Genomic DNA, 57,671 nt, shown 5'->3' on the forward strand with positions numbered 1-57,671 from the left:
AAATAGTTGATAGTATATCGGTATCACCGAACTCTTATCTATCTTTTCTGCTTGAATCACCCAAAACACCTATTCCTAACTGTAATTGTCTATACATCTCAAACTTTGGCTAATTCTAGCATGCCAATATTTGTCTGTCAATAAGAGGATTTTCTCCATGAACTGGCTAACTAAGCCTAAACATCTAGACTTGGGCAAGCTAAGTTCTCCGGTGGATTCTCCCTCCTTCGCCGCCAAGTGGTGGTAATGAGAATAATCAACACCCGCATTCAGCAGTGGTGGAATGATAAACAGATGTACTCAAATGAATACATCTGTTTTAAGTGAACTCCTTCAATTAAAGCTGAACATAGAGACCTCTTAAAATTCACTGGAATTTGTTGTTCTTGGAAAAGAGATCACATCACGAATATTAGCGATACCGGTTAAATACATGATAACCCGTTCAAAGCCCAGACCATATCCGGCATGGGGCACGCCCCCGTAGCGCCTTAGATCCAGGTACCACCAATAATCTTCGGCCTTTAAGCCTGCTTCTTGCATACGATCTTGCAAGATCTCGATCCGCTCTTCCCGTTGACTCCCGCCAATGATTTCCCCCACACCGGGGACGAGCAGATCCATGGCTGCCACCGTCTTATTGTCCTCATTTAAGCGCATATAAAAGGCCTTGATGCCTTTAGGATAGTCCGTGACGAAAACAGGTTTTTTAAAGATCTTTTCTGTGAGATACCTCTCATGCTCTGTCTGAAGATCCATTCCCCAGCTCACCGGATACTCAAATTTAAAGTCTTCTTTCTCCAACATTTCTACAGCTTCAGTGTAGGTCACATGGGCAAATTCTGAGCTGAGGATGTTTTCCAAGCGTTCAAACAAGGTCTTATCCACAAAATTATTGAAAAAAGCCATTTCCTCGGGAGCATTATCCAAGGCATATTGGATTAAATATTTCATCATTTCTTCAGCTAAATTCATGTTATCCGTCAGATTTGCGAAGGCGATCTCCGGTTCAATCATCCAAAACTCCGCTGCATGCCGGGCCGTGTTGGAATTTTCGGCGCGAAAGGTGGGCCCGAAAGTATAAACATTTCGGAAGGCCATGCAATAGGTCTCTACATTAAGCTGGCCACTTACCGTCAGGCTAGTAGGGCGACCAAAAAAGTCTTTAGAAAAATCAACATTCCCCTCACTATCCTTGGGCGGATTAGCCAGATCCAGAGCCGTTACCTTAAACATTTCACCGGCTCCTTCCGCATCACTGCCGGTGATAATCGGGGTATGTACATAGACAAAGCCTTTTTCCTGAAAGAACTTATGAATCGCATAGGCAATCATTGACCTTAAACGAAAGACAGCCGCAAAGGTATTAGTTCTGGGGCGCAGATGAGCAATCGTCCGCAGATACTCAAAAGTATGCCGCTTTTTTTGGAGTGGGTAATCTGCAGCAGACACAGAAAGAATTTCGATGTTTTCCGCTTTCAACTCAAAGGGTTGTTTTGCTCCCGGTGAGGGGACCAGTTCTCCTTGAACACGAATCGCCGAGCTGATTGTGAGCTTGCCTATCTCCTGGAAGTTGGCAAGACTTTCTTCAAAAACCACTTGAAGGTTCTCAAAAAAACTCCCGTCATTTATCTCAATAAAGCCAAATGTTTTGGACGTACGCACTGTGCGAACCCATCCGGATAATTCTACTTTCTGATTGAGAAAAGGATTCGGCTCTCTGTAAATCTCCTTAACAGTTGTAGATTGCATAGATTACCTCCTGAAGCCATTAATAATCTGAGATTTCCTAATTTACAATTATACCTGATTAAAATCCTAACTTCAAATTACGAACCTCTTACTTTGGGCCTTCAGATCCTCCATCAATCTCCCTAACTCTCTGACACTGGCACCGATGGTACCAATGGTTGCACTCATTTCTTCCGTTGAAGCCGCCATTTCCTCAGAAGCTGCCGCATCTTCTTGACATAGTCCCGCAATTTCAGAAACCGATGAATTGATTGTCTGCCCTAAGCGGATAACTTGCTGAACTTCCGAATCCATTTCGCCGAGTAAGAGAACGACATTTTGTGTCCCTTGAGATATCTCCTCAAATTGCCCTAAAGCGCTCTCACCAATACTTTCCTGTTCCTTGATTAAATAGACCGCTTCTTCTGAGGCTTCCGCGGAGTGCTCTACATTTAAGGTCACTTGATCAATTAATTTTGCTATCTGAGCGGCACTTTTCCTAGACCCTTCAGCTAATAAGCGGACTTCTTCAGCGACAACTGCAAACCCCCGCCCCGCTTCCCCGGCCCGTGCTGCTTCGATAGCCGCATTAAGGGCAAGTAAATTCGTTTGGTCGGAAATCTCAGTGATAATTTGGGTAATACCGCGGATTTCTCCCGTTTGTTCTCTGAGAATTTGACTTCCGGTTTGAATTTTAGCCACTTTATGAGAAAAGGCTCTCATTTTGTCAGCCAGATTTTTCATTATATCTTCCCCACTCATTGTCCGCTCACGAACCTCAGAAGTGCTGTTAGCTATGAATTTCATATGGCGTGCTAAGCGTTGGATACTTGAATTGATACTCTCATATTGAATACTCATCTCACTGGTACGAACGGCAATAGTTTGAGCAGCGCTCGCTACCTGACCAACACTTTTAGCCAACTGATCTGTCCCTTGAGAAGTTAATTCGACAGCCTCAGAAATCTCTTGCCTAGAATCTTCTACCAGGCTTACAGCATGATTAATCGAAGAACATACTTCTTTGGTGTTTTCCAGCATCTTTTTCATAGCTATGGCCAAGGTTTCTAATTCTCCGTACCAATTTGTTTTAATCTCCATTTTCAAATTACCCGTCGCTAAGGTTCTAGCATCATTGGTTAACTGCAGGAGAGGTTTGGTGAGAGTTAAGGAGACTAGATACCCTGCACAGATTCCCAGGGCCAGAACTATCAGGCCAATCGTCAAAACCGAACTCTTGAGTGCTCTTAAGTCTTTTAGCACTGCCTCCCGGGAAACTACGGTCTTGATATACCCTTTTACATCCCCCCTGTAGTCACGGAAAGGAATAAGGGAAACATTATAGTGGTTATCCTCACTCACGGAAAAACGTGCTTCTCCCTCCCTCAGAGCCGTTAAAGTACTTTCAGGTATTGAAAAATTGTCTGCCCCAGTACCGGCCAGTAATCCCCCATTTTCTTTGACATTTTTGATCATGGAGGTTGAAGGATCAAGGAGATAGATATAATATTCACCTGGGTTTTTCTTTTGCAAAGCTTTTAAGAAATCTTGCCCGAAATCCATGCCATATTCCACAGTACCTACCCATTGTTCTTGATACTTGACCGGTACAACAACTCGAAATCCGTATCCTTCCACCCCTTCTTCAAGTCCTTCCACAATCTTATGTTCACTATTGGCTGCCACTACCGTAGGCCGAATTTTGGAAAGGTCGTCTCCAAATTTTCGAGGTGAATGCGCTCTATAGAATGAAGTTGCCGGGGCGAGGTGAAACTGAAGTTGACTAAACCCCTCTTTTTTGATCTCGTCAAACACGGGTTGAACAAGACGGGCGACAGTAGCTCGGTCTCCTTCTGCTAAGGCCTTGGCGACATCAGGGTTCATTGTCACGGATAGGACCGAGGATTTTGCCCGAGCCATACGATCTGCAAATTCATCGTTGATTCCTTGCTCTACAAGTTTTTGAGTTTGCAGCTCACTGGTTTTGAGGAGCTTCTCGGCATTCCAAAGGCTAGCCCCAGATAAGGCTGCTACGATAAAAATAATTACCATTCCTGCGACGAGAGTAATACGTGTTTTTATGGACATAGAACCTTTGACCCCTTTTGACATATAAATCCTCCCAGCTGCTAGCTTAATCCAAATCTGCACAATATCTTCCAGCTGTAAAACAACAACCCCTAGAAATAATTAACCTCGAAGAGAAATATATCTTCTCTTCGAGGTTTACATTTCATTATTGTTCAATACGTCTAAACTACTAAAGCACCCCTTTCCATAGACTTACAATTTGCTTTAAATTTAAACATTAAACTCAATATTTTCCTCCTATTTTATACTACAGGTTCTAAAAGATATGATATTTGACTGACACTTTTTATGTCAGCTTTATGACCGGAGGATTTAAGCGAGTAACCCGGGACATTATCAACAGCTTAATAGCTCTAATAGTTTTTCCTCAGTCAAATTCTCTTCCGAATAAAGGGGAATATTATGTTCTTGCAATAAGGCTGCTGTCACACCCTGGCCGGGAATTATTACATGTCCGAAGCTCCCGTCATATATATGATTCACTCCACAAGAGGGGCTGCGCTCTTTAAGTATAGCGGCAGTAACCTTAAACAGCTCCGTGATCTTCAACACTTCATTGGCCCCTTTAATAAATTGTCCCGTCACCATTTCTCCGGACTCTCCTTGAATAAGGCTGGCCCCCCTGAGGACATCCCGCCCTGTGCCCTTAATAATCTCCACAGGTTCACGGGGAGTTGGCAAACCACCAAGTTGTTCCGGGCAAACCGGGATAAACCGACCTAAGGTGCTGTATTTCTGAATCAGAGCATGGAGATTTGACTCTCCGTTATACTTCGTATTCAGCCCCAGTAAACAAGCACTCACCAGAATCATAGGTACATCTATCTCCTTCACTGTTAAATCTCCTATCTCTAAGCTCACTGCTCTACATCAATCCCCGCCATCTTTATCAGATACATAGCATTGCGGGTCGTGGAAATTCCCGGGCGCAGTTTATAATCAAAATATATCTCATCATCCTTATAATACTCACGGAAATGATAGTTGCGGATTTTCCGCTCACTATCCCTTTCCAAGTCTCCTAGTTCTAAGTCGTGAGTGGAGACCATGCCCATGGCCCCTGCCTTACTTAATTGTTGAATCAACACCTTAGCCCCGGCGTGACGATCTTGGGAATTAGTGCCTTTGAAAATCTCATCTAATAGAAAAAAGATGTTTGTCTGGGTCTTCGCTGCACTGACGATCTGTTTAATTCTTAACAATTCTGCGTAGAAGGATGAGATGCTCTTTCCTAAATTATCACTGACCCGCATGCAGGTATACATCTGCAGCACCGAACAGGAAAAGGCCTGGGCACAGACAGGTGCTCCAGCATAAGCCAAGACTAAATTGATTCCTACAGTTCTCAGCAAGGTACTTTTACCGGACATATTCGAGCCGGTAATTAACAAAATTCCGGAATCTTTTTGAATTGCCAGGTCATTACAAATCGATCCACTTAAAAGCGGGTGTCCTATTCTTTTAGCATTAATACCCGGCTCAGGGGAGATCTTGGGCACTCCCCATTCCGGATGATCAAAATGAATGATCGCCAGACTAGACATAGCCTCTAATTCAGCAATGGTATCTAACCAAGTTCCCAGTGACCGACCTGATTTTTCTTTCCAGGATTCTAAGGCGATCATACACTGGATATCCCAAAGGGTTAGGATGTTAACGATTAAAAAAACCGCATTCTCTCGGTTAGCTATTAAGTCTGCGATACCTGAGAGTTTTCTAATCTGTTCATAGGCCGGCTTACTGTCAGAATCATAGAGGCCTTTCTTCAGACCCTTGAGATAATCAGCGTGAAAGGAGCGTTTTTCGAAACGTTCCAGCATTTTCTCATAAGTCTTAATACTTTCTTTATAAGAATAAACCGCATTCAGGGCCTTGCCTCGCTGCTTTCCGGCAAAGAGTATCAGGGACTGAACTATGATACCTGCCAGTGGATAATGGAATGTGACCTGGGGAGTTATTAAATACAACAGCACAAAGCTGATTGTGATGATGGGTAAAGCCCGAGCCCATATTAACACACTGGTTCTCAGATATGAGGAATCGACATTTTTAGCCCATTCAATAATACCCTGAGGGGATTTCAGCGGACCTTTAGCCATTTTCGCCTCTGCCAGAAACCTTTGTCTCCAAGTCAAATTACCCGCAAGCTCTTTGATCGCCTCTTGCTTAGTTAAAATAGTTTCTCCATCAGAGGGGACTGCACTCAAGGACTCTCGGAGCTTTTCCCGCCCTCGAAAAGTCATCGCTGTATTTATCCATTGAAAAAGCGAGTTTGAGCCAAAAAGGTCTAGGTCTTCTGAAAAGGGATGGGCCGGATCCCGAAAATCTTCCCCGGAATCCGGAAAGGACTTCCATTCTCCTGCCAAACGTTCTAAGGACTGCTCATAGTTTTCAAAGAGCATCCGGATATACCGTTGTCGTAATCTTAAGCTCTGGTGCCACAGAACCAGCCCCATAAAAACCACCAGGGTGAAAAGACCGGCTATGTACCCTAGGGTGTGACTATAGCTTAGATACAGAAATACACTTAGACCCAGACCCACTAAAGAAAACCCTAGTCTTAGATTACTTAAGCGGTTAATCAACTGAGTCAAATTCTCCAATTTATCTCCATAGAACTTCCTTCGTCGTTGGTATTGTTCCTTTGGCCCTCTCAAATAACTTCCCTCCACCTCTAAAGTACCTGGTTAATTTTGGTTCAGATATTAATATACCTTATTCTGCTTGGCAATGCCAAACCCCTTCCTTCAGATTAGTTGTTTTATGGGGATATTGTGCATAAGCCCTTTGAGGCGGGTGGCTTCGTCCTTTTCAGAGTAGTTATCCGCAGGAGTTTGTAGTAAGATAATTAATTAGATCAGAGGATATATTGATGACATAATTGATACTTTTTGGGAGGCGCTATAACGATGACACAAAACATACCCGGTATTCCTGTTTCAGAGCAGGAAAATCTTCGAATTAATAAACTATCTACAGCTTTACTGGCACTTGACTCCCTGGCAATCTACAGAGGATTATTGGAGGATGTAGTGATAAGTCGGCTTAGAGCCTTACTTATCAGTTTAACTTCAGATTCTACTGAGCTGAGAGAAGTTATTAACTTATATAACGATTTCTACTTTGAATTAGCCAAAAGCGGTACTATATCCCTGAAGGAATATATTACTGATAAAATAATCTTTGCTGAGAATCTATTCACCTCAAAACTTCAATCAGGGCAGACTCCGGAAACCTCTGCAATCGAAAAAGCAGTCGTACAAGATTTGCAGGAGCTGCAGCTTCTGGCAAATCTTGATTCAAAAGAGTTTAAGGCAGAAATTAATCAGCGTTTAAATAATCCGGCCTATAATTCTTACGTCGAGAAACTGCCAGAATGGATATCTGAGGGTCAGGCTGCCCAAACTCCCCTTCATATTCAGCAAATCAAGGAGAGTTTTTACCGTTCTAAACACTGGGCTGAATGTCTGGAGGAGCTTAAGCAATTCTACCAACATAATGGCAGTGGGGTATTCGCCCGTTATATCGCCTTTGTCTGGGAAAAAACTAATGGACAAGGCTATCTAAAAGGAATAGAAAGTCCGGATCCAATTACGTTAAACGATTTGATAGATTACCAAAGCGAGCGTTCTCGTGTCATTGAGAACACCCTGCAATTTTTGCAGGGTGTCCCATCTAACAATGTTCTCCTTTATGGGGATAGAGGTACCGGAAAGTCCTCCACAGTCAAAGCCATACTCAATCATTATCATACCCAAGGGCTGCGCATGGTGGAGGTTCCTAAAGCCTACCTGGCAGATTTCCCGCTGATTATTCGACATCTGAAGCATAGATCTCAAAAGTTCATTATCTTTATTGACGACTTAGTCTTTGGGGATAACGAGGAAAACTACACTTCTCTCAAGGCAGTGCTGGAGGGCGGTCTGGAAAGCAAAACCCCCAACATTCTAATCTATGCCACTTCCAACCGCAGGCATCTGGTTAAGGAGTATTTTGGTGAAAGGGCCGGCTTGCATTCGGGTAATCATTATGAAGAAGTCCATGCCGGAGATAGCATGCAGGAAAAGCTTTCCCTGGCCGATCGTTTTGGGATAAATGTAGTCTTCTCTTCTCCCGATCAAAACCGTTATCTCAAAATAGTTGAAGGGATTGCCGCCAACAGAAACCTAAACATTGACAAGGAACGCTTACAGAAAGAAGCTCTTCAGTGGGCACTATGGTATAATGGCCGTTCCGCAAGAACTGCGCGACAATTTGTGGATTGGATTGCAGGACGGGAAATCTTGAATACCTAGGATCACTAACGAGAGCGTTTCTCCAGGCCCAACAAATCCTCCACCCGTTCATTCATATACTTATAAGAATCCGCAATTCCTATATTATAAATGTAGGGGCCAATGTTATTGAGAATAAAATCAAGCAGAAGTTCGGCACCTAAATTGCCAAGTTCCTCATCTCTCTCCTTGGAGAAATATCGCTTAAGATCCTCAACCAGTTGTTCTCTGATATCTTTATTTAGTTCGATCTCCATTTTCTTCATACTATAAAACACTCCTTTTCTAATAATCAAGGCCTTTTCGTTTTTAAATTCCGATACACTCACTTCTATAAGTGAGTGTTCCTCATTCTGCTTGAATAGTGGGTAAGTCCCCACTGAAGTCGCGTTGTTCAACTTTATAAAATGCATAAAAACCTTAAAATTGGATGATAATGTAAACATCTCGGAAAGGAGGTATATCAATGGACGATTACTTTGATAACCTTGACAGTACTGAAATCAACCTAAAATACTTCACGGAACAACATGGGCAAATTTATGATGCCTATGAGAAATACGGTCAATTAATCCATAAAGATGGCGGCCCCTTAGATGAAAAAACCTGCTGGCTGATCAAAGTAGCACTTTCCACGGAGTGTCAGTACCCCAGAGCTCTGCGAACACACATTTTAAAAGCTATACGCAGCGGCTGTACTAAAGAGGAAATTGAACACGCCATTCTCCTGGTGGCTCCCAGCGCCGGTTTCCCCAGGACAATGCAAGGAATTCTGATTCTAAGAAACTTATTAAACGAAGTTGAGGGGCATTCTGTTCACTAGTTCATTTTAATTATAACAACAGCATTTATCTATTCAGAAATATGTATTAAGATCTAACGCTTAACATAGCCCTCTGCCTTTAAGGAAAGAGGGCTAATTATATTTTTGCTCCCGTTGGGTATTACCCACATATTTCCTTTAACCTATTCTTTACCTATACCTTATTGTAATTAAATGATATACTATATTCTTAAGCAAAGACAAATTTATTAAAAAGGAACGATTAATAATGATTAGTACCAGTGGATTGACGTTAAGATTCGGTAAACGGGCATTATTTGAAGATGTTAACGTAAAATTCCTTCCCGGAAACTGTTATGGCTTGATTGGAGCTAATGGTGCCGGAAAATCTACTTTCTTGAAGATTCTTTCCGGAGAAATAGATTCTACCAGCGGTGAAGTTATAATAACACCTGGGGAACGTATTGGAGTTTTAAAGCAAGATCACTTTGAATTTGAAGAATTTGAAGTACTAACAACGGTTATTATGGGACATACAAAATTATATCAGATCATGGAAGAGAAAGATGCCCTCTATGCCAAACCTGATTTTTCTGAAGAAGACGGGATACGGGCCTCCATTTTAGAAGGGGATTTCGCAGAACTGAATGGTTGGCAAGCAGAGTCTGAAGCCTCGGAATTATTAATGGGTTTAGGAATTAATAAAGAACTGCAAAGCAGTAAAATGAAGGAACTTAGTGGTAATGAAAAGGTTCGCGTTTTACTGGCCCAGGCTCTTTTTGGCAATCCCAACATTCTGTTGCTCGATGAGCCTACCAACCATCTCGACCTTCAATCCATTAACTGGTTGGAAAATTTCCTCTATAATTACGAGAATACCGTCATCGTTGTCTCTCACGACCGGCATTTCTTAAACAAAGTATGTACCCATATTGCCGACATTGATTTCGGTAAAATTCAACTTTATGTTGGAAACTATGATTTTTGGTATGAATCCAGTCAATTAGCTCTGAGATTAATGCGAGAATCCAACAAAAAGAAAGAAGATAAAATTGAGGAACTGCAGAGGTTTATTCAGCGCTTCAGTTCAAACGCCTCTAAAGCCAAGCAAGCAACCTCCCGTAAAAAGCAACTGGAAAAGTTAACATTAGAGGATATCAAACCCTCCTCACGTAAATACCCTTATATCGCTTTCACTCCGGACAGAGAAGCCGGTAATAATATTTTAGATGTCAAGAATTTAACAGTTACCATTGACGGAGAAAAAGTCCTGGACAACATCTCCTTCCTTGTCAACAAGGGAGACAAGATTGCCTTTGTCGGCCCCAATGGTGTCGCTAAAACTACCTTGTTCAAGGTGCTTATGGGTGAGATCACACCTGACAGCGGGGAATTCAGCTGGGGAATTACCACAACTCAAGCTTATCTGCCATTGGATAACTCCTCATATTTTGAAACAGATCTTAACTTAGTGGATTGGTTAAGACAATTCTCCAAAGATCCTGATGAATCGTTTGTCCGGGGGTTCCTGGGCAGAATGCTGTTTTCCGGAGATGAATCTTTGAAAAAGGCCAGTGTCTTATCCGGAGGAGAAAAAGTCCGCTGTATGCTCTCCCGCATGATGCTCAGCGGTTCAAACGTTCTTATCTTTGATGAACCAACTAACCATTTAGACATGGAATCCATCACGGCCCTCAACAATTCCTTGACCAACATTGACAGCAATATTTTATTCGTATCGCAAGATCATCAGTTTGTCCAAACTATTGCTACTCGCATCATTGAAATCACCCCTAAAGGATTGATTGATCGTCAATTAACCTTTGATGAGTACCTGGAAAATGCGGATGTTCTAGCTTTGCGCGAGGAAATGTACAGCTAATTTCTCAAAAATTTTTAGAAAAATATTGTGATTTTGAATTTATCATTTGACTTCTGCTCATTTTTTGGTATACTAAACGAAGCTCGTAAAAACTAGTGGATTTAAGCAAACCTTCTCCTATTACCTAAGTTTCCGGGAAGAAGTTGGTGAACTTGCCATGAAGCGCGGGTAATAATTATTTGGAGGTTTTTTTATTATGTTTAATGACAAAGTATTGAATTGCAAAGACTGCGGACGGGATTTCGAATTCACTGCATCAGAACAAGAGTTTTATGCAGAAAAAGGATTCACTAACGAACCAGGACGTTGCCCTGAGTGCCGTGCAGCTAAAAAAGCTCAGAACAGAAACAATGGTGGTGGCGGATATGGCCGTCAACAACGTGAAATGTTCCCAGCTATCTGCGCAACTTGCGGGAAAGAAACAACTGTTCCTTTCCAACCATCAGGTGACAAACCAGTTTATTGCCGCGATTGCTACCAACCACGTACACGCAGCAATTGGTAATCACACCAATTAGTTAATTTAAACCTTCTCAGACTTTCGTCTGAGAAGGTTTTTTAATTTGGCAAAGTATCTAGCGCAGCTTTTATAGAATACGGACAATGTAAAACTTAGGTCTGTAGACATTTTGCATTTGATATTTAAACTTCCTTAGTCGTTTTCGTCAAATCTTAAAAAGAGGGAAAACGAAATCTTTAAAACTGCCCTACAAACTTAATCTGAAACTAATTTCTTTTTTCAAGATAATAACTGGGAGCATCGTACTTACATAACCTTATTACGATGCCCCCAGTTTTGACTTCACTAAGCTAATAGGCTATTTGATTGACTACTGTATAATCACTGGACAGTAGCTGACGCCGAAGAGTCAGTAGTGGAGCTGGAATCAGGCGCTTTCTTTCCGCCCCACATCCGGCCGTCATGACCTCCACGCTTCCCCATCATTCCCATTTCACCCGGTACAAATGTGCCATTTTTCAAAGCCTCTTTTTGCACCTCCAGTTGAGCTTGGGCAGCATCACTCCAAGTCTTGATCTGTTCCTCTGTCAATTTGCCGTTGGTTTTCATGGCCTCAATTTGAGCAGTTAAACGAGCTTGAGCAGCTTCACTCCAGGCCGCAAGTTCTTCGTCAGTCATAGGTTCACCATTTTTGAACTTCATAACCTTATCGCGCATTTCCGGATGTTTACCAGCCATACCTGGACCAAAAACTTTACCTTCTGCTAAGGCTTTATCGCTTGCTTCTTGATGTTTGTCAATAAACCCCTTCAGGGCCTCTGCCTGTTCAGCAGTCCTAAGCCCAGCTTCCACTTCTTTGTCGACAATTTGCTTCTGGATTCCAAACATTTGCTGAGTTAAGCTCTTAATTTCATCGAGCTTCGCTGAATCCGTTGCTCCAAAAGCTGCTGTGGCCCCTCCTGCTATCAACACTGCACTTAGAACTCCAACAACAAGTTTCTTTTTCATACAATTCCTCCTTCATAATAGGTTCCGATCTTAAGTATGTAACTCCAGAATCGGTACACTCTTATGATATCCACTCAATATGGAAAATTTGTGAATTGAATTTTAAGAAGTTGTGTGCTTGAGGTAAAGATAATGTAGTCACATGGGATAATTAATTACTAGCCTAGCTTAGTATAGTTTAACGATGACTAATATCATAACGCCTTAGTTTTTCATAAAGCCAAGAGCGGGAAATTCCTAAGAGTCTGGCCACCTCAGATTTATTGCCCTTCATTATAAGAAGAGCTTGTTCCAAGGTTTCCTTATCCAAATGTTCGTGGACACTCTCTAAGTTCCATTCCTTCTTCAAGGGAAAAGCATCTTCTTGTTTTTCTTCCCTTAAGTAAAAAGGCAGATCCGTTAATTCCAACAACTCTCCGGAGGCAAAATTCACTGCCCGTTCAATCACATTTTTTAATTCACGGACATTCCCTGGCCAACGATGATTAACAAGAATTTTTTGCACCTCGGGAGTAACCCCTGAGATTTGTTTACCAAAATCTTGATTGAGCTTTTCTAAAAATACATGTACAAGAGGAATTATATCTTCGGGGCGATCACGAATCGGGATGAGTCGAAAGGAAATTACATTCAGGCGGTAGTAAAGATCGCTACGAAATTCACCACTCGCAACCTTCTGCTGAAGCTCCTTGTTAGTCGCTGTAATAATTCTGATATCAACCTTCACCGCTTCATTACTCCCTACAGGCTCAAAGCAGCGATCCTCCAGCACCCTTAGGAGCTTGCTCTGAAGATTTAGAGACATATCTCCGATCTCATCCAAAAAGAGTGTCCCACCGTTGGCAGTTGCAAACTTTCCCAACTTACCTCCCTTTTGAGCCCCAGTAAAAGCCCCGTTAGCATACCCGAAGAATTCAGACTCCAAAAGATTCTCTGGCACTGCCGCGCAATTCACCTTAACATAGGGGCCATTTCGATAAGGGCTGGCCTGGTGGATAGCTTCCGCAAAAAGTTCCTTGCCTGTGCCACTTTCTCCCGTCAGTAAAATCGTAGAGTTCCCTCGAGCAGCAATTTCAGCCTCATTCTTCAATCGGCGCAGGTCTTGACTAACTGTCACGATCTGATTAAAGGTAACCGGCAGCCTGGTCGACCCTACCCGTTCTTTATAGAAATTTAGCTCCTGATCCATTTGTGCTAACCTCTGCGCAACATCCTTAACTTCCTCCAGCTTTTGAAAAATTATTTTCCCCACTGCTCCGATAATCTTGCCTTGACGCACAATCGGCATGCGGGAAACTATGTAAGGCCGGCCATTTATAACTTGGATTTCATTAGTCTCTGCCATGCCTGTTTTTAAGGTTCTCATTAATCGAGTGTTCTCCATCACCTGTTCAATAGGTTGTTGCAGGAGCTCCTTTTCTCTCTTGCCAAAAAACTGGCAGGCTGCTTCATTAACTAAAGTAATTTTACCTTGGTCGTCCACTACAAATATTGCTTCATAAGCAATGTTGGTGACTGTGAGCAGTGTCTCATATAAACGCTTCGTAGCATCCAGTTCCAGAGCAACTTGGTCAAAATCCGTCAGAGCTTGGAATACGATGACTGCTCCTGCCAGCTCCCCTATAGGACTAATATTACATAATACCTTAACCTGATTCATTTCCGTTTGAACTCCTACGAGATGTTGCGACTTTATAATTACATCTCTCAGATCTAAGCCCGGAAAGGCATTGGATAGTTTAAGCCCCTGGATAGGCTCCTTAAGTTTAAGTATCTTCTCTCCCGAGGGGTTTATCTGTTGTATACAGTTATGTCGATCTACGACAATAATTCCGTTAGGCATAGCTTGATAGACTGTGTTCAGCTGGGTGGCAAGCTTTTCTGCTTCTTTAAATAAGGCCAGGATCATGTCTACCTTCGTAAAAATCCCCAGTGCTTTCCCCTCTTTGTCCACGACCACACCAGTGCCCACCAAGGTTTGTTTCGCCCGTTGTTCAACCTCTTGGTAGGGAGCGTCAACTCCAACTGTCACAACTTGAGTGTTAAAGTGTCCTTCAATCAGTTCCGAGGTGTCCACCCCGGCTAAGAAGGCATCTAATACATTTGCTTTAGTAAAGATCCCAATCAGAAGACCCGCTTCATCGACTACCGGCAGAGCATCAAGCTTAGTCCAGCGCAAAAGTTCTACTCCTTGCCTTAGACTATCTTTCAGATGAAGGCTCGGTACATCTCGGGTCATCATATCACGCATCAACATTAGGCTCACCTCTCGCCAAAAAATTCTTATAATTTAATTACTGCAGATGTCCCGAACCTGCTAATATCTCCGTAGTATTCGCGCTAGGCAAGACTTATTCCTTCATTTTCAGAACATTCATTCTTCACTGGCTAATAGCTTGATCACATCCTTGATACCTCAAAACATATACTTCATGCCCCGTACGAAATCCGCGTTTCGTTGGGAGGAACCCCAATAAGGTTATGGCTATAGTCTTCCAACCTTATAACTATATGAATAGCAGCAACCTAGATGTCTAAGTTGCTGCTATTTTGAAACTAGCATTTTGCTAAGAATTTATAATCTTCTTTTATCACCAAGACTCATAAAGCTACTTGTTAAACCCTTCTATTTAGGCTGCATGCGAATAGCTCCATCCAGACGAATCGTCGTCCCATTGAGCATAGGATTCTCCAGGATGCTTCTTACCAGGAGTGCATACTCTTCCGGATAGCCTAATCTTGAGGGGAAGGGGATCATGGAACCCAGGGACTTTCGAGCATCCTCGGGCAAAGAATCAAACATGGGAGTTTCAAAAAGACCCGGAGCAATGGTCAGCACGCGAATACCATGAGCAGCCATTTCTCGGGCTATGGGCAAGGTCATCCCTACAATTCCTCCCTTCGAAGCACTGTAAGCCGCCTGCCCGATTTGCCCTTCATAGGCGGCTACGGAAGCCGTGCAGATTATCACACCCCTCTCTCCCCCAGCGTTAGGTTCATTGCCGACCATCTGGGCCGCAGCCAGCCGAATGACGTTAAAGCTTCCTATCAAATTTACCTGCAGGGTTTTAGAGAAGCTCTCTAAAGTATGAGTCCCCCTCTTACTGATGACCTTTTCAGCAGTTGCGATGCCTGCACAATTTACCACGACATTTAGATAGCCAAACATCTCAACCGTCTTAGCTAAGGCCATTTCCACACTCTCAGGATTACTGACATCCATTTTCTGAAATAGAGCATTGCCGCCTAATTCAGAGGCCAACTTTTCTCCTCGTTCTACCGCCAAGTCGAGAATCATAGCCTTGCCTCCATCATTGACAACTCGTCGAACTGTTGCTTCACCCAGGCCGGAAGCACCTCCCGTGACAAAGGCCACGACTTGTTTCAAATTCATAAATAACTCACCGCCCTCAATACTTTATCAACAGCTTAATCCAATCGCTCGATAATTGTGGCATTGGCCATACCATGTCCTTCACACATGACCTGCAGCCCATAGCGTCCACCTGTTCGTTCCAGTTCGTGGATCAGGGTGGTCATAAGGCGTGCTCCGCTGGCTCCCAGCGGATGACCTAGGGCAATAGCTCCTCCATTGGGATTAAGCTTCTGCGGATCAGCTCCCGTGTCTATCAGCCAAGCTAAAGGAATTGCAGCAAATGCCTCATTCACCTCAAAAATATCAATGTCCGAGAGGCTGAGACCGGCTTTGGCCAGTATCTTTGCTGTAGCCGGAATGGGCCCTGTAAGCATTAGAGTCGGATCGGATCCTACTACACTTCTGGCCAGAATCCTGAAACGAGGCTTTAGCCCTAATGCCAAAGCTTTTTCACGAGACATGACAAGTACTGCTGCTGCTCCATCTGAAATCTGACTGGCATTACCGGCGGTAACTTGCCCATTTTCTAAAAAGGGAGATTTTAAACCGGCCAGTTTCTCTAAGCTTGTATCCCGTCTAGGGCCCTCATCTGTGTTAAATATCTTCTCGCTGCCATCCGGTAAAACCACCTTAATAGGCATTATCTCCCGTTCAAACCGGCCTGCTTCTTGAGCCTTAACTGCCTTGCTATGGCTTTCTAAAGAAAACTCATCCATTTGTTGGCGGCTAATCCCCCATTTTTGGGCAATTCGTTCCGTAGAGAGGCCTTGATTAATAATCTCATAGCGCGAGGTAAGCTCTGGGGATAAATCCGTCCCTTTGACATTGGAGCCCATAGGAACTCGCGACATATTTTCCACACCTGCCGCCACCACAATATCCATATCTCCGGCTAAAATTGCTTGAGCAGCAAAATGGACTGCCTGTTGACTGGATCCACACTGACGATCAATTGTCACCCCGGGTACATGTAAGGGATAATCAGCAATCAAGGCTGCCTGCCTTCCGATACAAAAACCTTGCTCCCCAACTTGAGTAACACAGCCCATAACCACATCCTCGACTAAAGCCGAATCCACTCCTGCCCGCTTCACAACTTCTCTCAACACCATACCTGCCAAATCTTCCGAGCGAAGGCTGCTCAATAATCCCTTTCTTCGACCTATGGGGGTTCTCACCGCTTCAATGATCACTGCTTCTCTCACTGTTTTTACCACCCTTCTTATATTCACTGTGTCCTCTCGTCCCTATTCTTTAAGGGGGAGGAAACACCTCAGACGTAATATTCGAATTTTCTGTTAATCACACACTGAACATTGCAATTACTGTGCCACTCAAGATCAGAGCCCCTATTTCAAGTGAACGACTAATTTCATCAGCTTGCCCCTTGTCCTTTGCCAATCCGCAGTTGTCCTGAATGACGGACAGTTGACAACACACTGCACACCTTTCCGGAGAATTATCATTCAGAAATCAGGAAAATGGGCTTAGGTGCACTGGCACATAAATTGCAATATTCGGAAATTAAAAGGAGGTCTCTCAAGTGGATTTTGAACTATCTGAAGAGCAACAAGCCTTCCAAAGCCTTGCTTACAAATTTGCCCTGAAGGAATTTCCACCCTTCGCCCAAGAATGTGATCGCGAGGAAAAATACCCTCGAGAAGTCTGGCAAAAAGCCTGTGAAGCCGGGCTGGTGGGAATTGCTATTCCAGAAGAATATGGCGGCCCAGGAGGAGGCTGGATTGAAACAGCTTTAATCACAGAACAACTATCTCGGGTAGATTTGGGCCTTGGCCTAGCCGCTGTTGCAGCAACTTTCGGAGCAGAAAACATCATAAATTATGGCAGCGAAGAGCAGAAGAAGACCTATCTCCCCTTACTGCCGGCCGGGAAGGCAATTTTCGCCGGGGCCTATACCGAGCCAAACGCCGGGAGCGATGTGGCAGGAACCTCAACTCGCGCTGTTAAAGATGGTTCAGACTATATCATTAATGGCAGCAAAACCTTTATTACCAACGGAACAATTTGTGACTACATGGTGGCCCTATGCGTCACAAACCCTGACTCACCGAAAAAAACTCAGCGTCACAGTTTAATAATTGTTGATGCCAACAGCCCGGGGATTACTCGAATGAAAATCCACGGCAAGATGGGAATTCGTGCCTCGGATACAGCTGAAATCACCTTTGAAGATGTCCGAGTTCCTCAAGCCAATCTTGTCGGTAAAGAAGGAAATGGCTTTTACCAACTAATGCACTTCTTTGATCAGACCCGCATCATGGTTGCCTCTCAAGGGCTTGGTTTAGCTCAAGGGGCCTTAGATTTAGCCTTAAAATATGTTCAAGAACGCAAGACCTTTGGTGTCCCTCTGGCTGCTAACCAAGCCATCCAGTTCCAACTGGCCGAGATGGCAACACGAATAGAATTAGCCAGGAACATAATTTATAAGGCCGCTTGGAAGGCGGATAATGGACAGCTGGATCCTGCACTTAATGCCATGGCCAAATTCTATTCCGGTGAAACCGCAGTCTGGGTTACTGACAAAGCTTTACAAATGCATGGCGGCTATGGTTATATCGACGAATATGATATTCAACGTTTTTATCGCGATGCTAAGATTTTAGAAATTTATGAAGGTGCCAAGGAGATCGAGAAAATTACCATTGCCAAACGCTTGTTTTAAGACTTTCTTCTGGTCTGGAAGCAGAAAAGCGGAAAACCCACTTATATAATTGGTATCTCAAAATTGATGAAAAACTCCCTGTTAATAATTAAAGTGAGGCTATTGGATTATTAAAAAACCAATAGCCTCACTTAATATACACAATTCAGCCTAGAGTTCGAGTTTTCCTGATCCTCAAACCGCCGGTTAACTCGCTAAAATATTTTGACCTAAGAGTTAGGGCACATACTTAAAATCTATCGATGCTATGAACTTTGTCAAGTCCTTTGACAAATCACATATCCTACCACTGTTTAAGAAATTGCCATACTTATCAAACAAGACTTTAATGATCGGACGACTGGGGTAGCTTTTTTGAACCTTTATTACCGTGCCGACCTCTCCGGTGTTTAAGGTGACAATTGAACCTTTGGGATAAAGTACTAAACATTGCAGAAAGCTCTTAACGATATTTTCATTAAAATCTTCACCCGAACCGGCAATGATTAATTCTAAGGCATAATAGGGTGGCAGCCCTTTTCTATAGGGGCGATCACTAATCAGAGCATCAAACACATCTGAAACTGCAACTACTTGCGCGTTAATAGTAATCGCCTGCTGACTTACTCCATCAGGATAACCATGGCCATTCCAGCGCTCATGGTGGTGTCTAATAATTGAAAGCACCTCAGCGGATAAATCCGCCTCTTTAAGCATCTCCTCACCGATAAGGGGATGCTTCTTTATAATCTCTAATTCCTTAGCCGTCAATTCTGAGGGCTTATTCAAAATCTCAGGAGGTATTGATCCTTTACCTATATCATGCAACAACGCACCTAGGGTTAAATCTCTTAGGGTTTGTCCGGCAAAACCGATTTGCATCCCTATAAGTGTGGCTAAAATTGCCACGTTCACGGAGTGGATGTAGGTATCGTCATCGAACTGACGAAACTTATTTAGATCTATGTATACTTGATCGGCTCCTTCCAGCTCATGGATAATCTTATCCACAGCAGATAAGGTCTTATACAAATGATCGACACTAAAAAGACACATATTTTCAAAAACTTCTCTTATGTTACCCACAATATCTTGGTATTCAGATTCATCAAATTTGTAGGTTTTATTACACCTTTGAGATTTATTCAGCTTATATTTTAAGGTGTAAAGCTTGCGTTTCCGGAGAAGTTCTAGAATATTCGCTGTGATAGGCTTGCCTTTAGATAACAAAAGTATTCCTTGTTTATCAAACAAATCAAGCGAAGAAAGCTCTCCAACTTGGAATATTGCCGTCGATAAAGGTTCCAAATAAGTTATCAAAACCACAATTCCTCCTAAAAACAAAAAAAGCTGACATAATTCAGCGAAACTTCTTATCTATTCGATAACCCGGCTGTCTTCACACATGTGTAAGACCCGTGGCTTTGCGTCCTCAGTTCTCACTGAGTTTGCCTTTATCGCAGAATTACGATATTGATATTACCTAAGTACTACGTACATAGGTCTTTGTACCTAATATATCATACTACATATACAAATTATATACTTTTTTCTTAAAACTTCCCTCATTTTACCTTCAATAACCGAATTTCTACATAAATATTCTTAATTATATTAAAGATAAAATTTTAATCTTCAGGGAATTAAGTGTGTAAAATTAACTATGCCGCCGCAAGTTAATTTTACACAGCCTACCGTATCTGCCACTGAATCAGGCTAAAGCTCCTTTCTCAACCTAGGATCCAAAAAGTCCCTTAAGCTGTCCCCTATGAAATTCGTTCCTACTGCCATTGTGAGAATCGCTAAGCCAGGAAAAGTCCCAATCCACCAATAGTTAAAATTCAATACGCCATCGGCAACCATTGCTCCCCATTCCGGAGTGGGGGGAGGAGAACCTAACCCTAAAAAGCTCAAGCCCGAAAAAAGAAGAATCGCATTGCCAAAATCCAGAGTTGCCAAGACTAAAACCGGTCCAACGCTATTGGGGAGAATCTCGTTAAAAAATATTCTAAAATGGGAGGCACCCAGGGATTTGGCCGCTTCCACATACTCATTCTCTTTGTTGGCAATAACCATACTGCGCATTACTCGAGCATAGTTAGGCCACCAAATGATCGCCATTGCCAACAGAGTATTATACAGGCTGGGACCTAAGGCAGCTGCGATAGTCATAGCTAAAATAATACCGGGGAAGGCCATGACCATTTCTGAGATTCTCATCATGATTTCATCAGTAAGTCCACCAATATAGCCGGCAATACCGCCATAGATCATTCCAACAAAGGACGCCAGAATAATAGTCGCCAGTCCGGCAATCAGAGAGATGCGGCTGCCCATCAATACACGACTAAAAACATCTCGGCCGATGCTGTCCGTACCAAACCAATGAAGACTGCTGGGGGCTTGAAAGCGATGGGCCAGATCTTGGGCCAAATAGTTATAAGGGGTAATCAAGGGCGCCACCAGAGCAATTACAATCCACAAAGAACATACAATTATCCCTATCGAAAACAGAAAGTTGTTTTTCATAATTCGCAGCAGCATATTAATGATACCTCACTCTGGGGTCAAGAATTCCATAAAGAATGTCCACGAGCAAATTAATCACAACATAGTTAATGGAAATCAAGATTGATACCCCAATGATAGCAGGAAAATCCAAATTCCCTGCTGCCTTATAGGCATATTGCCCGATACCAGGCCAGGCAAATATCGTTTCTACTAACACCATACCACCTAGAAGGTTGCCAAACCCTATACCTATGACCGTAACAACAGGAATTAAGGCATTTCCTAAGGCATGACGCATGATAATCATTTTTTCCGTCAGACCTTTTGCCCTTGCCGTACGAATGAAATCTAAGGACATAACTTCCAGCAGACTGGAACGAGTTGTACGAGTAATCAAGCCCATGGTAAAAGAGCCCAAGACCAACCCGGGTAAAAGCAAATGCCATAAAGCATCCCTGGCCAAACTCCAATTTCCAGCCAGAAGAGCGTCAATAACGTAAAGGTGAGTCACTTCAACGGGCGGCTTCAGATAAGGGCTTATTCGCCCAGGGCCTGGAGCTATTCCAAAATGTACATAAAACAGCAGTAAGAACATAAGTCCCAACCAAAAACTAGGTACAGATACTCCTAAAACAGAAATACCCCTAATCAGTTGATCCATTGCGCTATTGCGCTTAATGGCCGAAATAATTCCAAACAGCATACCAAAAATAATGGCAATAATAATTGAGAAAATCGCTAATTCAATAGTGGCGGGAAAATAGTCCTGCAAATCATCCAGTACCGGCCGCTGAGTTCTGATAGAGGTACCTAAATCACCCTGAACCAAATTGCCGACATAGATAAAATATTGAGTGTACAAGGGTTTATCCATCCCCCACTTGGCTTTAAAAGCCTCTACCATTTCAGGGTTATCAATATTTCTCTGACTTAAATTGGCCAAAACCGGGTCACTGGGCACTGAGTGAGAAATGACAAAGACAACCAGGGAAACTCCTATGACCAGGAACACTAAGAAAAACAATCTTCTTGCTATATACTTGAGAAGTCCCAACGATATTCACCCCCTCAGGCCTGTTCAATCAAACTAACTTCTAGGGAGGGCAGATGCGATATGCATCTGCCCTCTAGGTTATTATTTTGCTGAAACATTTTTTAAATTTATTTTGTAGAGATCAATATAGTCTGTACCTTTGATGTTATCACGAGTTGCGTAATGACGAGCATGCTGGAGTAAGACATCAAAGGCACTATCTTCATCCATCATTTTTTGAATATCTTCAAGGTTCTTGATGCGGGCAGCTTTGTCTACCTCTACCGCTGCTTTCTTACCCAATTCTACTAATTTAGGATTCATTTCAGCTGTCCAATTAGCACGCAGACCTACGGGGTTCCCGGGTAAAAACGCTAATTGAGTGTTTGGATCCGGATAGTCAGGGCCCCAATACCAAAGGGACAAGGCCTGAGTGCCTTTACGATAGGGGTCCAGGGCTACCATAATATCAGAGGTTTTGATTTCTGTTTCAATACCTATTTGCAGCAAATCGTTCTGGATCTTTTGAGCCAAGGTCGGTAAATCCATACCCTCAACTGCCAAAGTAGCTACTTCCAAGGTAGTCTTAAAGCCTTTTTCATAACCGGCTTTTTTCATTAACTCTTTCGCCTTCTCGATATCTTGAGCAGTTTTGGGATCTCGTGGAGGCAGAGTTCCTAAAAATCCGACTTGGAAGGGCGCTACAGGTGTTATCGAACCTTCACCGGCTATTGTCTGCATTCCTCGATAGTCTAAGGCTAAGCGAATTGCCTTTTGCACATCCGGGTTAGCAATCGGGCCGCCAACTTTAGGATCCCTGTTCATCAATAAAAAGGTTAGGGTCATTGATTGGGCTTTCTTAATTTCAATCCCCGGTTTGTTTTGAATTTGCTTAACATGTTCAGGTCCTAAATTAAAGGCAATATCGATATCTCCTTTTTCCAGCATCATTAATTGGGTTCCGGGATCAGAAATTGCTTTTAAAACAACCTTATCGTAATAGGGAGCTTCTCCCCAATAATTCTTATTCCGAGCTAAGACCACTTCCACTTTAGGAGTGTAAGATTCAATCACGTAAGGACCTGATCCGGCAGAGTGGGTATCAAACCACAGTTTGGCCTTATCAGAGGTACTGGCGTCTGCGGCATTAGTTGCCCCATTCTCCATAGCCAATTTGCTGTCAATAACACCAAAGGCATTATAGGTCAATTTAGTTAAGAAGGATGCGTCTTGCTCCTTCAGGTTAAAAACAACAGTATTCTGATCCGGAGTCTCGATGGATTTAATTCCATCTGTTAAGAAGGCCCCATTTCCCTTTAGGTTAATCGATCTCTCCACGCTCCACTTAACATCTTGAGCAGAAAGAGGATTGCCGCTGGCAAACTTTACTCCCTTATGAAGCTTAAAGGTATAGGTTAGACCATCCTTGCTGACCTCATGGCTTTCCGCAATACCATCAATAGGGGCATCCAGATTATCCTCAAACTGCATCAAGGTATCATAAACGGGATGCAGGACTAGTAAAGCGTATACCTCGTAGGCCAGACCCGGATCAAAGGTTTCATAATCAGGATCCAGGGCCATAATCAACTGTTTGGTACCATCCGAGCCTTCAGGCTTAGTTGCAGCATCCTTACTGCCGCCACATCCTACAACAAAGAGTAATACACAGGTCAGTAGAGCGACCAAAACTCTAAGGTTCTTTCTCACTATTTTCCTCCCCTTTCAAATCATAGTTTGGATATAACAATCCCTGCAAGTAAGTACGAGTAACATTAAAGTTCGAATATCCCTCCTTTTGAATTATTCAACTCCATGGCAAGCGACAAAATGACCCGGAAACACCTCCTTTAGCAGAGGCTCAGCTTGACTACATAATTCTGTCACCTCAGGGCACCTAGTGTGAAAGCGACACCCAGATGGAGGATTAGCAGGACTTGGCACATCCCCTTTTAGCAAGATCCGTTCTTTTTGAAGATCCGGATCAGTATTGGGAATTGCCGAGATCAGAGCTTTGGCATAGGGATGTTGAGTGTTATGATAAATATCCGCATGACTGCCGGTTTCAACAAGTTTTCCTAGGTACATGACTCCAACCCGATTACAGATATGATGAACCACGCTTAGGTTATGAGAGATAAATAAGTAGGTCAGGTCATACTCTTTTTGGAGATCTTCCAATAAATTAATAACCTGCGCTTGAATCGAAACATCTAAAGCAGAGACTGGCTCATCGCAAATAATCAGCTTAGGGTTCAAGGTTAAAGCCCTGGCAATCCCTACCCTTTGCTTTTGCCCTCCCGACATTTCATGAGGATAACGACTCAAGTGATACTCAGATAACCCTACCCTATTCATTAATTCTTTGATTTTAGCTTTTCGCTCAACCTTTGATCCAACGTTATGTATGTGAAAAGGTTCATTTAAAATATTCTCAATGGTCTTTCTGGGATTTAAGGATGCGCTGGGATCCTGAAAAATCAACTGCATCTTCTTCCGCATGTCCTTCATCCTGTTATTTTTCAAGGAGACTATGTCCTCTCCCTCAAAAATCACCTTGCCGGCATTTGGTTTATAAAGCCCAAGTATGGTACGTCCCAGAGTACTTTTGCCGCACCCGGATTCTCCCACTAACCCAAAGGTTTCCCCTTTAAACAATTCAAATGAAACATCATCCACGGCTTTAATATATTTTTTGTTAAAAGAAAAGCTGCTTTCGCTCTGAAAATACATTTTTAAGTTCTGCACCTGCACAAGCACATTATCTTCCATGTTCCACTCTCCTATTGTCTTGGCCTAATTCATTGACCTGACGCCAGCATCTGACAGCCCGGTCTGGGGATACATGGATCAAATCAGGAGCCTGCTCTGAACAATTTGACGTTGAATAATTACATCTGGGTTGAAAACTGCACCCGAAGGGCATTTCAAAGGGGCTGGGCACTGTGCCTTCAATGGTATGTAAGCGCTGCTTCTCTTTGGTAATGGTAGGAATAGACCTTAATAATCCCTCGGTATAGGGGTGCAGGGGCTCTCTGATCAATTCTTTAAGGGGGCCGGACTCCACAACCTGTCCCGCATACATTACTACGACTCGATCACACATTTCCGTAATTATCCCCAAATCATGGGTAATCATGATAATGGCCGAGTCAATTTCCTGGCGTAGATTTTTTAACAACTCCATAATTTGAGCCTGAATGGTGACATCTAGAGCTGTTGTTGGTTCATCCGCCAAAAGCAGTTTAGGCCGACAGGCCAGAGCCATGGCGATCATGACCCTCTGCCGCATTCCACCTGATAATTGATGAGGGTACTCTTTAAACCTTTGCTCCGGAATTGGAATACCCACCATCTTTAAGAGTTCCAAGGCACGAGCCTTAGCTTCTTTTTTGCTAAAGCCTTTATGCAGCAAGAGGGGTTCCATGATCTGTTTGCCACAAGTGTGAATAGGGTTTAAAGAAGTCATAGGTTCCTGAAATATCATGGCTATCTCATTCCCTCGGATCTTGCGAACTTCTTCAAGAGATAGTTCCCTGAGGTTTTGCTGGTTAAAAATTATCTCTCCCGATGTCTCTCCGGGGGGATTAGGTACTAGGTTCATAATTGATAGAGCGGTAACGCTTTTGCCGCTTCCACTCTCCCCAACAATGCCCAAAGTTTCACCTGACCGTACTGAAATACTCACATCTCGAACAGCCCTAAACACACCCTCTGAAGTTCTAAATTGCACATTTAAGTTATTAATTCTTAGTAAATCGTCCTGTCCGATATCATCACTCATATTCATGTCTCCATAAAGATTTATCTTATCTTAGGTTTCAGAAACTAGTGAACTCATTAAATTAAAAATGAACTTGAAAGTTAAACTTCTGCCATAAAACATGGGACTCTTAGGTCTCGATAAGCTCGCGCGAAAAATTATTAAAGCGCACCGGCCCGTTTTCCGTTAATCCAACAATATCTTCAATGCGAACCCCAAATTTGCCCGGTAAATAAATCCCCGGTTCAATACTGAAAGTCATACCTGTCTTCAGGATTTCTTGATTGCCCTTAACTATATACGGATCTTCGTGGATATCCAGCCCTATGCCATGTCCGGTCCTGTGAATAAAGTATTCTCCATATCCGGCTCGAGAAATGACTTCCCGAGCAACCTCATCGACTTTCTCACAAGCAATCCCTTGCTGAACCGCCAGAAAGCCGGCTTCGTTCGCATCCTTTACAGCATTAAACACTTTCTTGACCTCTGCAGAGGCCTTGCCCACAGAAAAAGTTCGAGTCATATCTGAGCAGTATCCTTGGAAGAGTCCTCCGAAATCTAAGACCACTAAATCCCCCATCTGTAACTTTCTTTCGCCGGTATAGTGGTGAGGAGAGGAGGTGTTAGGCCCTGAGGCCACAATGGGTTTGAAGGAAAGCTCTTCCGCTCCATATTCCTTCAGCTTTGATTCCACAAAAAAGGCTAGCTCTTTTTCAGAAATACCCGGTTGAATAACCATCCGTACTTCCGCCATAACCTTATCTGTTAATCCCCCGGCTTTGGCAAGTTGACTCATCTCGTATTGGTCTTTAAACATTCTGATTTCCCGCATTAGATTTGAGACTCCAATGAACTCAAACCCAACAAAAGCTCTTCTTAGACTCAAGAAGTGTCCTGCCCACATTCTTTCATCAATTGCTGCTATGGCTGACCCCTTCTTAATTAGGGGAAGCAATAAATTCACCGGATCTGTTTCATCAGACCAGGTCGCTAATTCAAAATTCTTCTCTTCCAGGTTCTCTGCTGCTTCTCGATACATATCCGGCATGATCATTACCGGCTTACCTTCAGCCGGGACTAAAAAAACTTGCAGCCTTTCATCAGCTGTAGTCTTTAATCCTGTTAAATAAAAAAGATGAGACGTAGGGGCAAATACCATATAGTCAGTGTTTTGAGATTTCATGATTGCTTGGATTTTTTGGATTCTTGCTGTATAACTACCCATAGATTCAAGTGCCCTCCTCTATATTCTTCTACATTGTCTTTAATTACTGTTAACCAATTGAGATTAAGATTGTTTCACTAAGAACCAGACTATTTCACAGCTCTCTGCTCCATCGTTTACAGCCCAATGTTCCTCACCCGCCGGGATTAAAGATGCTTGACCTTCCGATACCCGGCATTCTTTACCCCCACTCACGGTTAAAATAGACCCCCGCATTATAAACGAGTATTCATGCTCAGCGTGCACTCCCGCTCCTTCAGCCGGAACCCTTGCTCCGGGAGGAAATACCACGGTTCCCATAGTCACCTGGGCATCCTTAAGAGCTTCTTCTCCGAAGAGCGTTTTCATGATCACATCACTACGATCAGCTGCTTTAGTATCCGCGTTTGTAATAATTTTCATTGCACAGCTTTCTCCTAACATTTTTTCAAGTTAAGTTATTAGTTAATAAACTTTGACCTTTTGATCAGTTTCGAAGACTTTCACTTCTATAAAAGTGGGTAATCTGATTTCCACTTCGGTGGAAGTAGACTCCCCTACCTAAGCTCCGATGTTCAGCTCAAGCCGGAGGAGTTCACTATGTTAAACTATATAAACACGATTACTCATGAAAAATAATGGGGGTAAGTACAGCAATCATATGAACCGGTTCATCCGACTGATTATGCCAGGTATGGTCTAAAAGGGAAGGAAAATGAATCGTATCGCCTTCATTCATTTCGTATTCTTTGTCTCCCACCTGCATTAGGACTTTCCCCTTCAACACATAGTAGAACTCTTCGCCGGGATGATTAAAAACAACCTCCTGCCCTTGGTGCGGGGCTAATACTATATGAATCGGCTCCAAAACCTTGCCGGAAAAGTTACCTCCTAAGCGGGTAAAGATTGAATTTGATCGTTCAATCTGAAAAGGCTTGCGCTCCTCAACCGGTGTAAAAAAACTGTTAGTCACGGTATTTTCAAAAAAAGAAGACATAGAAACTTTAAATACATCCGCAATCTTTTGCAGGGATGTGATAGCCAGTGAGCTGTTTCCTCGTTCTACTTGAGACAGAAAACTTACGGATAGCCCTGTTTTTTCACTTAAGTCTTTAAGCGTCATATTCATGCTGACACGCAGGCTCCGAATTCGCTCATAAATATTCTCCATAAAACCCCTCTAATTCCTATATTAATTTAGTTATATGAAATATATTACAGTAATACTAAAATGTCTATACTTTTGGAAAGATAATACAGTATTCAGTATAAGGGGTTTGGCTATACTGAAAAAATCCCAGTTTCACTTCAAAGGGCGGCTTCGATCCACAGGAGTGAACCCATTGCATGGAGAGGCGGTAAAGCCTACAAAGCTTGGGTGGGAAGCGGAGCCACAGGTTCACATCAGGTATTACCCTGAGGTTTGGCGGAGCTCCCGCCCAAGCCAGTAGGCGAGCCTCGGAATGCTGGGTGAACGGATGTGGACGAAGCCGCCCCGACCCAAGCGACCTTATTTCCGTACTACTCACTTCCCCTGCCGTAGAAAAGGACTGCTGCCAAATGAACTTAGTTCACTTTGGCAGCAGTCCTTTTTCTCGTCATTATTCATTTTTTAACGCGGTGCAATTCCCGTCAAAACCCCATAGCCACCGAGCACCTTTACCCTTCCCTCAAGCCCACCCTTAAAGGATTCCAGTTCAAGATCCTTACCACTCCCTTGTTCCACAAAATACTTATCCAGGCTGTAGTCGACACGATAGGAATTAGTCTCATTGAAGGAACCCTGAAATTTGCCTTTCAGGTAAACTCCTTGTTTGGGTTTTGATTCACTGACCTGATCAACCACATAATACCTGCCCTCTTGTTTAAGGTTGACATAAAGGGTTTTATTATAGACCTTATCGACTGGTAGAGAAACTTTAGACTTTGGAACATCAGATATTGCAAAGTTAATGGCCACATAGTCTCCTCGAAAGAGATCTGTCGGGTCGTAAGCCTTTGTTTCCAACACAATCTCTTGCCCGAAGATAAGAGTTGCTTGAGGTTTAATAGTCATAGCTAAGAGGATAAACAGGGGGATCGCTACAGCAATAATGAAAGTTTTTCGTTTGGTCATGCCAAGGTCCCCCCTTTTGTTTTCATGCGTTCAAAATAAAAACCAAAAGCCAGTAAGAGCAGACCACCTACAATAAAAAACAAGGATTTCGGTAAAAACGCAAAGGTATCTGTATAATACCTGAAAATTGTAACACAGATAAAGACCAAACTAATCAGACTGCCCTTGCGGATTAAGAAAAACAGCAGAGCCACAAAAGCTAGGGCGAAGAGGATACTTACCAGACGAGTCGATTGGGCATTAACCAAAACATCCCATAGCTCAGGGATCGTTAAAATTACACCGGTTACCCCAAAAAGGATATGACCTTGAACTCGGAAAACATCCTGCTCAAAGGTGCGCTTTACTCCGTACATAACTAGACCTAGGCAGAAAAAGAGCATAGCTACATATAAACCATCTAGGTCATAGCTTATGGCAATTCGTAAAATAAAGCTTAAGCTTATCAAATTAGCTGCAAATAACAACTGTCTGGCTTTATCAAAGTAATAGAAAGCAAGATACACGATTGGAACCCCCAGCCAGCCAGCATAAGGAAATCCTTGTTCAAAGGAACCGAAAAGATAGACCAAAAAGAGCAAGTTTGCAAAAAGCATTAAATACTTATCCTTTTGCTGGAAGGCTATAGGCAGGACACCTAATGACCAAAGCAAAAACGCGGTGGGAAAGTCCCCTCCGAAATTGTACATCTGGCCAATCAGAAAGATACCCGCTCCATAAACAAGTGTGCCCAGGTAGATTAAACTCCTGCCGGTTCTGGGATTGGTCTCAGTCAGCTGATACCCCGCTAGGTTTACCCCACAAAAAATCCCAAAGATAATTAGCAGCTTAACAAAATGAGTAATTCCATCCCAATTGCTGGCTATAAAACTCAATATTCCCAGTCCTACTAAAATGGCACCAATGGTAACTACCACTCGAATAAAGTTTGGGCCGCTTTTGACATCATAAGTCTCTAAGATTCCAAGCCTTTGTTCCTCTGTGATTAAGCCCGAACTTTCAAAGTAACCTAGTTCCTTACTGATTAAGGAGAAGTTCGCTTTAGTAATTTGCCGTTTCATCAGTTTCCCCCTCCTCTACTCAAATTAAAATAATCCCAAACGCCAACCGACCTTTCTGAAATGTCTATTAATTAGTATTATAATCTATTAATAATTATTTTACAATTTATATTATTCGCTCCTCATATAATCATTCATCTTCCATCACTTCAGCCCCATTGGCCAGAAACGCCTTTTCCCAATTATCCACATAAAAGTCTGTTGCCCACTCAGCCATGATGACGGAAGCCCCAGCCGGGAGGTCAATTTTTGCCAAGGGCTCACTAACCAGTTGTCCATCAGTGATTGAATAAACTAACAGCTTTGTCTTGGTCACCACCAGAGCCATATCCCGATTAGGGGATGTAAAGGCATCAACTGCCTCGGGAACTCTGTCTTTAATATACTGCCAGCTCAGACAGAGAGTGTCGTACATAATCAATTTCCCAGGGGGAACCACATTCACATTAAAATCCAGATAACTTGGCTCACTGGAATTTTGTAAATAATAATTAATTCTGCCTCTCAGATACCAATGCCCATTTTTTCGAATCAGTCCAAAGTTCTGCTCGACACTCAGGTCATCAATTGATTTAATATTTGGGTTTTTATAGAGAGATCGACGGGCTTGGGCCCGTGCGTTGCTATAGGCAGCAGATCCGTTGTCTCCCAAAAGGTCAGACACCTTGATTCCCTCAGAGGTTGAGATTTTATCCACGGGCAGCACCTGCAGATGATTCGCCCCCAAATTGTTTTCTACAACGACAAAGTCATTTCCCACATACTCAATGACCTTTCTGCCTGAGCTTTTCTTTGTCTCTCCCCGGCTAATCATAGTCTTAAGTTGGGAATCTAAGATCTTTGTCGAGACATCATGAGCTGATAACCTCTCTTCCAGGCTTAGTTCATCCAGCCCCGAACGGATCTGAAGTTCCCAAAAGCCGCTGTTGCGCGGGAAGAAAACATTGTTTCCTTTTAATATAGGATGCAGCTTCATATGATCAATGGCCAGCCAGAGAGTCTGATAGGTCAATTCACCTTTTGCTCCATTATCGGCAGTATTTGATTCCTTTGACAGTTTAAGTCCTAACAAGACGCCCGACGACCCAGGATTGCTTTGTTGGTTCGCTATAAAGTCATTCTGGTCAACAGATACTAAATTACTTTCTACTTGATCCGAGATCTTCTTCAGGTACAAGACGTTACTCTGAACAAAGGCAATCAGCCTTTGCTCATCTATTCTCATGAATTCACCAATAAAATTCTCTTCAGAGGATACAGTAATAACTTCTACATCTTTGTTTTCCGGCATGAGCTCATTGGGTAAGTTGAGATATTTGGTCACTAAATAATTAGTAGAATTAACTCTCTTTATTTTGAATTCCGGGCGGTTCCAGACGTAGTCACCTAGCAAGGCAATATTCCCTGATAATTGAATGTTCTTGCCCTCCCAACCTAGATTATCCTCTCCAGGTTTTTCGTCGGTTTCCATCTCCTTGATGACTAACCACTGTCCCTCCAAGGGACAAATAGTGTGAACCGGAGGCACAATTTTTCCCGCTGTCGTCCAAGAAAGATCAGCACACCCACTTAACGATAAAAGCAAAAAGATTACAAGTAAGATTTTATACACTCTTCGCATAGACCTTCTCCTCTTTAGGCAAGGTGATAAGCACCTTTGTCCCTTGCTTAAGTACACTGCTAATCTCTAAATTTCCACCCATTAGATTGACGATCTCCTCACAAATTGACAGGCCTATTCCGTTTTTCGAGCGAGAGCTTTTACCCTTGTAAAACTTCTCTTTGACCATAGGCAGCTCCTCAAGAGCTATTCCACAGCCGGTATCAGCTATGGTAAACAATAGATTTTCCTTTTGCATAACGACAGAGAAATCAACCCGTCCACCGGCAGATGTAAAATTAAAGGCGTTATCTAAAATGTTAATAAACACCTGTTTTAAACGATTAATATCCGAATAAAAACTGGAGAGATTAGGAGAATAGTGAAGGTTAAAATTGATATCTTCTCTGACTGCCCTAGGGGTTAATTGTTTTTGAATATGTTCCATAAGAGCAGTTAAATCGATTTCTTCTTTTTGCAGCTTTACCCGGCTGGATACAAACTCCGAGAAATCCAAGAGTTCATCAACCATTAAAGTAAGCCGCTCACTCTCTTTGGCAATAATCCCCAAACCATCTGCCAGCATCTCCTTCTGTTGAAACTGTTCATTTTGTAGAGTAATAGCCCATCCCATAATTGAGGTTAAAGGAGTACGCAGTTCATGAGAAACAGATGAGACAAAATCATTTTTAAGTTGTTCCTTTTTCACGATCTCATCCGCCATATAGTTTAACGTATCAGATAGCTTGCCGATCTCATCCTCACGTTTTTTTTGAGTGCGTGCTTGAAAATTACCCGCCGCCATCTCTTGAGCAGCTGCTGTAACTTCTTGCAACGGATCGATAATGGTATTAGCCAAGAAAATGCTAATCAAACCGGCAAAAAAGATTACAGCTAAGCCAATTGAAATAAAGATATAGGCAGTATTTTTAATATCCTGATCTACAGAACTTAAGGAAGTGATAAAGCGCAAAGCCCCCACGATCTGATCATTAGACTTTAAAGGGTAGGACACTGCCATGACCTTTTGTCCATTCAGTTTTCCTATCCACTTTCCTATTTTTCCGTTTAAGGCATCCTGGATATCATTAACTGCCACATTTCCCGCTGGGATTACTCCCAAGGAGTCCATAACTATGTTGCCATTTTGATCTACGATTTCCACTTCAGCATTACTTTGGTTCCAGAAAGCGTCTACATTGTAGAGTACATTTTCCTGAAGGGAGGTATCTGAGAAATACTTGGCATATAAATCAGACGAAATCTTAATCTGATTTGTGAGACTTCCTTCAAGACTCCCATAATAGTTTTGCCGAACTGTATAAATCAAGAGCACCTCGAGAATTGTCACAGTAATGATAATAATAATCATAAAATTAGCGGTCAGCCTCGCTCTTATCCCTTTCATCTTAAGAGTCCTGCTGCCATCGATAGCCCGAGCCCCAAACTGTCTTAATATATTCTGGTTGGGAAGGGTTGTCCTCAATCTTTTCCCGCAAACGCCTAATGTGGACATCCAAAGTCTTAGTATCCCCAAAGTAATCATCACCCCAAACAGTATTCAGCATTTCTTCCCGTTTGAGTGCCCTCCCCGGATTCTCCATGAATATTTTTAAGAGTGCAAATTCAATAGGAGTCAGCTCAATCTCCTGCTTATTCTTAAATAATTTGTTGGCAGTAATATTTAAGCGTAATTCCCGACAATTATAAATCTCTCTAGGCTCTTTATATCTAAGGCCTCTGCGCAAAATAGCCTTTACCCGAGCTATCAATTCTAAAGGGTTAAAGGGCTTCACCATATAGTCATCAGCGCCTAATTCTAAACCCAGGATTTTATCCGTATCCTGACCCTTGGCAGTCAGCATAATTACAAACGTCTCTTGCATAGTCTCGCGAATTTTTTGACAGACCTCCAGTCCGCTGATACCTGGAAGCATGAGATCGAGTACAACTACTTGGGGGTCAAAGATTTTCAACATCTTAAGAGCTTCCTCACCGGAAGCAGTGTGCTCCACTAAATAACCCGCAGCGCTAAGGTTAAGGGTAATAAAACGTCGGATTGATTCCTCATCTTCTACGACTAATACCTTTACTTTTTCATCCTTCATCTAACCACTCCGTGTACGACTATTACAGGATAAAGATCCCGCACATCTATTTTAAACTATTTGCCTTTGAATAAGCGCTTTTTTTGAACCCGAGGTAAATTAATTCTTCTGTAAACCTCCGGGGAAGATTATTGGCATAACCTTAGGACTTAACACTGCGAAGGAAAACCCTTGCTTTCTCAACATCCTAATAATCTCTGGTAAAGCCTCAATGGTTGTGTCCTTACCAACAAGATCATGCAAAAGAACTACTACTCGTGTTTTTCCTTGGATTTGCTCCTCGACAAGCTGAACTAACTGATTTTTAGGGACTTGTTGGGCGTTTGAGTCCCCCGGATCAACATTCCAGTCCTCCATCAAATAACCCTCTGCATCTACAGCATTGAAATAGCTTATATTGAAATGCCCTATTGTGCCTCCCGGAGCACGAATTAATTGTGGACGAATACCTATGGTCTGATAGATTATTTCCTCAGCCTTCTTCACATCAGTCAGAAAATCCTTGGGAGTCTTATAGATTTCTTTCATGTTATGAGAATAAGTATGGTTGCCTATCCCATGACCTTGCTCATGCTCAGCCTTCAGCAAATCAGGATAGCGTTCCACTTGCTTGCCGATAGCAAAAAAGGTCGCTTTAACATTTTCCTCAGCTAAAATCTCCAAAATTTTGGGGGTTGAACTGGGGTAAGGGCCATCGTCAAAGGTCAAATAAGCCACTTTTCCCTTCTCAGGCATAAATTCCCGTTGGCGCATAGCCAATCCAGGAGCAGTCGGCGGGTTACCCAGTACATCGTAGTAGGGATGAACCGGAGTATCTGGCGGGCCGGGTTGGGGAGATGGAGATAATTCATCTTTAACTGTGCCTGCAATGGTTTCGTTCGGATTTAATTCTGATTCTGATATAGATTCAGATTTGATAGGCTGCTCTATTGACGATCCTGAAGAGGCTGCAGGAACTTGAGATTCTGCAGGCGACATCTCAGGCTCTTGCTTTCCCAGGTCAGGCTCAGATAAAGGAGGATCACTTTGCTCGGGTTGAGAAAGTTTCTCTTCAGGGGGATTATCCTTTGGTTGGGACAGAGTTGATTCATCAGGATAGTCCTTTTGCGCTGAAATTTCAGAAACCAAAGCGGGGGACGCGGGTGAAGGCTTAGAATTATTGTTATCAATTGAATCCGCTGACGAAGTTGGATTGACTTGATTCAGTTCTTGGGTATCGTAATGACGAGCCACTGATTGAGTGGCTTTACTCCAGCTGGGAAATCCTCCCAGCCAGATAAAACTAAAGGTCAAAAAGCAAGTCATAAACGTGATGCTTCCAATAATTTTCATTTTGGACATAGTTCGCTCTTCCTCTCTCTACCTCTTGTCCCCAGCTTAATAAAACCGTTTATTCGCTATGCTTTTACAATACACTAAATAACTCTAGGGTTAGTTACAAAGAAATTAATAATAGTTACGAAATAGTTACGGCAAAACAAAACGCCGGTTTCATTATTTTAATGGAAACCGGCGTAAGGGATTGTATTGTTAGATTGGACTGAAGAAATTATAAGTTTTTACAAAAAACTGCGATGCCAATGGCTGTAGGAACTAATTAACCGAGTTCTCAACTAAAATGCCGTGTGTTCTGTGCGGGTAATAATCTCTTCCTGCAAAGCCTCGCTCAAATCGCAGAAATAATCACTGTACCCAGCCACCCGGACAATCAGATCCCGGTATTTTTCCGGTTCAGCTTGGGCAGCCCGCAAGGTCTTAGCACTGACTACATTAAATTGGATATGATGACCGCCTAATTTGAAATACGAACGCACCAACTGAGCAAGTTTGTCCAGCCCCTCTTCCCCCTCAAGAACCTGAGGAGTGAACTTCAGGTTTAACAGGGTACCTCCGGTTCGAGCATGATCCAGTTTGGCCGCGGATTTTATCACCGCCGTGGGGCCCATCAGATCCATTCCCTGAACAGGCGAGATCCCTTCCGAAAGAGGTTCCCCAGATCTGCGTCCTTCCGCAGAAGCGCCAATTACCGAACCAAAATACACATGGCAAGTGGTCGGCAGCATATTAATCCGATAAAAGCCCCCCTTGGTATTGGGCCTGCCATTAACTTCACTATAGTAGGCATTAAAAATATCCACCATTACATCATCCGCATAGTCTTGATCATTGCCAAAGTGAGGGGTCTTGTTAACCAGAAGCTGCCGAACAGCCTCATGTCCTAAGAAATTGGCGTTAAGCGCATAGAGCAGCTGATCCATGCTGAGATTCTTTTGGTCGTAGACATGATATTTTATCCCGGCTAAGATATCTGTCAAACTCCCTAAGCCCACTCCCTGTACATAGTTGGTATTATAGCGAGCACCCCCATCATTATAATCCTTTCCCTTGGCTATACAATCATCAATTAACAGGGAAAGAAAGGGCGACGGCATATAAGTGGCATAAAGTCGTTCAATAAGATTACTTCCCTTGATCTTAATGTCCATAAAGTAATGCAGCTGCTTCTTAAAAGCATCGAATAGCTCTTCAAATCCCTTGAAAAATCTAGGATCACCCGTTTCTACACCCAGCTGTTGACCGCTTCTCGGATCTAACCCATTATGCAAGACTAATTCAAAGATTTTAGGTAAATTGAAATACCCAGTAAGAATATAGCTTTCTTTGCCAAAGGCCCCAGTCTCCACACAGCCGCTTGTTCCACCTTGTCGGGCATCCTCAATTAGTTTACCCTGGCGTAAAAGTTCTTCAACCACAGTATCGGCATTGAACACTGAAGGTTGACCCCAACCTTTGCGGATAATTCGAGCCGCCCTCTTCAAGAAACGATCCGGGTTCTTCTTACTTAACTGAATGTTCGAGCTGGGTTGTAAGAGGCGCATTTCATCGATAACATCCAAAACCAGATAGGTCACATCGTTGACACCATTTGATCCATCAGCTTTAAGACCCCCGCTGTTGATATTGGCAAAATCCGTATAGGTTCCACTTTCCGCCGCAGTAACTCCTACCTTGGGAGGAGCCGGTTGATTGTTAAACTTTACCCAAAAGCATTGAAGCAGTTCCCGAGCCTGTTCCTCATCCAAAGTCCCTTCAGCAATACCTTTTTGGTAGAAGGGAAATAAATGTTGATCCAACCGTCCCGGACTAAAAGCATCCCAGGTATTAAGTTCTGTGATAACACCTAAATGGACAAACCAATAGGCTTGCAAAGCTTCCCAGAAATCCCGTGGAGCATTGGCTGGTACTTGGGAGCAAATTTCAGCGATTCTCTCTAACTCTTTTTTTCGCAAGGGGTTCGTCTCTCTGCCGGCCAATTCCTGTGCTTTTTCCGCGTGTCGCTCTGCAAAGCGGATAATAGCCTGAGCACAGATTCGCATGGCTTTAAGTTCTTCCTGCTTATTGTATGCTTCAGTATCATTTAAGAAATCCAGCCTGTTCAAATGGGCTTCTATCTTAGCGATAAAATCCCGAAATCCTAAGTGATAGATTTTATCATCAAGTACTGTGTGACCTGGAGCTCTTTGCTCCATAAACTCTGTGAATATCCCGGCATCATACGAAGCCTTCCAATCCTCAGACATTTCTGCAAAAATCAGATCTCGCATAGAGTTATTTTGCCAATAAGGGATGATCCGCTCTTCATAGGCTTTTCGAACTTCCGGACTGACTTTAAAGGATATTTTTGGCCGGGAATCCAGAATATCCAGATCCTCCAAGCTATGACAGCAGAGTTCAGGATATGTATATGTAGCCTTAGGCGCCGGCCCTCTTTCTCCGACGATTAACTCATCTTCATTAATACAAATCTCCTTATTCTCCAACAAATATTTGAATGCTAGGGCACGCTGGACAGGTAGAGAAGTCTTCCCAGCGGAACGATAGTATTCAGTCAGTAACTCTGCTCTTTCAGCAGAAATAAATGCTTCAGTTTCTAAGCTTTGTTCTCTTAGCTTTTTCACTCTTAGATTCATGCTTTGACCCTCTCTCTTCTAAATGAGTTTATGATCATTCATCCCCCAATTTTCACAGTTAGCCCAAAATGCTCCAACTTCTGAGCAATTTCAGACATCCTTTCATCATTGGGAGAATTGAGACCTGACAGGCAATACTCCCGTCCAAGTCTCTGATACTTATCTACCCCCGCCTTATGGTAGGGTAAACAATGAATTTCCTTGACACCTTTTAGCCCTGAAACCAATTTCCCGATTTGTTGAAGATTATCTTCATCGTCATTGATTCCGGGAATGATTGCGACACGAACAATTACTTGTGGATGATTCTCGCTTAACCAACGCAGATTGTTTAAAATCAGTTCGTTGGGAACCCCGGTAAAATTCTGATGCTTGCTGCTGTCCATCAGTTTTAAATCGTAAAGAAAGAGATCCACGTAAGGACTAATATCCTTCATAGTCTCATTTTTTACGAATCCGGCTGTTTCTACTGCTGTATGAATGTCTTGCTTCCGACACTCTTTAAGTATCTCCATCAGAAAGTCAGCTTGCATCAACGCTTCACCACCGGAAAAGGTCACACCTCCCCCGGATTCATCATAGAAAATTAAATCTTTCTCGATTTCTGTCATAACATCTTGAAGGGACATTGCTTTGCCAGCGAGTTCCCTTGCCCCAGTGTGACAAACACTGCAACATTCTCCACAGGCCAGACACTTATCTTTGAGATAGTGTAACTGGCCTTCAATATTTTCAACAGCTTTGTTGAGGCAGATACTTAAGCATTGCCCACAGCCGATACACTTGTCCGGTCGATAGATTAACTCCTGATCAAATCTTTGCCCTTCAGGATTATGACACCACTGACACTGAAGGGTACATCCCTTTAAAAAAATTGTGGTTCTGATGCCCGGGCCATCGTGGATGGAGTACTTCATAATATTAAAGATTCTGCCCTTGTGCAAATTCATACACTCCTACCTAGAAACTTAATGTTATTGAATTAGACTTGTTTAATATTCTACATCGGCCACTTAGTTCCTCTCAACTAACTCTACTTTCACCCTTAACGGTTCCTGATTAGAAAGATGGTCTTGGCAAATTCACTCCAAACTGAGACAAGCACAACTGAAACAAATAATTGAACCTCGATCCTGAAATCTTATCCCTTGATAACCTGACTTAAAAACATCCCTAAAAGCCAAGAAGGATCTGTAACTTCAGTCATTTACAGATCCTTCTTTCTTATCAATTTTGATGCTCTTAATTTAATTTTCCTTCATGTAAGGATAGCTAACAACTGTCCGGGGAACAAATGTCTCTTTAATAGTGCGTTGACTCATCCAACGATATAGATTTATGGCACTGCCTGCTTTATCATTGGTTCCTGAACCACGACTTCCTCCGAAGGGTTGTTGCCCGACAACTGCACCAGTGGGTTTATCGTTAATATAGAAATTCCCTGCTGCGTGATCTAAGGCCCTGGACATCTTGATAATAGCAGCTCTGTCCTTGGCAAAGATCGAACCCGTCAAAGCATAGCTGGTTGAGGTGTCACATAACTCTAAGGTCTCATCTAATTGGTCATTGGGATAGACATATATGGTTAAAACCGGTCCAAAGATTTCTTCTACCATGGTCTTGAATTTTGGGGTTTTAGCCAAAATAATCGTTGGCTCAACAAAATATCCCACACTGTCATCGCATTTGCCACCTATGATGATTTCTGCATCACTGGATTCTTTGACGTAATCGAGATACCCTTTTATGTTGTTAAAGGACTTGTGATCGATAACCGCGTTGACTAGATTCGTAAAATCACGGACATCTCCCATTTTCAGCTTGCCTATCTCTTCTTCAAGACGTTTCTTGACATCACCCCAAAGACTTTCCGGAATGTAGGCCCGGGAGGCAGCAGAACACTTTTGTCCTTGATATTCGAAGGCCCCCAGAATGATTGAGCAAGTAAGAGCTTCAACATCTGCTGATTCATGGGCAAAGATAAAGTCTTTACCACCGGTCTCTCCTACTAATCGTGGATAGGTTACATAGTTGCTGATATTTCCACCGACCTGATTCCAAATCTGATTAAATACATCCGTAGAGCCTGTGAAGTGGAAGCCGGCCATCTTCGGATGATTAACCACTACCTTACCAAAATCAACTCCTCGGCAGGGAACAAAGTTGATCACGCCGGCAGGTAACCCTGCTTCAATCAGGATTTGCATGACATAGTAATTGGAGAGTACGGATGTTGATGAAGGTTTCCATAACACTGTATTCCCCGCCATAGCAGGGCAAGTAGCCAGGTTGCCACCAATGGCTGTAAAGTTAAAGGGCGTGATTGCTGCAACAAAACCATCCAGAGCCCGATACTCTACTCGGTTCCAAATTCCACTTGAGTTGTTCGGCTGCTGTTTGTAGATCTCTTGAACGTAGTAGGTATTGAAGCGTAGGAAATCCGCTAATTCACAGATAACATCAATTTCCGCTTGAAAGGCATTTTTGCTTTGTCCTAGCATACAAGAAGCTGACATTTTTGCTCTGTATTTTCCGGTCAGTAAGTCTGCAGCCTTTAAGAAAATTGTAGCCCTATGTTCCCAGGGCATATTCTCCCATTCTGCTTTGGCTGCTTCAGCTGCTTCAATGGCCATTAAGAGTTCTTTTTCACCGGCCACATAGTATTCGCCCAGTACTTTTTGATGATCATGCGGGCAAATCATTTTTTCTTTATTCCCCGTACGGATCTCTTTCCCGCCAATAATTATCGGTACTTCAATCGGGTTGACTAATTGTCTCTCCAGCTCTGCCTTTAAGGCAATTCGTTCCGGGGAACCCGGCAGATATTCTTTGATCGGTTCATTCTCCGGAAGTTTAATTTGAAAATAGGCGTTATTCATCAAAATTCCCCCTCTTAATTCTTAAGAAACACTACTAACTCTTACCAGTAAAATGTAATAAAAAGATCTTTCCCCCAACACCCTTAGACCACTGCCGATTCAAGCACGAGGTTTCCCCCGCTGAAGCGATTCAGACTAAAACGTTCAATGGGCATAAAGCATTCCTGTTCCAGTATCTTCTGGACTAAAAGAACAGCAGTTTGAGGGGCAACCATGAAACCATGTCCACTGAACCCGGCAGCTACCCACATTCCTTCAGCCCCCGGAACTTTATCTAAAATCGGATTGGCATCAGGGCTCATATCATAGAGACCTGACCACTGACGAACAACTCGCAGGTTCTTCAATAAGGGTAATACCGTAGTAGCCTGACGAGCCACATCCTCTAGAAACTCCCAGCTGGAATTTATATTAAAGTCTTTAGGTTCATTGGGATCTCCTACTCCCATAATAAAACTGCCGTGAGGAGTTTGTTGACAGTATAGACGATAGTGAAGCGAAATGACCATCGGCCCTTGACAAGGCTCTACAGGTTCTGTGACCAGTGCCTGATGCCGCTGGGGATAAAGGGGTAAATCAAAATCAACCATTTTGCAGATAGTCCCCGCTGCATAACCACAGGCATTAATCACCAAAGAAGTATTAATATCTCCTCTAGTAGTCTGCACAGAAGTCACTTTTCCCTTGTCCCGAGTAATCCCGGTGACGGTTGTATAAGTCTCAAATTTTACTCCCAGCCGTTTGGCAGCTTTATAATAAGCATCTACAACATGAAAAGGGTTCGCATGACCATCTGATTGGCAGAAGGTAGCCCCGATTAAGCCCTTAAGGTTTAAATGGGGGACGATTTCCAGAGCTTCTTGAGGAGTTATCATTTTGGTGGGAATTCCCAGACTATGTTGTACAGCCACATTTTTTTTGTATTGATTCCATTCCTCTGAGGTATAGGAGACCATTAAGTAGCCGCCTTGCTTGAATTCAATGTCTTTGTCATATTCCAGCTCTTCATTCATACCCTCAAATCGTTTTACACTATCTCGGGCTAAAATAGCATTGGTTTCTGTCCCCCATTGTTGACGAACACCAGCACCGCAACGTCCCGTTGCTCCGGAGGAAAGGTAGTTCTTTTCAATCACGACAACGTCCTTTACTCCACGGATAGCCAATTCGTAGGCCACGGAGCAGCCAATAATCCCGCCCCCAATAATCACCACGTTAGCACTTTTTTGCAATTTATTCACCCCTCGCAAAGGTTCCTAGTTTCACCGGTTTCACAGTAGGCCGAAAGGTAGGCATTAAAACTTCCCCCACGGGCACTTTGTAATATTTCGCCAATTCCTGAGCAATCAGCATTCGACAAGTACGTCCCTGGCAAGGGCCCATACCTGCGCGAATTACGCGTTTAATTTCATCAATCGTACGGTAACCTTGCTCTACTAAGGTTTTTATTTCATCAAGGGTGATATCTTCACATCGGCAGACAATCGTCTCTTTAGATTGCATGTCTTAACCCTCCTAAACGAATACTGCGCACATCCATGGCCAGATCTTGAGGTACAACTAGCCACAGAGTGTAGGTTTTGTTTTTTTGACCACCTGATTGAACTTTAATTATTTCAAAGACACCAAGTTCCTCACCGGAACGGTTTAACCCGGTAACTTTATCGCCAACCTGGGGCACCGGCAAGTATTCATAAGGAATTCTGACAACGGCCTCTGTATCACTATAAGAGCCATCCACAATAAAAATAGCTAACCCCGGGCAACGACTTAAGCAGACACCGCAGCCGTTACATTTGTCAAAATCAAGTTTTGGCAGGTTATTGATATCCTCCATGGGCTGAATGGCACCTTGTTTGCAAGCCTCTGTACAAGGGTTACAGGGAATCTCTTGGAAGCATTCAATGACGGCTACGGGACCTTTTTTCAGCCTGTCTGGGGAAGGGGAAACCTTTTTGACATCTTCTGCAGTTGGAATTCCGGTCTTATTTAACATATTGCTTCCCCCTTGTCCATCAGTTTCATAATCCCTGTCATTGTCTTATGTCCTGCCGGGCCGGAACGAAGTTCATTCAACTCGGCAAGAGCTTCTTCTTGAAGCTTTGGCGCCGCATCATTACCATATCCTAAACTATAGGCAGCACTGACGCCGGCTAAGCGACCTTCTACCATAGCCGAACTTGCTTCCTCTACTCCGCTTACATCCCCGGCAACATAAAGCCCTGGTCGAGTGGTTTCTAAGTATTCATTCCTAATAGGCACATGTCCGGAAAGCTCCGGCACATATTTCATTCGGCAATCCGCTTGAAAGCATAGCTCAGTTAAGGGGCTCAACCCAACAGCTAAACAGATTACATCTACTTTAAGGTCTTGTTCAGTTCCTTGTATGGGTTGCCAGTTCTCGTCAAGCTTACAGATGACAGCACCTTCAACGCTTTCTTGGCCATAAGCTTCAGTGATTGTGTGGGAAGTCAAAATGGGCACCCCGGCCCGGCGAATCTTAGAAGCATGAACCAGATATCCACCTATAGTAGGAGCAGCTTCAATAATAGCAGCGATCTCAACTCCAGCTTGCATTAACTGGTAAGAGACAATCAGGCCAATATTGCCGGCACCAATCATCAGTACCCGTTGACCGGGAACAATACCATGCACATTCATCAGGGTTTGTACCGCGCCCGCTCCATAAATACCTGGGAGATCATTATTAGGGAAAGCAATCATCTTTTCAGATGCCCCGGTAGCAACAATTATTTTCTTAGGTTTGATCTTTACGTGCTCATCCTGAGATTCTGCAGTTACTACACCATCTTCATAGATTCCAAGAGCCGTAGTGTTAGTCCAGACTTCGACCCTGGAACTAGTCTTACATTGTTCAATAAGTAAACTCCCGATCTGGAAACCCCGATCACCGGCATATTGCTTCTTTGATCCGAAGAATTTATGAGTCTGCTTTACCAGTTGACCACCGGGCAAATCATCTCGTTCCAGGACAAGGACACTGGCACCTAGATTTGCAGCGGCTGAGGCTGCACTTAGACCTGCCGGCCCACCGCCAATAATAAGAACCTCAATCTCTTTCACTTTAGGCTCCCCTTTCCTTGTTGAGTTTCTACCCTCATGCCTGCCATCAACTTTTCAACACAGATTCTGACATTCGGTTCCCCATCGACAACCATAAGACATGAAGAACAATTTCCGATAGCACAGAAGAGACCACGGGGCCTGTGCATGGTATGACTGTGGCCCAAAACTTTAACTCCTGCTGCGTGAAGTGCAGCAGCAATAGTTTCACCCTCAAAGCCCTTAAGTTCCTGCCCATTGTAGAAGAAAGAGATTTCTTCTCCGCGCCGGAATTCTAAAATTGGATGCTCTGTGATGCGCATTAAAACTCACTCCCCCAGTAAATAAATCGTTGCAAAGAATTTTTTCCTGTCATAACAATATGCAATTCCCATGCCATAGATTTGATTAATTAAGGGCAAGTGACAAGTATACAGTTCGAGCAACTTTTTGCTATTTAGGCAATAACAAATAGAGTTCCTCTTTCCAATCCCTTAGGCTTCATAATGAAACCTGAAGATCAGAAAAAGGAACTCCAGTAAGCCAATATTCTTGCTCAGCTATTCTCCAAGATACGCTTTACGAATATCCTCATTTTCGGCCAGATCTCGGGCTAGACCTTCCAGGACTATTTCCCCTGTCTCTAATACATAGGCCCGATTGGAGATCTCTAGAGCTAAGTGAGCATTCTGCTCTACTAAGAGAATTGTTGTTCCTGCCACATTGATATCTTCAATAATATGAAAAATCTCTTCTACCAGCATTGGTGCCAGTCCCATACTTGGTTCATCAAGTAAGAGTAAGTCCGGCCGAGCCATTAAGGCTCTTCCCATGGCCAACATTTGTTGTTCTCCCCCGGATAAGGTGCCGGCTAGCTGCTTGATTCTCTCCTTTAACCTAGGAAAATGATGGTATACTCTGTCAAAATCTCCTTGGTCAGGCTTACCCTTCCGAATATGAGCACCCATCAGGAGGTTCTCATAGACAGACATATCAGGGAATACACGGCGTCCTTCCGGTACATGAGACAGCCCCATCTCTACAATCTTATGAGGGAGAGCTCCTTGAATCTGCACATCCTTAAAGGTTATCTTACTATCTTTATTAGCTGGTTTTTCAAGTCCCGAGATTGTCCGCAGGGTTGTACTCTTCCCAGCTCCATTTGCACCAATCAAGGCAACGATCTCGCCACTTTTTACTTCCAAGGAAATGTTATGCAACGCTTTAATTGAGCCATAGCTTACGCTGATATTTTCTAACTTCAACATCTTGGTTACCCTCCCTAGCGCCGAATTCTGCTTTTAAATTCACCGGAGCCCAAGTAAGCTTCGATAACAGCTTTGTTGCTTCGAACTTCAAGAGGCGTACCCTTAGCAATCAATTTACCGTAGTCCAGCACGGCAATTCTCTCTGAAATACCCATGACCAGCTTCATATCATGCTCAACCAGAAATATTGTGATTCCCGTATCCCGGATTCTACGAATCATTTCCATTAATACGACTTTTTCTTGAGGGTTCATACCGGCTGCAGGCTCATCTAAGAGGAGAATCTTCGGTTTAGAAACTAAGGCTCTGGCAATCTCTAATCTCCTTTGCTCCCCATAAGAGAGATTTTTAGCCATGTCCTCTCTCTTTGCCGCCAAATCCAGGAATTCCAAGGCTTTAATCGCATTTTCTTCCATTTCAGCTTCTTCCCGTTTCATACTTGGCAGCCTAGTAAAGGCATGAAATAAACCGGCCTTCCCTCGGCAGTGAGCACCTATCTTAACATTATCCAAGACAGATAGTTCAGGAAATAGCCGTATTGTTTGAAAGGTCCTGGTAATTCCCATATCGGCAATCTTATGGGTAGGAATTCCAGTTAGAGCTTTGCCATCAAGGGAAATCTTCCCTTCTGTAGGCTGATATATACTGGTAATCAGGTTAAATACCGTACTTTTTCCTGCTCCATTAGGACCAATTAAAGCCAGTATTTCACCCTGCTTTACTTCGAGGTTTACAGTATCAACTGCAGTCAGACCTCCAAAGCGGATGGTCACGTTGTCCAAAGTTAATAAGCTCACCCTTATTCCTCCCGTCCGGCCTGTTTTTTCTTAGTCAACATAAATGCACGACGAACGGCCTGCCTTAGGTTTACTCCGCCCAATAAACCATAAGGACGGAAGATCATGATAATGACCAACAATACTCCGTAAACCATCATTCTGTAATTGGCCAGAGGCCTTAAGATTTCAGGTGCCGCTGTAAGGACGATAGCACCAATAATTGTTCCGGGGATACTTCCCAAACCACCTAGAACAACAATACTAAGAATATCAACTGACTTCATAAAGCCAAAATCCGTAGGTTGAATAAAGGTAGTTGTGTGGGCAAACAAAGCGCCCCCCACCCCTGCGCAAAAAGCTCCAATGGCAAAGGCCTGAATTTTATACAAGGTAGTATTGATACCTACAGCCGATGAAGCAATCTCATCTTCCCGAATGGCTAACATAGCCCGGCCATTACGAGAGTTTTCCAGCCAGACCATGAGTACTAGAGTAATTACAGCAATCGTCATAACGATGGGAAAGGTTGTTGATCCCTGAATTCCCAGAAAGCCAATTGCCCCATTGGTAATCTTCATATTAGTAAACTGAACACGAACTATTTCTGCAAAGCCAAGCGTAGCTATAGCCAGATAATCCCCTGTTAAGCGCAAAGTGGGAAAGCCAATAACGATACCAAAGAGGCAAGCCACCAGTCCGCCGATTAATACTCCGCCTAGAAAGGGAACGTGATAATTTACAGTAGCAATTGCTGAAGCATAAGCTCCGATACTCATAAAGGCAGCATGACCGAGGGATAACTGACCCGTTACTCCGGTGATAAGATTTAGACCCAGGGCCATGATTAAATTGATACCAATAAATAAACCAATCATTAATAAATAGGGTGGCAGAACATTTCCAATAGCATCTGTAATAAAAGCAGTTAAGCCGAGCACACAAAGGAACAGCAAAAATTGTATTAACCAATTATCCAATAATTTTTTCATTGCCATCCCCTCCTAAACCTTCTTGTTGGCTTTTCGCCCCATGATTCCCGATGGTTTGAATAGAAGCACTAATATTAGGATGGCAAAGGCAAAGGCATCCTTGTACTCCGACAAGTTCACAGTGATACCCAATATCTCAGTCAGTCCAATAACTATTCCCCCGATCATTGCCCCGGGGATACTCCCAATTCCGCCAAGGACTGCTGCTGCAAATGCTTTAAGACCAGCTAAAAGCCCCATATATGGCTGTACTGCATTAAAGTAAATACCGGCTAATACACCAGCCGTCCCGGCTAATCCAGACCCTATTGCAAAAGTAACAGATATGACTCGGTCAATGTTGACTCCCATTAGGCTGGCGGCATCTTTGTCCTGAGCACAAGCACGCATTGCTCTGCCCATTTTTGTATAGGTTACAAAGAGATGTAAGCCTAGCATCATAAGACCTGCTACTCCAATAATTACAATTTGGTAAATGGTAATCTGAAAATTTCCGATTTCAAAGATTCTATTCTCAAACAATGTCGGGAAACCTCTAGTATTGGGTCCCTTAACTCGAACCATAAAAGAAGAAAGAAAGATAGATACACCAATAGCGCTAATCAGTGCGGAAAGTCGTGACGAACGACGAATAGGTTTGTAGGCGACCCGCTCAATGACAACTCCTAGTATCATAGTAATAAGGGTAGCACCTAGTAAGGCAGTATAAACATTGACATAATTAGTCAGCGCTAAAACTAATCCGGCGTATGCACCAAACATAAAGATTTCACCATAAGCAAAATTGATCATACCAATAATTCCGTACACCATTGTGTAGCCTAAGGCAATAAGGGCATAAATACCACCTAGGGCGAGCCCGTTAACAAGTTGCTGCATCAGATTGTTCAAAATCGGCAAATTCGGCGCCCTCCTTAAAAAAATAACAAGTAGATTATTTAGACTTTTCTGAATTTCTCTTAATGTTAGTAGCAGCACCGATCCAGAGGACCTTGTGCTGCTACTTCTTTAAGTTCAATGGAACAAACTCGTCTTAGATTATTTTACTTCTACAGGCACTTTCTTGAGTAAGGCGAACTTTCCATCTTTAACTTCCAGCAAATATACTGGGCTCTTAATTGGCTCACGACTTTCTTGGAAAGTGATTGACCCGGAAACGCCATCATAGTTCTTGGTTTGCGCAAGAGTATCCTTAAATTTCACAGGATCAGCACTTCCGGAATCCTTGATCGCTTTAGCGATAATCATTAAAGCATCATATCCTTGAGCAGCAAAGAGATCCGGCAATTCATTGTTATATTTGGCTTTAAAAGCATTAATGAACTTTTCTGTATTAGGTGTTGGTTGCTCCGGAGAGAACCCTGCATAGGAGATAGAACCTTCTACTGCAGCTCCACCAATCTTCATGAGGTCATCCCCTTGGAGTCCGTCTCCTCCAACCATTACAGCCTTAATCCCTACTTCACGAGCCTTCTTCATGATCAAGGCTCCTTCTGTATAGTAACCGGAGAACACTATTACATCTGGATTGGCTGCTTTAATTTTAGTGATCTGTCCGCTGAAATCTGTGTCTTTGTCTTGAATGAATTCTTCAATTACAATGTTTCCGCCATTTGATTTAATAGCATCACTGAAGATCTTTGACAGAGATACACTATAATCATTGTTCTTAGAAGTAATTAAGGCAACATTTTTCCAGCCTTTATCTTGGATTACATATTTCATAGTTGCTGGAGCAGCAATTGTATCCAACAAAGTATCTCGGAATACATAAGGCCCAATTTCTACGACATTAGTTCCTGTCGAACCTGCGGACATGATAACTGTATTTTTGCTATTAGCAATCTGTCCCGCAACACGAGTGATCCCTGTAGTTGGGTCACCAACAATAGCAACAACCTTGTCTTGGCTAATTAACTTGTTGGTAATGTTAATAGCCTGGTCTTTTTGACCGGCATTGTCCTCTTCAACTAACTGAACTTTACGTCCAAGGACACCTTCTTTATTAAGTTCTTCGATTGCCATGTTTAAACCTTTTAATGTGTTCAATCCATAGATTGCCACATCCCCCGTCTTGGCACCCAAGAAACCGATTTTAATCGGCTCTTTGCTCTCTCCTCCGCTAGGTGCTGTTTCGGCCGGCTTACTCGCCCCACATCCACTCACTAGGATTAAAGCGGACATAATGAGACTTAAGACTACCAGTGCTTTGCTCTTCTTGATAAACATTTTTTTCCCCCTTTTTTCTTGAAATATAACTGTATGTATTATTTGACAGATTCTCAAAAATCCCTGCTGTACTACTTAAATAATATTGTATTTTTTTCTGATTTTTAGGGTTTTTTAATAAATTCTTAGACAATGTTTAAACACTTTTGTGCAAAAATGTTTAAACACCCTCTAGTCAACTAACACTTCTTGGGGTACATTTATAGATACGAGGAGTGGTTGATTATGAAATCTTTATCCCTTTCATTAGTAATGGATCAAAACGTGCTGGTCATTCCAGCCAACCAAACTCTGCAAACCGCTTTGGAGAAGGCAAGTACTCATCATTTAATTATAGTCACTGAAAGTCAGGTTATCGGTGTCCTCACTACTGAACAAGCCGCCTTAATCTCGCCTTCCAGTCAGTTATTACATAACCTTCAGTGGATCCCTCCACTAATAATCGACCCTGAGATGGATACAATCGCTTTTTGTCAGGAACATCTTCATGATTTGCGACCAATCATTGTCAGGAGTACCAGTGGAGAGATACTCGGGATTGTTACTCCAACTCTTTTAATTGAGAGTTTGTTTAACTCCTGGAAAATAATCAATACTTTTTTTGACACCCTGCTTGATACCGTTAACGAAGCAATCGCGGTTGTTACTCAAGACGGGGTTGTTAGTCATTGGAACTCGAAAGCTCAGGCGATGTATTCCATTGCTGATCAATCAATTATCGGAAAGCCTATTTCCAATTTCTTCGAACGTACTGCCTTAGCAACTCTATCAATTCTTGATGAAGGAAGACCCATTCGCCAAGCCTATCACAGACCACGCCCTGAAACCCATGTCCAAATTAATGCATCTCCTGTAATTCTGGCAGGTGAGATTATCGGAGCTATTTCCGCAGAACAAGACATAACTCAAGTCGTTCGTCTCAACGAAGAACTCTCAAATGCCAGCTCTTTATTGTTAGACCTTAAACAAAAGACTGACCCTGCCAAGGATCCCTTCACTAGAATAATCGGCAAAAGCCATCCGATCCAACGTACAATATCTATTGCTCGAAAAGTGGCCGGCAGTGAGGCGACAATTCTAATCACCGGCGAAAGCGGGGTTGGCAAAGAACTCTTTGCTCAAGCAATCCACAAGGATAGTCCCCGGGCTACTAAACCGTTTATTGCTGTAAACTGTGGAGCTATTCCCATTGCTCTCTTTGAAAGCGAACTGTTTGGCTATAAGGGCGGGGCCTTTACGGGGGCTGAACGCAAAGGCAAACCCGGTAAAATGGAATTGGCTCATGGAGGCACCCTTTTCTTAGATGAAATTGGAGAATTGCCAATCCAGCTTCAGGTTAAGTTATTAAGAGTCTTACAAGATAAGTGCTTCTATCGGGTGGGAGGTACTGAGCCAATAACTGTAGATACGCGAATTATCGCCGCAACAAACCGTGACTTAGATAAGATGATTAAGAGCGGAGATTTTCGCGAGGATTTGTACTATCGATTAAACGTAATTGCTCTGGAAATCCCTCCTTTACGCCAACGGACAGAGGATATTCCTGATTTATTACAATCCTTTCTTAAAGAATTCACAATCAAATATAAGAAACCCATCCCTATCCTTGATCCTGAGATAATGATTAATTTCTTAAAGTATGATTGGCCGGGAAACATCAGAGAACTTAGGAACGTTATAGAACGACTGGCTATTCTTGCCGAAGGAAAAATGCTTAATAGCCAGTATCTGCCTCCCCAGCTATCATCCTTAAATTATGATTTACCCTCTCCGGTTACTTCCTTAGCCTCTCAAATCATCCACCGTAATCTCCACCATGAGGATTCAGGAGAAATGAAACGCATTGTCATAACCTTAGAGAAAACTAACGGCAACAAGACAGCCGCCGCAAGACTTCTTGGCATCTCCCGGGGGACCCTCTACTACAAACTCAAACAGTATGGCCTAGTCTAAATGTGTAAGGGGTGTAAGGGGGCGTGTTGAAACTTTAGTTTCTCACGCCCCTTAATAAGTTTCGAATAGGGAAGGCTAAACTGGCTGACCGTCTATCCCAAGACGACAGCCAGTTTTCTCATGTTATGGGCAATACAATGTAATCCCCACTCCAGCTTGACCTTTTCCAATCCTTTAAGGATAAATCGTCGCACACCAAAATTGCCTTTGATATCTCCAAAGACACTTTCCACCTCTATAGGTCTTAAACTGCGCATTTTTAGCCCGTATTCGCTCGTCAGATTAGCCCGTGCCTCTGCTTTTAGTTCATTGCCTTTAGGGTTAATGTAGATCTGCTTCTTGAAATCCGGATTATTACTTTGTTTGATACAACGTTTGAGGTATGGACAATCTTGACAATCATCACTTTGATAGACTCGAATGGTACTTCGGTAACCCCTCTTGCTTTTCTGAGTTTTTATGTACTTGAATCTTAGAACTCTCCTAAACCCGCACGTGTATTCATCCTTCTGTTTATCATATAGCCAATTTTGAACCAGGGTCGGATCAGGTTTCCCCTTGGCTGTTGCTTCCTTATGAAAAGTATTATATTTGACATAGTTCCCAAGGTTCTCTTGAGCTAGATATTCGTAATTCTCTTCACTGCCATACCCCGCATCGGCAACGATGTTGGCCGGAAGCTTACCCCCTAGGTTTTTCTTCAACTCTTCCAGGTGTTCTTTCAGGCAACTGGTATCGCCCGCCGATTGATGGATGGAGTATCCTACGACAAATTGATTTTCTGTTCCTATTTGGACATTGTAACCTGGCTTCAGTTGCCCGTTTTTCATGGCATCCTCTTTCATACGCATGAAGGTTGCGTCTGTATCCGTTTTTGAGTAACTATTGCGCTCTGCCAGCAGTTCCTCTTGTTTTTCGTATTTCTTCATACGAGGTAAGTAATCTTTCAGCAAGACTCTTTTAACTTTAATAAATTTCTTTTCCTTTGGGTTTTGGGTTAATCGTTCGTCGATCTTTTTAACCGCTTCTTCTATAGCCTGGGAGTCAATCGGTTTTTCTTCTCCTAGTTCTTCTAGGTTCCGGTCCCCATACTCTTCATTTTCTTTCTGATTGGCCAAATCCACAAATTCAAAGAGTTCTCGGCACTTTTCCCGCAACTTTTCTTTGTAGCGCTTGGTCGATTTTCCCCAGACCCAGCTGTACTTATTAGCATTAGCTTCTATTTTTGTCCCGTCTAAGAAGTAATTTTCCAGCTTGATATAGCCTTGTTTATGTAAAAGTTCAACAACCTCACTAAAAATCTCAACCAACACATCTTTCATACGTTCGCCCCGGAAGCTGTTGATGGTTTTAAAATCCGGACTATTTCCTCCGCACAACCACATATACATGATGTTTTCGCGGGCTGCCTTTTCTATGCGGCGGCTAGAAAACGTTTTATCGGCATAGGCATAAACGATCAGTTTGGTCATCATGACGGGATGATAACTCGAACGTCCACCTCCAGGATATTTAGCTAAAAGAGGTTCTAGATTCATTTGATCGAGAGCAGAGTTTACCACTCTGACCATATGATTGGGAGGAATAAGACATTCCAAATCTATTGGTAAGCTCAGTTGATTCTGATTGTACTCTTTGAAAACAACTTGGTTATGTACTTTCTTACCCGGTTTTGACAAGGGAAAACACCTGCCTCATTCGTACTTTCCTTGTCTTAATTATACCATTTTTCTTTCAAATACGCGGAAAAACCGCCGAAATCTAATGATTTCTAGCGGTTTCTCTCGGCTGTGTTTTCACACAGCCCCTTACACTACCTTACACTATTTTTTCAGCTTAGCCAAGGCATCTGCCAGCGCCGTATTTATCAATCCACTATCCTGCTGATTTTGCAGGTATTTACTGACATCCTTTTTATTGAGATTCCCTTTCTCAGCTTCTCTGCGTTTCGTAAAGGAGGAAAGCTTTTCGCGATACCCACAAACACAGGAGAACAGCTTATTATCTCCTTCTCCTTTTATCTCCATCTTTTTATGACATTCCGGACACCGGGCATTGGAAACCTGTGAGATTCCTTTCCTATAGCCGCATTCTCGATCTTGGCAGACCAGCATCTCACCTTTTTTTCCTTTGACTTGCAAAAGATACTTGCCGCACTCCGGACACTTGTTTCTCGTTAGATTATCATGCTTAAAGGTCTGGGAACTGCCGATGACTGTAGATACAAGTTGAGTTGTATATCCTCGAATTCCTGTCAGAAAGGACTGACTTTGGACTTTCCCTTTACTTATTTCTGTTAATTGTTGTTCCCATCTAGCAGTTAGCACCGGAGACTTCAGTTCGGCAGGAACTAAACCTATCAGCTGAATTCCTTTTGAGGTTGGTACTATCTCTTTACCTTGCCGGGACATGTAAAAGGAATTAAACAATTTTTCGATAATCTCAGCCCGAGTCGCAGGAGTTCCCAGGCCATGACTTTGATCCATTGCTTCCCTCAATTTTTGATCCTCAATCAATTTCCCCGGATGCTCCATAGCTGAAAGCAAGGTGGCCTCAGTATGTCTGGCTGGAGGCTTAGTTTTGCCGGGTTTCAATTTGACGACCAAATTCTGAAACGTATCCCCTTTGGCGATTTCCGGCAGGTTTTGCTCATCTTCATCATCTGAGTTGTCAGACTCATTCCCAAGACGACTCTGCCCCTCATAAACCTTCTGCCAGCCTTTGAGCTTCACAATTTTCCCTTTGGCAGTAAATCCTTCTCCATTAATAACAACTTTTATAAGTGTCTGTTCATATTCAAAGGCCGGAGAAAGGACGGCTAAAAACCGTTTAACAATTAGATCATAAATCTTCAGTTCCTCAGAACTGAGCCTGGCTAAAGTTGGTGGCTGTTCGGTGGGAATAATAGCATGGTGATCAGAAACTTTTGAACCATCCACAAACCGTTTGGTAATAATAGGCTTATTGCGTAAAATACTTCGGGCCAAATCAACATAAGGCCCCAGGGCAACACTTTTTAAGCGCTCAGGTATAGTGGCCACGATATCTTCACTGATATAACGCGAATCAGTTCGGGGATAGGTAACTATTTTATGATTCTCATACAATTGCTGCATCACTGAGGATGTGGTTTTAGCCGAAAATCCATATTTGCGATTGGCATCTCGTTGCAACTCCGTCAGATCATAGGCCAAAGGAGGGAATTCTTTCTTTGCTTCCTTCTTTACCTCGACTACCTCTCCTGCTTTGCCAGAGATTTTAGCTAATAGTTGGTCGGCTTTATTCTTATCAAAAATACGAGTTTGGCCTTGATGGTCCTGCCATTGAAGTGTAAATCCCTTTGCCATAGCGTTAATAGTCCAATAATCTTTAGTAACAAACTTTTTTATTTCATTTTCTCGCTCGACGACCATTGCTAAGGTAGGAGTTTGCACTCTTCCTGCCGAAAGTTGGGCGTTATACTTACAAGTTAACGCTCTGGTGACATTCAAGCCCACTAACCAATCAGCTTCTGCACGGCATTCCGCCGCAGCATATAAAGACTCATATTCTTTTCCGGGTTTTAAATGATTAAAGCCTTCCTTGATAGCACGTTCGGTTAGAGAGGAAATCCATAGACGCTTGATTGGCTTTCTCCAGCCGGCTTTTTTGATAATCCAGCGTGCTACCAATTCCCCTTCTCGCCCTGCATCTGTGGCAATGATCAAATCTGCAATCTCCGGACTCTTCATCAGGTTCTTGACCACCCCAAATTGCTTGGAGGTCTCTTTCATGACCACTAATTCCATTTTAGGCGGAAGCATAGGCAAGTCTTCTATCTTCCATGATTTGTATTTTTCGTCATAGGATTCGGGATCTGCTAGAGTCACTAAATGCCCCAGTGCCCAAGCTACCACATACTTTGGGCCGATGAAGCATCCGTTACCTTTTTGGTTACAATTAAGAATTCTAGCAATTTCACGACCAACGGAGGGTTTCTCAGTTAATACTAAGGTCTTTCCCATGGCATAACTTCCAATCTTTATATTATTGATCATTTGTAACTTTAACTTATTAAGTACTAATATTCTTATAGAACTTATTGTTTATCCTAGGAGAACCGTTCCCGCTAAGCCTATTTGACTGACCTTAGTTTCGTTTTAAGGCGATCCTTAACGTAAGAGATTCTCCTCTGGGACTTTTCTTTGATAATTGACAATGATTATTCCCAGGGCAACTAGGGCTAAAGCCAGAAACATATTAACTGCCAGATGTTCCCCCGGAATTAATAAGGCTGATAGAATTGTTCCTGAGACGGGTGTCATAAACTTATAGACACTTATTTCTCCTGCTTTATTATATTTTAATATAGCATACCATAAAGAAAAGGCTGCTGCAGAAAGAAAGGCTGAGTAACCAAGAAGTAAAATGGCTTTATTGGAAAAAACAATCGCCTGAGGTTGCAAGCCCGGCAGTCCCACAACTATTAGAAGCGATGAACCCAAAATCATTTGCCACCCAGTCAGAACAAAAGGGTGAACCTCTTGCGAAATTCTTTTTGCTAAGATCGTACCTAAAGCACTCACTCCGCCGGACAAGATCATAAAACCTTCACCCTGCCAGGAAAATACGAAAGTGAAGTTTTGGCCTGAATTAATTAAGATAATCCCCAGAAATCCCGCTGCTAGGCCAGCTACTTTACGAATATCTAAGCGGTCATCTTTGTAAACAAAGTGGGCTAAGACTACTACAAAAAAAGTGCTTAAAGACGATAAGATTGCAGCTTTCATGCCGGTGGTATGAGCTAACCCATTATAGAAAAAGAAGTATTGCAAGCTAATTTGAAGTAAGCCTAACAAAAAAAGCTGGGGAAGGATTGTTTTCCTTACTTTCGGTGTTTGCCCTAGTCCTAGCATAGTTATAAGGAAAATCAGAATACCCGCTAAAAAGAATCGTATCCCGGCGAAGACGATAATCGCCGAACGATCATCGGGCGCTATCTTAAGCTCCAAATAACTTACTTTTAAGACTGGAAAAGCGCTACCCCAAAGAACAGCGCAGAAGAGGGCTATAATAACAACCCAATATTTGTTGGTTAAGTAGTGTCTCAGATGTTCTTTTTTTGGTAAAATCAAGCTCTTCTTGCATTCCTTCCAATTAAAATTGATCAATTATCTATTCTTTCAATAATAGTCCTAATGGGGCCATTGGTCAAATCTCAAATTCAAACCAACACGCAAAAAGAACCTACTTCTAGGTTCTCTTCTTTATTGCTATTTAAAAAGCGGTCTATTTCCACTGTCCGAATAGACCGCTTTTGCTTTGATGTTATAGACGTGAAATCTGGGATGTAAAACCAAGACTACAAGTTTTAAAACCAGCCCCTTATAGGACTATCATCTCAAGCTTGAATCACATCAACCCATTGACCATCGGTTAGTTCTTCCAATTCATCTACTGTCAGCTTAATGGCAGTGTTTGAGGCTCCGGCAGCGGGAAAAACAAAGCTATAAGCTTGCAGAGAGTAATCCAAATAAACCGGGATCGGATTCTTTAAGCCAAATGGACATACTCCTCCAACCGGGTGCCCGGTAGCCTCAGAAACTTCCTCTGCCTCGGGCATCTTTGCCTTAGAGTGAAATATCTCTTTGAACTTTTTGTTATCCAAGCGTTTATCTCCGGCCATTAAAACCATCACAAAATCGTCTTTAACTTTGAAGAGTAAGGACTTAGCTATCTCACCTGGTGTTACCCCTAAGGCATCTGCTGCTTTTGCTACCGTACTTGTATCCTTAAATTTTAATATCTCGATATCTTTTTTATTTTGGGCCAAAAAGACCGCCACCGAGTCCACGGACATGATCAAAATCCTCCCATTTAAATGTGGTTTCCCCAACACAGATCTTCATTTAAACAGATAATTGCCTTTGCATACATGGCACGATCAATAACAAATTGCATGTTCACCTGGCGAAGAGATTGGGAGACACATTTTATGTTGATATTATTTTTCGCCAAGGCATTAGCTGCTCTGGCTAGAATCCGAGGCATTGCAATATTTGAGCCTATAACGCAAACAATTGCAGCCTCCTGGACAGTTACGGTTCGGTACTCAGCTATTAATTCAGTTACCAATAATTCAGCGAGATCCGCTTGCCAAATTGCCAAGGAAATACTATTAGCATTCGTCGTCTTCATAATATAGCTAATATCATATTTCTTGAACTTCTCCATGATTCCCAGGTCAAATCCAGGTTCGCCAACCATAGATGTATCGTGAATTTCCAAGATCATAATTCGATCTGAACCGGCAATGATTTCAATTTTGGCCTCAGGCCCAATATAATCATTCGAAATAACCGTTCCCGGATGATTCGGTTCAAAAGTATTCTTGATGCGCAGGTTTATTTCTGCCATTTCTAGTGGTTTAGAAGCGTTGGGGTGAATGGCTTCCATTCCTATGTCGGCAAGCTGATCTGCCACATCGTAATTTGTTCTACCGACAGGAATTGCCTTATCAACACCTACAATTTTCGGATCAGCTGAAGATAGGTGATATTCTTTATGGATTATTGCTTCATCAGCATGAAGATGAGTGGCAATTTTTGAGAAGGTTATTTCTGAGTAACCTCTCTCGTATTCTCGCATTATCCCTTCGATTCCTTTTGTATAACCGGTTGCCACAATAATTGCTTCATGCGGATTTACATTTTTGAACGATTTCTCGATCCGATCACTAATTGAAAGTTGTTTAGAATCGCGAAAACCCGTGAGATCCATAAACTCTGCTAAAATACCATTATTGCGAAGAATATTTACGGTATTAAAAGCTGAGTGAGCTTCTCCTATAGATGCCAGTAATTCTCTTGCGGCAGAAAAGATACTTTCTCTGCCTAC

General features: G+C 42.7%; 49 protein-coding genes and 1 riboswitch (2 of these 50 running past the window's edge). Of the genes, 6 read left to right on the forward strand and 43 right to left on the reverse strand.

What is annotated here, in order from left to right; genetic code table 11:
* The 5 genes from DESMER_RS14705 to DESMER_RS14725 form a co-directional block, all read right to left on the reverse strand.
* Positions 1–60 carry the start of a GntR family transcriptional regulator gene (locus DESMER_RS14705; RefSeq protein ID WP_014903850.1) on the reverse strand. The gene continues 696 nt to the left of window position 1, outside the view, so 60 of the gene's 756 nt are visible here — the first part of the coding sequence; the start codon lies at positions 58–60; its stop codon lies off the left edge, out of view.
* Positions 61–360: 300 nt separating this feature from the next.
* Complete coding sequence (gene asnS / locus DESMER_RS14710; RefSeq protein ID WP_014903851.1) at positions 361–1,752, reverse strand: asparagine--tRNA ligase; 1,392 nt, start codon at positions 1,750–1,752, stop codon at positions 361–363.
* 72 nt (positions 1,753–1,824) lie between these two features.
* Positions 1,825–3,843: a methyl-accepting chemotaxis protein gene (locus DESMER_RS14715; protein WP_014903852.1), complete on the reverse strand. Its 2,019-nt coding sequence runs from the start codon at positions 3,841–3,843 to the stop codon at positions 1,825–1,827.
* A 315-nt stretch (positions 3,844–4,158) separates the two neighbouring features.
* The gene (locus DESMER_RS14720; protein ID WP_042334591.1) at positions 4,159–4,635 is read right to left on the reverse strand and encodes a 2-thiouracil desulfurase family protein; all 477 of its coding nucleotides are present in this window, start codon (positions 4,633–4,635) and stop codon (positions 4,159–4,161) included.
* A 44-nt stretch (positions 4,636–4,679) separates the two neighbouring features.
* The gene (locus DESMER_RS14725) at positions 4,680–6,479 is read right to left on the reverse strand and encodes a MutS family DNA mismatch repair protein (protein WP_014903854.1); all 1,800 of its coding nucleotides are present in this window, start codon (positions 6,477–6,479) and stop codon (positions 4,680–4,682) included.
* Positions 6,480–6,731: 252 nt separating this feature from the next.
* On the opposite strand from DESMER_RS14725, the gene DESMER_RS14730 reads away from it, so the two are divergent.
* The gene (locus DESMER_RS14730; protein WP_014903855.1) at positions 6,732–8,117 is read left to right on the forward strand and encodes an ATP-binding protein; all 1,386 of its coding nucleotides are present in this window, start codon (positions 6,732–6,734) and stop codon (positions 8,115–8,117) included.
* Positions 8,118–8,122: 5 nt separating this feature from the next.
* On the opposite strand, the gene DESMER_RS14735 is transcribed toward DESMER_RS14730, so the two are convergent.
* Positions 8,123–8,362 carry a DUF2164 domain-containing protein gene (locus DESMER_RS14735; protein WP_042333823.1) on the reverse strand — a complete coding sequence of 80 codons (240 nt, stop codon included), beginning with the start codon at positions 8,360–8,362 and terminating at the stop codon, positions 8,123–8,125.
* A 200-nt stretch (positions 8,363–8,562) separates the two neighbouring features.
* On the opposite strand from DESMER_RS14735, the gene DESMER_RS14740 reads away from it, so the two are divergent.
* The 3 genes from DESMER_RS14740 to DESMER_RS14750 all read left to right on the forward strand — a co-directional run bounded on the left by DESMER_RS14740 (position 8,563) and on the right by DESMER_RS14750 (position 11,267).
* Positions 8,563–8,919: a carboxymuconolactone decarboxylase family protein gene (locus tag DESMER_RS14740; RefSeq protein ID WP_014903857.1), complete on the forward strand. Its 357-nt coding sequence runs from the start codon at positions 8,563–8,565 to the stop codon at positions 8,917–8,919.
* A 229-nt stretch (positions 8,920–9,148) separates the two neighbouring features.
* Positions 9,149–10,762, forward strand: coding sequence for an ABC-F family ATP-binding cassette domain-containing protein (locus DESMER_RS14745; protein WP_014903858.1), 1,614 nt, complete (start codon positions 9,149–9,151; stop codon positions 10,760–10,762).
* A gap of 196 nt (positions 10,763–10,958) precedes the next feature.
* Complete coding sequence (locus tag DESMER_RS14750; RefSeq protein WP_014903859.1) at positions 10,959–11,267, forward strand: zinc-ribbon domain containing protein; 309 nt, start codon at positions 10,959–10,961, stop codon at positions 11,265–11,267.
* A 336-nt stretch (positions 11,268–11,603) separates the two neighbouring features.
* Here the strand turns inward: DESMER_RS14750 and DESMER_RS14755 are convergent, their stop codons facing one another.
* The 4 genes from DESMER_RS14755 to DESMER_RS14770 all read right to left on the reverse strand — a co-directional run bounded on the left by DESMER_RS14755 (position 11,604) and on the right by DESMER_RS14770 (position 16,811).
* Positions 11,604–12,230, reverse strand: a complete 627-nt coding sequence (locus tag DESMER_RS14755) for a DUF2680 domain-containing protein (RefSeq protein WP_014903860.1) — start codon at positions 12,228–12,230, stop codon at positions 11,604–11,606.
* Positions 12,231–12,408: 178 nt separating this feature from the next.
* Positions 12,409–14,487: a sigma-54-dependent Fis family transcriptional regulator gene (locus DESMER_RS14760; protein WP_014903861.1), complete on the reverse strand. Its 2,079-nt coding sequence runs from the start codon at positions 14,485–14,487 to the stop codon at positions 12,409–12,411.
* Positions 14,488–14,856: 369 nt separating this feature from the next.
* Entirely contained in the window at positions 14,857–15,624 is a 768-nt protein-coding gene (locus DESMER_RS14765; RefSeq protein WP_014903862.1) for a 3-hydroxyacyl-CoA dehydrogenase, read from the reverse strand.
* Positions 15,625–15,659: 35 nt separating this feature from the next.
* Positions 15,660–16,811, reverse strand: a complete 1,152-nt coding sequence (locus DESMER_RS14770; protein WP_014903863.1) for a thiolase family protein — start codon at positions 16,809–16,811, stop codon at positions 15,660–15,662.
* Positions 16,812–17,149: 338 nt separating this feature from the next.
* Here DESMER_RS14770 and DESMER_RS14775 point away from each other — a divergent pair, with 338 nt between their 5' ends.
* Positions 17,150–18,289 (forward strand): acyl-CoA dehydrogenase family protein, encoded by a 1,140-nt coding sequence (locus DESMER_RS14775; protein WP_014903864.1) that lies wholly within the window; start codon positions 17,150–17,152, stop codon positions 18,287–18,289.
* Between the two features lie 216 nt (positions 18,290–18,505).
* Here the strand turns inward: DESMER_RS14775 and DESMER_RS14780 are convergent, their stop codons facing one another.
* From DESMER_RS14780 to DESMER_RS14915, 28 genes are all read right to left on the reverse strand, one after another.
* Positions 18,506–19,594: an HD-GYP domain-containing protein gene (locus DESMER_RS14780; protein WP_014903865.1), complete on the reverse strand. Its 1,089-nt coding sequence runs from the start codon at positions 19,592–19,594 to the stop codon at positions 18,506–18,508.
* A 54-nt stretch (positions 19,595–19,648) separates the two neighbouring features.
* Positions 19,649–19,731: riboswitch (cyclic di-GMP riboswitch) on the reverse strand.
* 253 nt (positions 19,732–19,984) lie between these two features.
* On the reverse strand, positions 19,985–20,812 hold the full coding sequence (locus tag DESMER_RS14785; protein WP_014903866.1) for an ABC transporter permease: 828 nt from the start codon (positions 20,810–20,812) through the stop codon (positions 19,985–19,987).
* Between the two features lies 1 nt (position 20,813).
* Positions 20,814–21,833, reverse strand: a complete 1,020-nt coding sequence (locus DESMER_RS14790) for an ABC transporter permease (protein ID WP_014903867.1) — start codon at positions 21,831–21,833, stop codon at positions 20,814–20,816.
* Positions 21,834–21,914: 81 nt separating this feature from the next.
* Positions 21,915–23,522: an ABC transporter substrate-binding protein gene (locus tag DESMER_RS14795; RefSeq protein WP_014903868.1), complete on the reverse strand. Its 1,608-nt coding sequence runs from the start codon at positions 23,520–23,522 to the stop codon at positions 21,915–21,917.
* 93 nt (positions 23,523–23,615) lie between these two features.
* Complete coding sequence (locus tag DESMER_RS14800; RefSeq protein WP_014903869.1) at positions 23,616–24,584, reverse strand: ABC transporter ATP-binding protein; 969 nt, start codon at positions 24,582–24,584, stop codon at positions 23,616–23,618.
* Positions 24,574–25,596 (reverse strand): ABC transporter ATP-binding protein, encoded by a 1,023-nt coding sequence (locus tag DESMER_RS14805; RefSeq protein ID WP_014903870.1) that lies wholly within the window; start codon positions 25,594–25,596, stop codon positions 24,574–24,576. Before DESMER_RS14805 ends, DESMER_RS14800 begins: the two co-directional genes overlap by 11 nt.
* A 109-nt stretch (positions 25,597–25,705) precedes the next feature.
* Positions 25,706–26,800 (reverse strand): M24 family metallopeptidase, encoded by a 1,095-nt coding sequence (locus DESMER_RS14810; RefSeq protein ID WP_014903871.1) that lies wholly within the window; start codon positions 26,798–26,800, stop codon positions 25,706–25,708.
* 63 nt (positions 26,801–26,863) lie between these two features.
* A complete protein-coding gene (locus DESMER_RS14815; RefSeq protein ID WP_014903872.1) occupies positions 26,864–27,202 on the reverse strand; it encodes a cupin domain-containing protein in 339 nt (112 codons plus the stop codon).
* 199 nt (positions 27,203–27,401) lie between these two features.
* Complete coding sequence (locus tag DESMER_RS14820; RefSeq protein ID WP_014903873.1) at positions 27,402–27,950, reverse strand: helix-turn-helix domain-containing protein; 549 nt, start codon at positions 27,948–27,950, stop codon at positions 27,402–27,404.
* A gap of 441 nt (positions 27,951–28,391) precedes the next feature.
* Positions 28,392–28,895 (reverse strand): GDYXXLXY domain-containing protein, encoded by a 504-nt coding sequence (locus DESMER_RS14825; protein ID WP_014903874.1) that lies wholly within the window; start codon positions 28,893–28,895, stop codon positions 28,392–28,394.
* Complete coding sequence (locus DESMER_RS14830) at positions 28,892–29,956, reverse strand: DUF2157 domain-containing protein (RefSeq protein WP_014903875.1); 1,065 nt, start codon at positions 29,954–29,956, stop codon at positions 28,892–28,894. Before DESMER_RS14830 ends, DESMER_RS14825 begins: the two co-directional genes overlap by 4 nt.
* A gap of 130 nt (positions 29,957–30,086) precedes the next feature.
* Positions 30,087–31,577, reverse strand: coding sequence for a hypothetical protein (locus tag DESMER_RS14835; RefSeq protein WP_014903876.1), 1,491 nt, complete (start codon positions 31,575–31,577; stop codon positions 30,087–30,089).
* The gene (locus DESMER_RS14840; RefSeq protein ID WP_014903877.1) at positions 31,561–32,964 is read right to left on the reverse strand and encodes a sensor histidine kinase; all 1,404 of its coding nucleotides are present in this window, start codon (positions 32,962–32,964) and stop codon (positions 31,561–31,563) included. The genes DESMER_RS14835 and DESMER_RS14840 overlap by 17 nt, the downstream gene beginning before the upstream one ends.
* 1 nt (position 32,965) lies before the next feature.
* Positions 32,966–33,664: a response regulator transcription factor gene (locus tag DESMER_RS14845; protein ID WP_014903878.1), complete on the reverse strand. Its 699-nt coding sequence runs from the start codon at positions 33,662–33,664 to the stop codon at positions 32,966–32,968.
* 99 nt (positions 33,665–33,763) lie between these two features.
* Positions 33,764–35,005, reverse strand: coding sequence for a polysaccharide deacetylase family protein (locus DESMER_RS14850; RefSeq protein WP_014903879.1), 1,242 nt, complete (start codon positions 35,003–35,005; stop codon positions 33,764–33,766).
* 272 nt (positions 35,006–35,277) lie between these two features.
* Entirely contained in the window at positions 35,278–37,635 is a 2,358-nt protein-coding gene (gene hypD, locus DESMER_RS14855) for a trans-4-hydroxy-L-proline dehydratase (RefSeq protein WP_014903880.1), read from the reverse strand.
* Positions 37,636–37,673: 38 nt separating this feature from the next.
* Positions 37,674–38,585, reverse strand: coding sequence for a glycyl-radical enzyme activating protein (locus DESMER_RS14860; RefSeq protein WP_052314848.1), 912 nt, complete (start codon positions 38,583–38,585; stop codon positions 37,674–37,676).
* Between the two features lie 297 nt (positions 38,586–38,882).
* Positions 38,883–40,514, reverse strand: a complete 1,632-nt coding sequence (gene pruA, locus DESMER_RS14865) for an L-glutamate gamma-semialdehyde dehydrogenase (RefSeq protein WP_014903882.1) — start codon at positions 40,512–40,514, stop codon at positions 38,883–38,885.
* 83 nt (positions 40,515–40,597) lie between these two features.
* Positions 40,598–41,746 (reverse strand): NAD(P)/FAD-dependent oxidoreductase, encoded by a 1,149-nt coding sequence (locus tag DESMER_RS14870; RefSeq protein WP_014903883.1) that lies wholly within the window; start codon positions 41,744–41,746, stop codon positions 40,598–40,600.
* A gap of 1 nt (position 41,747) precedes the next feature.
* Positions 41,748–42,017, reverse strand: a complete 270-nt coding sequence (locus DESMER_RS14875) for a (2Fe-2S)-binding protein (protein WP_014903884.1) — start codon at positions 42,015–42,017, stop codon at positions 41,748–41,750.
* Positions 42,007–42,510 (reverse strand): 4Fe-4S dicluster domain-containing protein, encoded by a 504-nt coding sequence (locus tag DESMER_RS14880; RefSeq protein ID WP_014903885.1) that lies wholly within the window; start codon positions 42,508–42,510, stop codon positions 42,007–42,009. Before DESMER_RS14880 ends, DESMER_RS14875 begins: the two co-directional genes overlap by 11 nt.
* Positions 42,504–43,598 carry an NAD(P)/FAD-dependent oxidoreductase gene (locus tag DESMER_RS14885; protein WP_014903886.1) on the reverse strand — a complete coding sequence of 365 codons (1,095 nt, stop codon included), beginning with the start codon at positions 43,596–43,598 and terminating at the stop codon, positions 42,504–42,506. The genes DESMER_RS14880 and DESMER_RS14885 overlap by 7 nt, the downstream gene beginning before the upstream one ends.
* Positions 43,595–43,900, reverse strand: a complete 306-nt coding sequence (locus DESMER_RS14890; RefSeq protein ID WP_014903887.1) for a (2Fe-2S)-binding protein — start codon at positions 43,898–43,900, stop codon at positions 43,595–43,597. The genes DESMER_RS14885 and DESMER_RS14890 overlap by 4 nt, the downstream gene beginning before the upstream one ends.
* A 237-nt stretch (positions 43,901–44,137) precedes the next feature.
* Entirely contained in the window at positions 44,138–44,845 is a 708-nt protein-coding gene (locus DESMER_RS14895) for an ABC transporter ATP-binding protein (RefSeq protein WP_014903888.1), read from the reverse strand.
* A 14-nt stretch (positions 44,846–44,859) separates the two neighbouring features.
* Positions 44,860–45,642: an ABC transporter ATP-binding protein gene (locus DESMER_RS14900; RefSeq protein ID WP_014903889.1), complete on the reverse strand. Its 783-nt coding sequence runs from the start codon at positions 45,640–45,642 to the stop codon at positions 44,860–44,862.
* Positions 45,643–45,644: 2 nt separating this feature from the next.
* Positions 45,645–46,613, reverse strand: coding sequence for a branched-chain amino acid ABC transporter permease (locus DESMER_RS14905; protein WP_014903890.1), 969 nt, complete (start codon positions 46,611–46,613; stop codon positions 45,645–45,647).
* A 12-nt stretch (positions 46,614–46,625) separates the two neighbouring features.
* A complete protein-coding gene (locus DESMER_RS14910; protein WP_014903891.1) occupies positions 46,626–47,513 on the reverse strand; it encodes a branched-chain amino acid ABC transporter permease in 888 nt (295 codons plus the stop codon).
* 138 nt (positions 47,514–47,651) lie between these two features.
* Complete coding sequence (locus tag DESMER_RS14915) at positions 47,652–48,842, reverse strand: ABC transporter substrate-binding protein (RefSeq protein WP_014903892.1); 1,191 nt, start codon at positions 48,840–48,842, stop codon at positions 47,652–47,654.
* Between the two features lie 225 nt (positions 48,843–49,067).
* Between DESMER_RS14915 and DESMER_RS14920 the strand changes: the two genes are divergently transcribed.
* Complete coding sequence (locus DESMER_RS14920; RefSeq protein WP_014903893.1) at positions 49,068–50,795, forward strand: sigma-54-dependent Fis family transcriptional regulator; 1,728 nt, start codon at positions 49,068–49,070, stop codon at positions 50,793–50,795.
* 92 nt (positions 50,796–50,887) lie between these two features.
* On the opposite strand, the gene DESMER_RS14925 is transcribed toward DESMER_RS14920, so the two are convergent.
* The 5 genes from DESMER_RS14925 to DESMER_RS14945 all read right to left on the reverse strand — a co-directional run.
* Entirely contained in the window at positions 50,888–52,474 is a 1,587-nt protein-coding gene (locus tag DESMER_RS14925) for an IS1182 family transposase (RefSeq protein ID WP_014901678.1), read from the reverse strand.
* 144 nt (positions 52,475–52,618) lie between these two features.
* Positions 52,619–54,799: a DNA topoisomerase III gene (locus tag DESMER_RS14930; RefSeq protein WP_014903894.1), complete on the reverse strand. Its 2,181-nt coding sequence runs from the start codon at positions 54,797–54,799 to the stop codon at positions 52,619–52,621.
* Positions 54,800–54,946: 147 nt separating this feature from the next.
* Entirely contained in the window at positions 54,947–55,909 is a 963-nt protein-coding gene (locus DESMER_RS14935; protein ID WP_014903895.1) for a DMT family transporter, read from the reverse strand.
* A gap of 266 nt (positions 55,910–56,175) precedes the next feature.
* Entirely contained in the window at positions 56,176–56,634 is a 459-nt protein-coding gene (locus DESMER_RS14940) for a YbaK/EbsC family protein (protein ID WP_014903896.1), read from the reverse strand.
* Between the two features lie 17 nt (positions 56,635–56,651).
* Positions 56,652–57,671 carry the 3' portion of an aspartate kinase gene (locus DESMER_RS14945; RefSeq protein ID WP_014903897.1) on the reverse strand. Its footprint extends 372 nt past the window's final position, so only the last 1,020 of its 1,392 coding nucleotides appear in the window; its start codon lies off the right edge, out of view; the stop codon is at positions 56,652–56,654.

The sequence above is a fragment of the Desulfosporosinus meridiei DSM 13257 genome (assembly GCF_000231385.2).
GTDB lineage: Bacteria > Bacillota > Desulfitobacteriia > Desulfitobacteriales > Desulfitobacteriaceae > Desulfosporosinus > Desulfosporosinus meridiei.

Excerpts from the sequence above, each read along its gene's own strand:
- DESMER_RS14730 (WP_014903855.1), top strand. The coding sequence starts at position 6,732 with ATGACACAAAACATACCCGGTATTCCTGTTTCAGAGCAGGAAAATCTT.
- DESMER_RS14830 (WP_014903875.1), bottom strand. The coding sequence starts at position 29,956 with ATGAAACGGCAAATTACTAAAGCGAACTTCTCCTTAATCAGTAAGGAA.
- DESMER_RS14840 (WP_014903877.1), bottom strand. The coding sequence starts at position 32,964 with ATGAAAGGGATAAGAGCGAGGCTGACCGCTAATTTTATGATTATTATT.
- DESMER_RS14810 (WP_014903871.1), bottom strand. The coding sequence starts at position 26,800 with ATGGGTAGTTATACAGCAAGAATCCAAAAAATCCAAGCAATCATGAAA.
- DESMER_RS14880 (WP_014903885.1), bottom strand. The coding sequence starts at position 42,510 with ATGTTAAATAAGACCGGAATTCCAACTGCAGAAGATGTCAAAAAGGTT.
- DESMER_RS14735 (WP_042333823.1), bottom strand. The coding sequence starts at position 8,362 with ATGAAGAAAATGGAGATCGAACTAAATAAAGATATCAGAGAACAACTG.
- DESMER_RS14895 (WP_014903888.1), bottom strand. The coding sequence starts at position 44,845 with ATGTTGAAGTTAGAAAATATCAGCGTAAGCTATGGCTCAATTAAAGCG.
- DESMER_RS14815 (WP_014903872.1), bottom strand. The coding sequence starts at position 27,202 with ATGAAAATTATTACAAACGCGGATACTAAAGCAGCTGATCGTAGTGAT.
- DESMER_RS14745 (WP_014903858.1), top strand. The coding sequence starts at position 9,149 with ATGATTAGTACCAGTGGATTGACGTTAAGATTCGGTAAACGGGCATTA.
- DESMER_RS14905 (WP_014903890.1), bottom strand. The coding sequence starts at position 46,613 with ATGAAAAAATTATTGGATAATTGGTTAATACAATTTTTGCTGTTCCTT.
- DESMER_RS14760 (WP_014903861.1), bottom strand. The coding sequence starts at position 14,487 with ATGTTGATGCGTGATATGATGACCCGAGATGTACCGAGCCTTCATCTG.
- DESMER_RS14785 (WP_014903866.1), bottom strand. The coding sequence starts at position 20,812 with ATGCTGCTGCGAATTATGAAAAACAACTTTCTGTTTTCGATAGGGATA.
- DESMER_RS14755 (WP_014903860.1), bottom strand. The coding sequence starts at position 12,230 with ATGAAAAAGAAACTTGTTGTTGGAGTTCTAAGTGCAGTGTTGATAGCA.
- DESMER_RS14740 (WP_014903857.1), top strand. The coding sequence starts at position 8,563 with ATGGACGATTACTTTGATAACCTTGACAGTACTGAAATCAACCTAAAA.
- asnS (WP_014903851.1), bottom strand. The coding sequence starts at position 1,752 with ATGCAATCTACAACTGTTAAGGAGATTTACAGAGAGCCGAATCCTTTT.
- DESMER_RS14860 (WP_052314848.1), bottom strand. The coding sequence starts at position 38,585 with ATGAATTTGCACAAGGGCAGAATCTTTAATATTATGAAGTACTCCATC.
- DESMER_RS14765 (WP_014903862.1), bottom strand. The coding sequence starts at position 15,624 with ATGAATTTGAAACAAGTCGTGGCCTTTGTCACGGGAGGTGCTTCCGGC.
- pruA (WP_014903882.1), bottom strand. The coding sequence starts at position 40,514 with ATGAATAACGCCTATTTTCAAATTAAACTTCCGGAGAATGAACCGATC.
- DESMER_RS14915 (WP_014903892.1), bottom strand. The coding sequence starts at position 48,842 with ATGTTTATCAAGAAGAGCAAAGCACTGGTAGTCTTAAGTCTCATTATG.
- DESMER_RS14805 (WP_014903870.1), bottom strand. The coding sequence starts at position 25,596 with ATGAGTGATGATATCGGACAGGACGATTTACTAAGAATTAATAACTTA.
- DESMER_RS14890 (WP_014903887.1), bottom strand. The coding sequence starts at position 43,900 with ATGCGCATCACAGAGCATCCAATTTTAGAATTCCGGCGCGGAGAAGAA.
- DESMER_RS14715 (WP_014903852.1), bottom strand. The coding sequence starts at position 3,843 with ATGTCAAAAGGGGTCAAAGGTTCTATGTCCATAAAAACACGTATTACT.
- DESMER_RS14920 (WP_014903893.1), top strand. The coding sequence starts at position 49,068 with ATGAAATCTTTATCCCTTTCATTAGTAATGGATCAAAACGTGCTGGTC.
- DESMER_RS14825 (WP_014903874.1), bottom strand. The coding sequence starts at position 28,895 with ATGACCAAACGAAAAACTTTCATTATTGCTGTAGCGATCCCCCTGTTT.
- DESMER_RS14720 (WP_042334591.1), bottom strand. The coding sequence starts at position 4,635 with ATGATTCTGGTGAGTGCTTGTTTACTGGGGCTGAATACGAAGTATAAC.
- DESMER_RS14750 (WP_014903859.1), top strand. The coding sequence starts at position 10,959 with ATGTTTAATGACAAAGTATTGAATTGCAAAGACTGCGGACGGGATTTC.
- DESMER_RS14845 (WP_014903878.1), bottom strand. The coding sequence starts at position 33,664 with ATGAAGGATGAAAAAGTAAAGGTATTAGTCGTAGAAGATGAGGAATCA.
- DESMER_RS14850 (WP_014903879.1), bottom strand. The coding sequence starts at position 35,005 with ATGTCCAAAATGAAAATTATTGGAAGCATCACGTTTATGACTTGCTTT.
- DESMER_RS14875 (WP_014903884.1), bottom strand. The coding sequence starts at position 42,017 with ATGCAATCTAAAGAGACGATTGTCTGCCGATGTGAAGATATCACCCTT.
- DESMER_RS14835 (WP_014903876.1), bottom strand. The coding sequence starts at position 31,577 with ATGCGAAGAGTGTATAAAATCTTACTTGTAATCTTTTTGCTTTTATCG.
- DESMER_RS14820 (WP_014903873.1), bottom strand. The coding sequence starts at position 27,950 with ATGGAGAATATTTATGAGCGAATTCGGAGCCTGCGTGTCAGCATGAAT.
- hypD (WP_014903880.1), bottom strand. The coding sequence starts at position 37,635 with ATGAATCTAAGAGTGAAAAAGCTAAGAGAACAAAGCTTAGAAACTGAA.
- DESMER_RS14800 (WP_014903869.1), bottom strand. The coding sequence starts at position 24,584 with ATGGAAGATAATGTGCTTGTGCAGGTGCAGAACTTAAAAATGTATTTT.
- DESMER_RS14940 (WP_014903896.1), bottom strand. The coding sequence starts at position 56,634 with ATGTCCGTGGACTCGGTGGCGGTCTTTTTGGCCCAAAATAAAAAAGAT.
- DESMER_RS14930 (WP_014903894.1), bottom strand. The coding sequence starts at position 54,799 with ATGGGAAAGACCTTAGTATTAACTGAGAAACCCTCCGTTGGTCGTGAA.